This window comes from Gordonia effusa NBRC 100432, from assembly GCF_000241305.1.
Classification (GTDB): Bacteria; Actinomycetota; Actinomycetes; order Mycobacteriales; family Mycobacteriaceae; genus Gordonia; species Gordonia effusa.
In genome coordinates, this window is sequence record NZ_BAEH01000035.1 from 1 (window position 1) to 56,357 (window position 56,357).

General features: G+C 61.6%; 59 protein-coding genes, 1 tRNA gene and 1 pseudogene (1 of these 61 running past the window's edge). 19 read left to right on the forward strand and 42 right to left on the reverse strand.

Features of this window, described 5'->3' with window-relative positions:
• The 3 genes from GOEFS_RS05070 to GOEFS_RS23155 form a co-directional block, all read left to right on the forward strand.
• The coding region (locus tag GOEFS_RS05070) for an MspA family porin (protein ID WP_007316808.1) at positions 1–572 on the forward strand (572 nt) is incomplete at its 5' end.
• A gap of 20 nt (positions 573–592) precedes the next feature.
• Positions 593–1,735 carry a hypothetical protein gene (locus tag GOEFS_RS23150; protein WP_007316809.1) on the forward strand — a complete coding sequence of 381 codons (1,143 nt, stop codon included), beginning with the start codon at positions 593–595 and terminating at the stop codon, positions 1,733–1,735.
• A gap of 1 nt (position 1,736) precedes the next feature.
• A complete protein-coding gene (locus GOEFS_RS23155) occupies positions 1,737–2,303 on the forward strand; it encodes a hypothetical protein (RefSeq protein ID WP_007316810.1) in 567 nt (188 codons plus the stop codon).
• Between the two features lie 55 nt (positions 2,304–2,358).
• Here the strand turns inward: GOEFS_RS23155 and GOEFS_RS05075 are convergent, their stop codons facing one another.
• Together GOEFS_RS05075 and GOEFS_RS05080 are read right to left on the reverse strand one after the other, a co-directional pair.
• Positions 2,359–2,811, reverse strand: a complete 453-nt coding sequence (locus tag GOEFS_RS05075) for a hypothetical protein (RefSeq protein WP_245549772.1) — start codon at positions 2,809–2,811, stop codon at positions 2,359–2,361.
• Positions 2,812–3,565: 754 nt separating this feature from the next.
• Positions 3,566–3,637: transfer RNA gene (locus tag GOEFS_RS05080), tRNA-Thr, on the reverse strand.
• 4 nt (positions 3,638–3,641) lie between these two features.
• On the opposite strand from GOEFS_RS05080, the gene GOEFS_RS05085 reads away from it, so the two are divergent.
• Genes GOEFS_RS05085 through otsB form a run of 4 tightly spaced genes read left to right on the forward strand, consistent with a single transcriptional unit; the run spans position 3,642 to position 7,604 of the window.
• Positions 3,642–5,069, forward strand: coding sequence for a threonine/serine exporter family protein (locus GOEFS_RS05085; protein WP_007316812.1), 1,428 nt, complete (start codon positions 3,642–3,644; stop codon positions 5,067–5,069).
• A gap of 37 nt (positions 5,070–5,106) precedes the next feature.
• Complete coding sequence (locus GOEFS_RS23385; protein WP_007316813.1) at positions 5,107–5,274, forward strand: hypothetical protein; 168 nt, start codon at positions 5,107–5,109, stop codon at positions 5,272–5,274.
• 29 nt (positions 5,275–5,303) lie between these two features.
• Positions 5,304–6,827 (forward strand): alpha,alpha-trehalose-phosphate synthase (UDP-forming), encoded by a 1,524-nt coding sequence (locus GOEFS_RS05090; protein ID WP_007316814.1) that lies wholly within the window; start codon positions 5,304–5,306, stop codon positions 6,825–6,827.
• Positions 6,828–6,833: 6 nt separating this feature from the next.
• On the forward strand, positions 6,834–7,604 hold the full coding sequence (gene otsB / locus GOEFS_RS05095; RefSeq protein WP_007316815.1) for a trehalose-phosphatase: 771 nt from the start codon (positions 6,834–6,836) through the stop codon (positions 7,602–7,604).
• A 321-nt stretch (positions 7,605–7,925) separates the two neighbouring features.
• Here otsB and GOEFS_RS05100 read toward each other — a convergent pair whose 3' ends face one another.
• Positions 7,926–9,077, reverse strand: a complete 1,152-nt coding sequence (locus tag GOEFS_RS05100) for an ROK family transcriptional regulator (RefSeq protein WP_007316816.1) — start codon at positions 9,075–9,077, stop codon at positions 7,926–7,928.
• Positions 9,078–9,110: 33 nt separating this feature from the next.
• Here GOEFS_RS05100 and GOEFS_RS05105 point away from each other — a divergent pair, with 33 nt between their 5' ends.
• Complete coding sequence (locus GOEFS_RS05105) at positions 9,111–9,899, forward strand: SDR family oxidoreductase (RefSeq protein WP_007316817.1); 789 nt, start codon at positions 9,111–9,113, stop codon at positions 9,897–9,899.
• A 149-nt stretch (positions 9,900–10,048) separates the two neighbouring features.
• On the opposite strand, the gene GOEFS_RS05110 is transcribed toward GOEFS_RS05105, so the two are convergent.
• Together GOEFS_RS05110 and deoC are read right to left on the reverse strand one after the other, a co-directional pair.
• Complete coding sequence (locus GOEFS_RS05110; protein WP_007316818.1) at positions 10,049–11,284, reverse strand: L,D-transpeptidase; 1,236 nt, start codon at positions 11,282–11,284, stop codon at positions 10,049–10,051.
• 84 nt (positions 11,285–11,368) lie between these two features.
• On the reverse strand, positions 11,369–12,058 hold the full coding sequence (gene deoC / locus GOEFS_RS05115) for a deoxyribose-phosphate aldolase (RefSeq protein WP_050949789.1): 690 nt from the start codon (positions 12,056–12,058) through the stop codon (positions 11,369–11,371).
• Between the two features lie 26 nt (positions 12,059–12,084).
• Here deoC and purU point away from each other — a divergent pair, with 26 nt between their 5' ends.
• Positions 12,085–12,984 carry a formyltetrahydrofolate deformylase gene (gene purU / locus GOEFS_RS05120; protein WP_040524529.1) on the forward strand — a complete coding sequence of 300 codons (900 nt, stop codon included), beginning with the start codon at positions 12,085–12,087 and terminating at the stop codon, positions 12,982–12,984.
• Here purU and GOEFS_RS05125 read toward each other — a convergent pair.
• The 6 genes from GOEFS_RS05125 to GOEFS_RS05150 all read right to left on the reverse strand — a co-directional run bounded on the left by GOEFS_RS05125 (position 12,981) and on the right by GOEFS_RS05150 (position 17,508).
• Positions 12,981–13,724 (reverse strand): hypothetical protein, encoded by a 744-nt coding sequence (locus GOEFS_RS05125; protein WP_007316821.1) that lies wholly within the window; start codon positions 13,722–13,724, stop codon positions 12,981–12,983. The genes purU and GOEFS_RS05125 overlap by 4 nt on opposite strands.
• 46 nt (positions 13,725–13,770) lie before the next feature.
• Positions 13,771–14,796: an LmeA family phospholipid-binding protein gene (locus GOEFS_RS05130; RefSeq protein ID WP_007316822.1), complete on the reverse strand. Its 1,026-nt coding sequence runs from the start codon at positions 14,794–14,796 to the stop codon at positions 13,771–13,773.
• Between the two features lie 45 nt (positions 14,797–14,841).
• Positions 14,842–15,639 carry a carbon-nitrogen hydrolase family protein gene (locus GOEFS_RS05135; RefSeq protein ID WP_007316823.1) on the reverse strand — a complete coding sequence of 266 codons (798 nt, stop codon included), beginning with the start codon at positions 15,637–15,639 and terminating at the stop codon, positions 14,842–14,844.
• Positions 15,640–15,665: 26 nt separating this feature from the next.
• The gene (locus tag GOEFS_RS05140; RefSeq protein ID WP_007316824.1) at positions 15,666–16,367 is read right to left on the reverse strand and encodes a class I SAM-dependent methyltransferase; all 702 of its coding nucleotides are present in this window, start codon (positions 16,365–16,367) and stop codon (positions 15,666–15,668) included.
• 70 nt (positions 16,368–16,437) lie between these two features.
• Entirely contained in the window at positions 16,438–16,947 is a 510-nt protein-coding gene (locus tag GOEFS_RS05145; protein WP_007316825.1) for a DUF2505 domain-containing protein, read from the reverse strand.
• Positions 16,948–17,016: 69 nt separating this feature from the next.
• Entirely contained in the window at positions 17,017–17,508 is a 492-nt protein-coding gene (locus tag GOEFS_RS05150; RefSeq protein ID WP_007316826.1) for a DUF2505 domain-containing protein, read from the reverse strand.
• 105 nt (positions 17,509–17,613) lie between these two features.
• Between GOEFS_RS05150 and GOEFS_RS05155 the strand changes: the two genes are divergently transcribed.
• Positions 17,614–18,672, forward strand: coding sequence for a UDP-N-acetylmuramate dehydrogenase (locus GOEFS_RS05155; protein ID WP_007316827.1), 1,059 nt, complete (start codon positions 17,614–17,616; stop codon positions 18,670–18,672).
• On the opposite strand, the gene GOEFS_RS05160 is transcribed toward GOEFS_RS05155, so the two are convergent.
• The 6 genes from GOEFS_RS05160 to GOEFS_RS05185 form a co-directional block, all read right to left on the reverse strand.
• The gene (locus tag GOEFS_RS05160) at positions 18,673–19,764 is read right to left on the reverse strand and encodes an alpha/beta fold hydrolase (RefSeq protein WP_007316828.1); all 1,092 of its coding nucleotides are present in this window, start codon (positions 19,762–19,764) and stop codon (positions 18,673–18,675) included.
• The gene (locus GOEFS_RS05165; RefSeq protein WP_007316829.1) at positions 19,765–20,541 is read right to left on the reverse strand and encodes a MerR family transcriptional regulator; all 777 of its coding nucleotides are present in this window, start codon (positions 20,539–20,541) and stop codon (positions 19,765–19,767) included.
• Positions 20,534–20,857: a DUF2516 family protein gene (locus GOEFS_RS05170; protein WP_007316830.1), complete on the reverse strand. Its 324-nt coding sequence runs from the start codon at positions 20,855–20,857 to the stop codon at positions 20,534–20,536. The genes GOEFS_RS05165 and GOEFS_RS05170 overlap by 8 nt, the downstream gene beginning before the upstream one ends.
• Positions 20,858–20,967: 110 nt before the next feature.
• Positions 20,968–21,723, reverse strand: coding sequence for a hypothetical protein (locus GOEFS_RS05175; protein WP_007316831.1), 756 nt, complete (start codon positions 21,721–21,723; stop codon positions 20,968–20,970).
• Positions 21,724–21,729: 6 nt separating this feature from the next.
• Positions 21,730–22,254, reverse strand: coding sequence for a helix-turn-helix domain-containing protein (locus tag GOEFS_RS05180; RefSeq protein ID WP_083837243.1), 525 nt, complete (start codon positions 22,252–22,254; stop codon positions 21,730–21,732).
• Between the two features lie 156 nt (positions 22,255–22,410).
• Complete coding sequence (locus GOEFS_RS05185; protein WP_007316833.1) at positions 22,411–23,685, reverse strand: DUF445 domain-containing protein; 1,275 nt, start codon at positions 23,683–23,685, stop codon at positions 22,411–22,413.
• 121 nt (positions 23,686–23,806) lie between these two features.
• Here GOEFS_RS05185 and GOEFS_RS05190 point away from each other — a divergent pair, with 121 nt between their 5' ends.
• Together GOEFS_RS05190 and GOEFS_RS05195 are read left to right on the forward strand one after the other, a co-directional pair.
• Positions 23,807–24,592 carry a TetR/AcrR family transcriptional regulator gene (locus GOEFS_RS05190; RefSeq protein ID WP_007316834.1) on the forward strand — a complete coding sequence of 262 codons (786 nt, stop codon included), beginning with the start codon at positions 23,807–23,809 and terminating at the stop codon, positions 24,590–24,592.
• A 3-nt stretch (positions 24,593–24,595) separates the two neighbouring features.
• On the forward strand, positions 24,596–25,450 hold the full coding sequence (locus GOEFS_RS05195) for a polyphosphate kinase 2 family protein (RefSeq protein ID WP_007316835.1): 855 nt from the start codon (positions 24,596–24,598) through the stop codon (positions 25,448–25,450).
• Positions 25,451–25,457: 7 nt separating this feature from the next.
• Here GOEFS_RS05195 and GOEFS_RS05200 read toward each other — a convergent pair whose 3' ends face one another.
• From GOEFS_RS05200 to GOEFS_RS05210, 3 genes are read right to left on the reverse strand one after another with little or no spacing between them, the layout of a single operon-like run.
• Positions 25,458–25,928, reverse strand: a complete 471-nt coding sequence (locus GOEFS_RS05200) for an SRPBCC family protein (RefSeq protein ID WP_007316836.1) — start codon at positions 25,926–25,928, stop codon at positions 25,458–25,460.
• 33 nt (positions 25,929–25,961) lie between these two features.
• Complete coding sequence (locus GOEFS_RS05205; RefSeq protein ID WP_245549773.1) at positions 25,962–28,919, reverse strand: MMPL family transporter; 2,958 nt, start codon at positions 28,917–28,919, stop codon at positions 25,962–25,964.
• A 39-nt stretch (positions 28,920–28,958) separates the two neighbouring features.
• Positions 28,959–29,453, reverse strand: coding sequence for a hypothetical protein (locus tag GOEFS_RS05210; protein WP_007316838.1), 495 nt, complete (start codon positions 29,451–29,453; stop codon positions 28,959–28,961).
• A gap of 62 nt (positions 29,454–29,515) precedes the next feature.
• Between GOEFS_RS05210 and GOEFS_RS05215 the strand changes: the two genes are divergently transcribed.
• Positions 29,516–30,295 (forward strand): TetR/AcrR family transcriptional regulator, encoded by a 780-nt coding sequence (locus GOEFS_RS05215; RefSeq protein ID WP_007316839.1) that lies wholly within the window; start codon positions 29,516–29,518, stop codon positions 30,293–30,295.
• Here GOEFS_RS05215 and GOEFS_RS05220 read toward each other — a convergent pair.
• The 10 genes and pseudogenes from GOEFS_RS05220 to GOEFS_RS05265 all read right to left on the reverse strand — a co-directional run bounded on the left by GOEFS_RS05220 (position 30,292) and on the right by GOEFS_RS05265 (position 42,364).
• Positions 30,292–31,680, reverse strand: coding sequence for an ABC1 kinase family protein (locus GOEFS_RS05220; protein WP_007316840.1), 1,389 nt, complete (start codon positions 31,678–31,680; stop codon positions 30,292–30,294). The two genes, GOEFS_RS05215 and GOEFS_RS05220, sit on opposite strands and share 4 nt — an antisense overlap.
• A gap of 63 nt (positions 31,681–31,743) precedes the next feature.
• Positions 31,744–32,622, reverse strand: a complete 879-nt coding sequence (locus tag GOEFS_RS05225) for an oxidoreductase (protein ID WP_007316841.1) — start codon at positions 32,620–32,622, stop codon at positions 31,744–31,746.
• Entirely contained in the window at positions 32,619–34,439 is a 1,821-nt protein-coding gene (locus tag GOEFS_RS05230; RefSeq protein WP_007316842.1) for an SDR family oxidoreductase, read from the reverse strand. Before GOEFS_RS05230 ends, GOEFS_RS05225 begins: the two co-directional genes overlap by 4 nt.
• Positions 34,436–35,497, reverse strand: coding sequence for a ferredoxin--NADP reductase (locus tag GOEFS_RS05235; protein WP_007316843.1), 1,062 nt, complete (start codon positions 35,495–35,497; stop codon positions 34,436–34,438). The genes GOEFS_RS05230 and GOEFS_RS05235 overlap by 4 nt, the downstream gene beginning before the upstream one ends.
• Positions 35,494–36,340, reverse strand: a pseudogene (locus GOEFS_RS05240) (SDR family NAD(P)-dependent oxidoreductase). Before GOEFS_RS05240 ends, GOEFS_RS05235 begins: the two are co-directional and overlap by 4 nt.
• A 32-nt stretch (positions 36,341–36,372) precedes the next feature.
• Entirely contained in the window at positions 36,373–37,947 is a 1,575-nt protein-coding gene (locus tag GOEFS_RS05245; protein ID WP_007316846.1) for a flavin-containing monooxygenase, read from the reverse strand.
• A 103-nt stretch (positions 37,948–38,050) separates the two neighbouring features.
• Positions 38,051–38,944 carry an alpha/beta fold hydrolase gene (locus tag GOEFS_RS05250; protein WP_050949790.1) on the reverse strand — a complete coding sequence of 298 codons (894 nt, stop codon included), beginning with the start codon at positions 38,942–38,944 and terminating at the stop codon, positions 38,051–38,053.
• Positions 38,941–39,945 carry an AurF N-oxygenase family protein gene (locus GOEFS_RS05255; RefSeq protein ID WP_007316849.1) on the reverse strand — a complete coding sequence of 335 codons (1,005 nt, stop codon included), beginning with the start codon at positions 39,943–39,945 and terminating at the stop codon, positions 38,941–38,943. The genes GOEFS_RS05250 and GOEFS_RS05255 overlap by 4 nt, the downstream gene beginning before the upstream one ends.
• 86 nt (positions 39,946–40,031) lie before the next feature.
• Positions 40,032–41,039, reverse strand: coding sequence for a diiron oxygenase (locus tag GOEFS_RS05260; RefSeq protein ID WP_007316850.1), 1,008 nt, complete (start codon positions 41,037–41,039; stop codon positions 40,032–40,034).
• The gene (locus GOEFS_RS05265; protein ID WP_007316851.1) at positions 41,039–42,364 is read right to left on the reverse strand and encodes a saccharopine dehydrogenase family protein; all 1,326 of its coding nucleotides are present in this window, start codon (positions 42,362–42,364) and stop codon (positions 41,039–41,041) included. The genes GOEFS_RS05260 and GOEFS_RS05265 overlap by 1 nt, the downstream gene beginning before the upstream one ends.
• 125 nt (positions 42,365–42,489) lie before the next feature.
• On the opposite strand from GOEFS_RS05265, the gene GOEFS_RS05270 reads away from it, so the two are divergent.
• Positions 42,490–42,849 carry a DUF4873 domain-containing protein gene (locus GOEFS_RS05270; protein WP_007316852.1) on the forward strand — a complete coding sequence of 120 codons (360 nt, stop codon included), beginning with the start codon at positions 42,490–42,492 and terminating at the stop codon, positions 42,847–42,849.
• 82 nt (positions 42,850–42,931) lie between these two features.
• Here GOEFS_RS05270 and GOEFS_RS05275 read toward each other — a convergent pair whose 3' ends face one another.
• From GOEFS_RS05275 to GOEFS_RS05290, 4 genes are all read right to left on the reverse strand, one after another.
• Complete coding sequence (locus GOEFS_RS05275) at positions 42,932–43,246, reverse strand: hypothetical protein (protein ID WP_138917889.1); 315 nt, start codon at positions 43,244–43,246, stop codon at positions 42,932–42,934.
• Positions 43,247–43,467: 221 nt separating this feature from the next.
• Complete coding sequence (locus GOEFS_RS05280) at positions 43,468–44,019, reverse strand: hypothetical protein (RefSeq protein WP_007316854.1); 552 nt, start codon at positions 44,017–44,019, stop codon at positions 43,468–43,470.
• A complete protein-coding gene (locus GOEFS_RS05285) occupies positions 44,016–44,762 on the reverse strand; it encodes a hypothetical protein (protein WP_007316855.1) in 747 nt (248 codons plus the stop codon). Before GOEFS_RS05285 ends, GOEFS_RS05280 begins: the two co-directional genes overlap by 4 nt.
• A 19-nt stretch (positions 44,763–44,781) precedes the next feature.
• Positions 44,782–45,582 carry a hypothetical protein gene (locus GOEFS_RS05290; RefSeq protein ID WP_007316856.1) on the reverse strand — a complete coding sequence of 267 codons (801 nt, stop codon included), beginning with the start codon at positions 45,580–45,582 and terminating at the stop codon, positions 44,782–44,784.
• A 96-nt stretch (positions 45,583–45,678) separates the two neighbouring features.
• Between GOEFS_RS05290 and GOEFS_RS05295 the strand changes: the two genes are divergently transcribed.
• Positions 45,679–46,083: a hypothetical protein gene (locus GOEFS_RS05295; protein ID WP_007316857.1), complete on the forward strand. Its 405-nt coding sequence runs from the start codon at positions 45,679–45,681 to the stop codon at positions 46,081–46,083.
• A gap of 1,124 nt (positions 46,084–47,207) precedes the next feature.
• Here the strand turns inward: GOEFS_RS05295 and GOEFS_RS22345 are convergent.
• From GOEFS_RS22345 to GOEFS_RS05320, 5 genes are all read right to left on the reverse strand, one after another.
• Entirely contained in the window at positions 47,208–47,522 is a 315-nt protein-coding gene (locus tag GOEFS_RS22345) for a hypothetical protein (protein ID WP_007316859.1), read from the reverse strand.
• Positions 47,523–47,581: 59 nt separating this feature from the next.
• Entirely contained in the window at positions 47,582–48,106 is a 525-nt protein-coding gene (locus GOEFS_RS05305) for an MspA family porin (RefSeq protein WP_083837244.1), read from the reverse strand.
• A gap of 262 nt (positions 48,107–48,368) precedes the next feature.
• Positions 48,369–49,238, reverse strand: a complete 870-nt coding sequence (locus tag GOEFS_RS05310) for a 3-hydroxybutyryl-CoA dehydrogenase (RefSeq protein ID WP_007316861.1) — start codon at positions 49,236–49,238, stop codon at positions 48,369–48,371.
• A 306-nt stretch (positions 49,239–49,544) separates the two neighbouring features.
• Positions 49,545–50,837: an isocitrate lyase gene (aceA, locus tag GOEFS_RS05315; RefSeq protein ID WP_007316862.1), complete on the reverse strand. Its 1,293-nt coding sequence runs from the start codon at positions 50,835–50,837 to the stop codon at positions 49,545–49,547.
• 363 nt (positions 50,838–51,200) lie between these two features.
• Positions 51,201–51,995 (reverse strand): hypothetical protein, encoded by a 795-nt coding sequence (locus tag GOEFS_RS05320; RefSeq protein ID WP_007316863.1) that lies wholly within the window; start codon positions 51,993–51,995, stop codon positions 51,201–51,203.
• A 47-nt stretch (positions 51,996–52,042) separates the two neighbouring features.
• On the opposite strand from GOEFS_RS05320, the gene ramB reads away from it, so the two are divergent.
• On the forward strand, positions 52,043–53,452 hold the full coding sequence (gene ramB, locus GOEFS_RS05325) for an acetate metabolism transcriptional regulator RamB (RefSeq protein WP_007316864.1): 1,410 nt from the start codon (positions 52,043–52,045) through the stop codon (positions 53,450–53,452).
• A 12-nt stretch (positions 53,453–53,464) separates the two neighbouring features.
• Here ramB and GOEFS_RS05330 read toward each other — a convergent pair whose 3' ends face one another.
• Positions 53,465–54,082: a TetR/AcrR family transcriptional regulator gene (locus GOEFS_RS05330; protein WP_007316865.1), complete on the reverse strand. Its 618-nt coding sequence runs from the start codon at positions 54,080–54,082 to the stop codon at positions 53,465–53,467.
• 89 nt (positions 54,083–54,171) lie between these two features.
• On the opposite strand from GOEFS_RS05330, the gene GOEFS_RS05335 reads away from it, so the two are divergent.
• The gene (locus tag GOEFS_RS05335; protein WP_007316866.1) at positions 54,172–54,714 is read left to right on the forward strand and encodes a carboxymuconolactone decarboxylase family protein; all 543 of its coding nucleotides are present in this window, start codon (positions 54,172–54,174) and stop codon (positions 54,712–54,714) included.
• On the forward strand, positions 54,711–55,349 hold the full coding sequence (locus GOEFS_RS05340; RefSeq protein ID WP_007316867.1) for a class I SAM-dependent methyltransferase: 639 nt from the start codon (positions 54,711–54,713) through the stop codon (positions 55,347–55,349). The genes GOEFS_RS05335 and GOEFS_RS05340 overlap by 4 nt, the downstream gene beginning before the upstream one ends.
• Positions 55,350–55,356: 7 nt before the next feature.
• On the opposite strand, the gene GOEFS_RS05345 is transcribed toward GOEFS_RS05340, so the two are convergent.
• On the reverse strand, positions 55,357–55,842 hold the full coding sequence (locus GOEFS_RS05345; RefSeq protein WP_040524547.1) for an SRPBCC family protein: 486 nt from the start codon (positions 55,840–55,842) through the stop codon (positions 55,357–55,359).
• 38 nt (positions 55,843–55,880) lie between these two features.
• The gene (locus tag GOEFS_RS05350) at positions 55,881–56,225 is read right to left on the reverse strand and encodes an ArsR/SmtB family transcription factor (protein WP_040524535.1); all 345 of its coding nucleotides are present in this window, start codon (positions 56,223–56,225) and stop codon (positions 55,881–55,883) included.
• An 88-nt stretch (positions 56,226–56,313) separates the two neighbouring features.
• Between GOEFS_RS05350 and GOEFS_RS05355 the strand changes: the two genes are divergently transcribed.
• A protein-coding gene (locus GOEFS_RS05355; protein WP_007316870.1) for a class I SAM-dependent methyltransferase crosses the window boundary here: on the forward strand, positions 56,314–56,357 show its 5' portion. 769 nt of this gene lie beyond the right edge of the window; the window shows 44 of its 813 coding nt (coding positions 1–44); it begins with the start codon at positions 56,314–56,316; its stop codon lies beyond the right edge, outside the window.

Consider the following 56,357-nt stretch of genomic DNA (forward strand, 5'->3'; position numbering starts at 1 on the left):
CGTCAGCCACGCCCACACCGTTAGCGTCCAAACATGATCATCTGGTCACTGATGACGGCTGGAAAGTTGATCTACGCGCGTCGGAGTTGGTGGTCAACCCGATGTCGAACGTGGCCAACAGTTTCGCCTCCCGCGAAGGATGGGTCTCCTCCCGAGTGAAAGGCACCATCACCGGCGCCGGACACGAAGACGTCCAATCAGCAATCCTCGAACAAGTCTTAGTGATCGGCTGCCAGGTCGACGTGTCCGATGGTGCGACCTTGGGGTTGGCTACCTCGATTGGGCCGAATGCCAGCGTCACCATCAGCGGCATGCCGAGCGCACAGATCGGCGGAAGCGCCTCAGTCTCGCCGAGCGTCACCTCCAAACTCGCTCCCGGCAAGATCAGCGAATTCAGCCTCGGCAAGAAGACCCTCCAAACCGATCACGCCTCCATCCGAGCCAAAAGAATCAGAGTCTCTGTTGATGGATGTGTAGGACCGACCACGGTCAGGGTGATTGCTCGATTCTCGGTGTCTACCAAAACCTCTGACGACACCACCACCGTCTACTCAGCCCGCATGTGGCTCTAAACCAAAGGGGGACAACAGAAATGACACATACACCCACCACCAGACGGTTAGCGGGCCTGATCGCCCGTGTCGTCGCTGTTCTCGCACTCGGGGTAGCACTCGTCGCCGCCGTGGTCGCCATCCCTACCGCGTCGGCGGAAACGCCTGCCGAGCGCTGCGCGCGGGAAACCAACGCCTACAACTCCGCGTGGAAACAATCCTGGGTCGCAGCCCACCCCGGTAAAACCATCTCCGATGCACCCGCACCACCAGTGCCCTACACCTGCCACGACCCACAAACCACCACACCAACAACACCCAGCACCGCACCACCCGCAACACTGCCCGGCACTACATCAGCAACACCAGGCCCCGGCCCCAACATGGGAGTCCACGCACCCACCGACATACCCACCTACAACAACACACCCATCGTCAAAGCACCAGGACGGCAGTCGACGCCACGCACACCGGCCTCGACCAGCGCAACACCAAACTCGACAACACCGCGACAATCGCAGTCATCCCAACCCACCGCACCTCAGCTACCCACTGGTAACACATTCAGCGACAAGTCCGAGTTCTGCACTCGACCCGGCGTAAACTGCGCTGAAGGCGACGCCCCCAAGCAAGGAGATATTATCGGTGGCGACGATGGCCAGCGTCGATATTTCCGGTGGAGCAAGTGCCCCGAAGGCCAACACCTGATGACTGGAGCCACTACCTATTTCTGCTACACCGACTACGACTATCGGGTAACTAATATCCGAAAAACTCCTCGCGGCGCGCCTTCAGACATCGTTCCGATCGGAACTTACGACTGCCAGACCGGGGAAGTAAAACTGTCGCAGAACACCACAGTTAAAGCGGAGAACAGTGCCACACAGAGTTCGGAGATAGGAGCAGAAGCAGGATTAAGTGTGGATGCGATATCTGGAAGTATTTCCAAACAAACTGGAACATCGGAAACCACCACCATCGGCTCTGAATCTGCACTTGGTTCGGAAATGTCGTATGACACAAACAGTTGCCCCAAGGGTAAAGTGGTCCACGCGTACCCGCGCTATAATACTTACACCTATGACCTAGAGAAGATTGACACGAGGACAGGCCAAGTAGTCGGAACTATTCGTAATCTTAAATATTATGCACCCATTCAAGGTGTAAGTTGGGAGGTGGCGTAACATGAGCGACTCTTCGAAAAGCCCGTCTAGTGATGCTACGGCAGAGCGCGTTGGAGTGCGCTGGAAACGATGGGCTGGGATATCCGCTGTTTGTTTGTTCATTGTCGCTGGCGTAATTTTTGGGTACATTCCAACCATCCTGCCCTCGGAGGGTGAGAACTTGCCTGCTGTCGCAGTCGAGACGTCTCCGCCACAACGCAGTTTTGTCGACGTTGAGATGAGCAAACTAGTTGGATTGACCGTCCCTCAGGCTCTTGAAACACTTGGTTATCCCAAACATAACTACTACGGAGAGCCGAAGTACATCTCTCTGCCACGGACAGATGGAAACAAGGTTGCATCGTTGCCAAAAGCCGACTTGACGGTTACTGCAGTATGCGCAAGAGGAAGCGATAACACGCTATTCTTCGGCGTAACACCCACTGCGTCCATGACCCCTGAGCAAAAGCGGATAAAAGCATATCAAAATAGCCACAATGACGCTGGCGGCGTTGATCGTTATTATCTAGCTAAAGAGGCGGGATGCACGCGCGGCCTGTTTAGCATCGGCGTTTGGACCGATCAGTAAGGTAGATACGCCACAAGCGCCCCTCAGTCGAACAGACTGGGGGCGCTTTCATTTTCTAGCTGTATTTTGTTTTGGGTGTGATACGTACCAATACGGGTGTGCCGTTCACGGTGATACTGCCGTCGAGCAGTTCGCCGCGTAGGAAGGTTGAACCGTTCCATATGCCATAGTGCGTAACAGTGGTCGACGCCGGAATCAGCAGGTCGCCTGTCGTGCCCGTCGAGACCGCCTTGCCGGTGTCGGCTCCGGCGCCGTCGACCGCTGCTCCCCACGCTGTCGCAAAACTCGCGGGCGTCGATGCGAACAGGTTCGCGCCTGTGGCGCCTGGATCACCCGAATGTGCGGTTATTTTCGCCCCTTTTAGCCGCAATCGAATCGCACACATCACGCATATGCGCATTCTTTGCCATATCCTCCCTTTAAGTTTGTCGAGCCATAAATGATGCCTATCCCCGACCGCCTGCCATGCCAGCGGTTTGCCCGTTGAAAATGCCACCCGCTCCGCCACCGCCACCTCCGCCGGGTGGGTTGCCAGCCATGCGGCCGGCAACCGTAAGGATTCCGCGCGTGTGACTGCCGGGAACCTCCCGCTGCGTCGACCGTTCCCGTGCCGCCCGCACTGCCAACACCCGATAGACCGGGAGCTGTGGTTGTACCGCCACGTGAGGACTCAACGATGCGTTTCGAGTTCGACCTCACGCGCGCACGTGTCGAACTGGTCCACAACGCCGTTTACGTGGGCGATAGAAACCGTCCTGGGAACGCTCAAAACGCACGAGACGGGTCGGTTGCCGATACCGGAGTTCATAGTCCCGATGCTCGCACCAAAATTGGTCGGCGTGGCCGCTGACGCGGTGTCTGGCCCGCGCGAGACGGCGGGTGGATGGCCCCCAGCGTCTACAGATTCGCGGCTCAGTGGCGCCGTAAATCGGTGCATTGTCGCATCGGGACAAGCACGAGCCCCCGAACTTGACGAAACGGGCGACTTCCGCACCCCGGCCTTTCCCGTGTGCTTCTCACGACCTACGACACACCGCCGCGTCACTCGCAATCAGCGCGGGAGCCAATGTCGAGGCCGTGCATCGAATGCCTGGGCATACAAGCAGCCATGACGCGTGACACATGCACTGACTATGTCGATGATGACCTCGTCGCGGTAGCCTCTGCGCTGAGCGATGCCGCACAGACTTACGCGGCACGAATCTCGACAGCCATATAACCAGAACACCCCCCACCCGCGTGAGCAGATGAGGGGCGTAGCGAGCCCCCTGTCAGGATTGAACTGACGACCGCTCGCTTACAAGGCGAGTGCTCTACCACTGAGCTAAGGAGGCGTGCGTGCGCAAGTATATCGGTCAGACTCTGCGGCGCCTCATCGGCACCAGCCAGGCGACGATCGACACCATCGAGCCCGGCAGCATCATGGTGTCGCCGCGCAAACCGATCGACTTCGACGACGATGCCGCGATCACCGAAATCCTCGACCTCGCCACGAAAATCGGTGCGGTACTTCTCGATTCGGGCACCGCTGCCATCGACACCCAGGAGCAGATCCGCTTCGTCGCCGGTGTCTACGGCCTGGAAAACGTCGAGGTGGACGTTACCTACAACACCATCGTCGTGCTCGCCCGTCGTGGCAATAATCTGCCGCCGGTGAGCACGATGCGGCAGGTGTACTACCGGTCGATGGACTTCACGCGACTCGCGCAGGTCGACCGCCTAGTTCGACGCATCCGCGACATGGCCCTGAGCCCCCGGACCGCCCACAGCATCGTCAACGAGATCGTCTCGGCGCCGCATCCCTATCCGCACTGGGTAGCGACATTCGCCTGGGGATTCATGGCGTCGGGGATTTCGGTACTGCTCGGCGGACGATTCGTGGTTGGAGCCATCGCGCTGCTCACCACAATGGTCATCGTCGTGGTCAACCGATTCCTCAATCGGGTCGGCATACCCATGTTCTTCCAGCAGGTCGCGGGCGGCTTCATCACAGTGGTGCCGGCCGCTCTGATGTATGCGGCGGCGCCATCGCTCGGCATCGAATTGGCGCCGTCGCAGATCATCGCGTCCGGCATGGTCGTGCTGCTATCCGGGTTATCCCTCGTCGGCTCGGTCGAAGACGCGATCACCGGCGCTCCGATCACCGGCGTCGCACGATTCTTCGAATTGCTACTCATGACCGGCGGCATCATCGCGGGCGTCAGTATGGCTATCCGGCTACTCGAAGGCACCGGTATCTACCTGCCGACCATTACCGCCAATACCAACTTCGGGTTTGTCGACGCCCCAGCGCAGATCATCGCCGGTGGCCTGGCCGCGGCGGCATACGCACTCGCCTCCTACGCCGAGATGCGTGCATTGCCAGTGGCTTTCATGGCCGGGGCGATCGGTATCGCCGTCGTGGTACTGACCAACCAACTGTCGGCGGGTGCCATCGTGGCGAGCAGTATCGCCGCGACGGTGACCGGCCTCTTCGGTGGTCTGCTCGCTCGCAAAGCGTTGACCCCGCCATTGGTCGTCGCCGTCGCGGGCATCACTCCCCTGCTGCCCGGTCTGGCTGTCTATCGCGGCCTGTACGGGATCCTCAACGACCAGTCGCTCATCGGGTTCACCTCGCTCGCCAGCGCGTTCGCGATCGGATGTGCCCTGGCGGCGGGTGTGACGCTCGGTGAATTCGTCGCCCGTGCCCTACGTCGGCCGCAGATTCCGCATCGCCCGATGTGGAACTTGCGACCGACCTGGATGCAACGGACCAGGCGCGAGTAGAATTGGTCAGCGACCCGCGCTTCTACCAAAGGACACCATGCCTCCGAAGACGACCGACATCGCCGACACCGACATCGAGCCCGAGGCTGTAGCCGACGAGACCGCCAGCTCGGCCCGGCGAGTCGTCGCAGCCTACGCTACCGACGCCGACGAGTGCCGCATGCTGTTCTCGATGCTCGGAATCGCCCCCGGCGAGGCCAACTGACTCCCGCCCGACGGCGCTCACATAATCAAATGACTGCTTCTAGCGGCACGGACCGCGACTCATCCCAAGATGCCCGCACCGCCGATTTTGTCGTGGTCGCCAACCGGCTGCCAGTTGACAAGGAAGTCCGCCCCGATGGCAGCGTGCACTGGAAACGCAGCCCGGGCGGGCTGGTTACCGCCCTCGAACCCATCCTGCAGTCGCATACTGGCGCCTGGGTTGGCTGGTCGGGCGTTCCCAACTCCGACGACAACCCCGATATCGAAGGCATCGACATTCACGCGGTGCCGCTGAGCACCGAAGAGATCAACGAGTACTACGAGGGTTTCTCCAACGCGACGCTGTGGCCCCTGTACCACGACGTCATCGTCAAACCGGAGTATCACCGCGAGTGGTGGAACGCCTACGTGGAGATCAACCGACGTTTCGCCCAGGCGGCGTCGAAGGCAGCGGCGCACGGTGCGATCGTCTGGGTTCAGGACTATCAGCTGCAATTGGTCCCCAAGATGCTGCGGATGCTGCGACCTGACCTGCGTATCGGCTTCTTCTTACATATTCCGTTTCCGCCGGTCGAGCTATTCATGCAGATGCCGTGGCGCACCGAAATCGTCGAGGGCCTACTCGGTGCCGACCTCATCGGGTTCCATCTGCCCGGCGGCGCACAGAACTTCCTCTACCTGGCCCGTCGGCTCGCCGGCCATGCCGTTTCCAAAGGCACGATTGGGGTACGGTCAAAGTTCGGTCTGGTCCAAGTGGGTTTCCGAACCGTGCGAGTGGGCGCCTTCCCAATCTCCATCGACTCCGAATCGCTCAACTCGCTGGCGAAGTCGAAGGCGATTCGCGCGCGTGCCGCCGAGATTCGCGCGGAACTGGGCAACCCCAAGACGATGCTGCTGGGCGTCGACCGGCTCGATTACACCAAGGGCATCGACGTCCGGCTCAAAGCACTGTCGGAGCTACTGGATGAAAAGCGTGTCGACGCAAGCGAAACCGCCATGGTCCAGTTGGCGACGCCGAGCCGCGAACGCGTCGACTCCTATATCGCCATGCGCGCCGGCATCGAGCAGCTGGTCGGAAATATCAACGGACGCTTCGGCCAAGTCGGCCACCCGATAATCCAGTACTTACATCGGCCGGTGCCGCGCGAGGATCTGATCGCGTTCTTCGTCGCCGCCGACGTGATGCTGGTGACGCCACTGCGCGACGGTATGAATCTGGTCGCCAAGGAGTATGTCGCGTGTCGCAGCGATCTCGGCGGCGCACTGGTACTGAGTGAATTCACCGGTGCCGCAGCCGAATTGCGGTCGGCGTATCAGGCCAATCCATACGATCTGGACGGCGTCAAAGACGCCATTATGGCTGCCGTCGACCAAGATCCGGCCGAAGGCCGACGTCGGATGCGCGCGCTGCGCCGACAGGTTCTGGCGCATGACGTGGAACGGTGGGCTCACAGCTTCCTGTCCACGCTGGCTGAGAGTCAGCCGACCATCCCTAGCGTCGATCGCACCCTCGCACCAGCCGCCCTTGACGAAAACGAACCCACGGAAGGCTGAAACGCTTTGAGCAGCAACGGTATCCCCGACGATCTCGCTGCTGCGCTCGACGGGCTAGCGGCGTTGCCGCGCGTCGTCGTGGCCTCCGACTACGACGGTTGTATGGCGCCGATCGTGTCCAACCCGCAAGACGCCGTCCCCAATCCGGCGTCGGCCGCCGCGATCGAAAGACTTGCCGCCGCACCAAATACGCTGGCCGCGGTGGTGTCCGGCCGCGCGCTGGCCGACTTACGCGTACTGTCGGGTCTCAGCGCGGCTGTCACCCTGGTCGGCAGCCACGGTAGTGAGTTCGCCGATGGGTTCACCGTGCCCATCACGTCCGATGACAGCGCGCGATTGGGTCGCATCGTCGATGAATTCCATTCGCTGGCAAAGCGATTCGACGGCGTGACGGTCGAGGTAAAACCCGCGAGTACAACCCTCCATGTGCGCAACGCCGCTCCCGACGACGCCAAAGTAGCGCTCGCCGCCGCCCGCTCCGGTCCGGCGTCGTGGCCCGGTGTCTATGCCACCGAGGGCAAAGCCGTCATCGAATTGGCCGTCATCGAAACCAGCAAAGGCATCGCGCTGGACACGTTACGGGGGCAATTCGACGCTGAAGCCGTCGTCTACCTCGGCGACGACGTAACCGACGAGAAGGCCTTCGCGCATCTGCGTCACGGTCGGGATGTGAGTATCAAAGTCGGTGAGGGCGAGACCGGCGCGGAATATCGCATCGCCGGAACCGACCATGTGGCAACGGTTTTGGAGACCTTGGCGCGATTGCGGCGCAATTAGAATTATCGTCCCCCTCACGGACCTCCGAGGGCATATTGCCCTTCGACCTCGCTCAGGGGGACGATATTTGTCCGCACGCCTTCGATGCCTTCGATGGTCGGGTCGGTAAGGAATCTCGCGGGGTCTCGATACACCTCGTCGCTAGCGCTCCTCGGCACTCGACCAGCGAGGTGGGCCACTCGACTACCGACCACCAATGTCACTCGACCAGCGCAATGAGTTACTCGACTACCGACCACCAAAATCACTCGACCAGGAGGTTGGCCGCTCGACTACCGACCACCAATGTCGACCAGCGCAGTGGGGGCTAACGACGCCCCATTAATCCGCCGACAGCGCCACTGACGTTATGGGATCGGCGTATAAGACGCTGAGGGCCACTACGATGGCCGCACCCTCCTGCACCCGCAATCCGAATCTCGACGGACACAGTTCCAATGGCCACGGCGTATGGCTCGCCGCGTCGAATGCCGCTTGAATCGGCGCGAGCCCACGCGGATGTCCGGCGAATGCGTCACCAGCTACGACAATCGAATCCGGATTCAGAACATCACGCATCATCGCCAAAGACTGGCCGAGTACCCGCGCGCGTTCGTCGAGCAATTCATGATCTTCGGGCGTCTGGCCTCGACGCAGCGCAGCGGCCTGCAATACCTCCGACCCGATGACATCCTGCAACGTCGTCGACAATGGCGACCGCTGCTCAGCCTGCGCACTCAACAGCGGCGCGTCGACCGGCAGGTACGCGATTGTCCCCGCTCCTCGAGCGGGTACCCGCACCTTTCCATCGAATGTTATTGCCATACCTACAGTTTCACGCGCGTAGCAGAAGAGCCCGGTACCGCCGCCATCCCGCGGATAGCCGAGGAGCAGTTCGGCGGCGGCCATCGCCTGCACATGCTCGCATACCGACACCGGCACACCGAGCGCGTCAGTAAGCCTGCGCCCCACCGGAACTCGGTGCCAGCCCAACACCGGATGGTCCACAACGCCGGTGTGTTCATCCACGTCGCCGCCGAGTGCCAGGCCACCCCACATCAGCCGTCGTCCACTGAAGCGGTCTGCCAATTCCTTTAGCTGGGCCGACAATTGACGGATCGCGTCGTCTCCATCACCGTCCGGCGTGGCCACCGCGTGACTGTAGAGAGTTCGCCCGCCGATGTCGGCGATCGCAAGCAGCGTGCGCTTGGCACCGATATGCATGCCCGCGACGCATAATTTGTCGCGGTCGGTGGTCAGTGGATTCTTGGGACGTCCGATGCTGCCCGGGTCGACTAGGTCGGGCCGCTCCACCGTTAGGCCCACCCGTGTCAGTGCGTGCAGTTGCCGGTTCACCGTCGCGGCCGACAGGCCGGTGGCAAGCACCAACTGATCACGAGTAATTGGTCCGCCGGTACGGACAGCTTGAAGAACAGCGGCAGCGGGCACCGAACCCACGTGCAACTCGGCAGCAACGACACCGGAACGGGACATGGCCCCGAATCTAGCAGTGACTAGGCTAGTTTCATGACCGCTGGCTATTCTGACGATCCATCTGCAATCAGTGCTGACGTTAACCCTTCCGATCGTAAGGTCGCCGTGGTAACGGGAGCCAGTTCGGGTATTGGCGAGGCCACCGCGCGACTGCTCGCCGCGCAGGGATACCACGTGGTCGTCGGCGCACGACGCCTCGACCGCATCCAAAAGTTGGCTGATGAAATCGGCGGCAGCGGCTATTCGCTCGACGTCACCGACGAGCGGTCGGTGACCGACTTCATCGCCAAACTCGACCGCGTCGACGTTCTCGTCAACAATGCCGGCGGTGCGAAAGGCGTGCGCTCGGTCGCCGACGCCGACCTCGACGAGTGGCGCTGGATGTGGGAAACGAATGTCCTTGGCACATTGCGCCTTACCAAAGGTCTACTGCCCGCGCTGATCGCATCTGGTGACGGCCTGATCGTGACTATCACCTCGGTTGCCGCGCTTGAAGCGTATGACAACGGCGCCGGCTACACCTCGGCGAAACATGCTCAGGCTTTGTTGCACCGAACGCTGCGACTCGAACTACTTGGGCAGCCGGTTCGGCTGACGGAAATCGCGCCGGGCATGGTCGAGACCGAGTTCTCCCTTGTACGCCTCGGCGATCAAGCCAAAGCCGACGCGATCTATCAAGGCCTGACGCCGCTGACCGCCGACGACATCGCCGAGGTCGTCGGCTTTGTGGCGTCCCGCCCGGCACATGTGAATCTGGATCAGATCGTCATCAAGCCGCGCGATCAGGCGAATGCGCGACGAAATATCAAGAACAACAAGTAGTTTGGCGCGGAGGGATGGTTGCGGGGTCTCGATACACCTCGTCGCTAACGCTCCTCGGCACTCGACCAGCGAGAGCGGCACCTCGTCGCTAACGCTCCTCGGCACTCGACCAGCGGTGGAGGGCGCACCCTTCATATGGTCGGCGTCCGCTACCGCGGCACCGGCGCGCCCTTCGGCGTCGCGGGCGCGCTCTTCGACGGTGCCTCACCCTTGACCGCCGACCAACTCTTCCAGGTCTCCCAGCCCACTGCCCAGTCGTAGATGTCGCCGTCGGCCTCCGACAACTGGATACGAGTGCCGGTGACCTCAACTGGATCGCCGTAGATCGCGGTGGCGAAATACTGCTCAGCATTGGCCAGGGATAGGTTGATACATCCGTTGGTGACGTTCGAAGCACCTTGCACGCCAACGGTTTCCGGGTTGGCGTGGATGAACTCGCCGTTATTGGAGATCCGCACCGCCCACCGTTCGCGGATATTGAAGTATCCCGCAGCTGGGTTGCTCATGTAGAAATCGGCGTGCTTCTCGCTCACCACGTGGATACCCGACCGGGTCACGTTGCGGTCGACGTCGCCCTGCCCGTAACTACACGGCAGCGTCATCAATGTGGCACCGCCCCGAACCACCACGATCTGATGGGACGACGCGTCGGCCTTCACGATTTGCGACCGTCCGATGACGAAGTCGCTCGTCACATCGCTGTCCCCGTAGGCACCGCCGCCGAATTTGAGCCCATAGAACTTGGCCGTCACATGCACTTTGGTGCCCGGTTCGAAGTAGTCACGGCTGCGCCAGTGGATCCGCGACCCATTGTCTTCACCCAGCCACGCCCAGCTGCCCTCGGTATGCGGGGTTGTCGTGACAGTCAGCGCGTTCTCGACAGCCTCTTTGTCGTGAACCGTCCCGTCGAATTTCAGGATGATGGGGGCCGCGATTCCGACTTCCTGCCCGTCGGCGATATTCACCACGACGCCGATCTTCTCCTTCGGCGCCAATGTCGTGAATGAACCGTCCAGCTTGCGCGGCACGCGGTCATAGCCAACCGCGCTCCCCGACCACGTGTATTTGGTGCCGTATCCCAGCGGCACATCGACCGTGAAAGTCGTCCGATCATCCGACAGCGAGCCCGGAACCGCCCGCCCCGCGGCGTTGAGCAGCTTCACATCCGGGTTGAGCACACCGCCGCCAGCCGTCACCGAAAACTTCTCGGTCGGGTTGGGTGGCGCACTGTCCAGTGCGGGCGAGAAAGTCAGTGTGACAGTCGGTTGACGAGGTCCGTCCGACTTTTTTGGCTTGGAATCGGTCGCACACGCAGCCGCTGCACCGGCCACCGCGAGCCCGGCTGCGGCGAGTACAGCACGCCGTGTCGGCCCTTTGGCATTCATTCGACAGAGTTTACCGGCGTAGCGCGCGATACATGCGGTGGTAATTATGCGTGTGGCGTAGCCGACAGTCGACGACGCCGGGCATCACTCGTCGGCGAATCCGTCGAGCACCGCCCGCGTCCCTGACAATCCGAGTCGCGTCGCACCAGCTTCGATGAGGTCGGCGGCGAATTCCGCGGTCCGGATGCCGCCACTCGCCTTCACCCCGGTCCGGTCGCTGACCGCGGCGCGCATCAGCCGCACCGCCTCGACACTCGCGCCGCCGGCCGGGTGAAAACCGGTGGAAGTCTTCACAAATCCGGCACCCGCTTGCTCTGCCCGACGGCATACCTCGGTGACGGTATCGGGACCGGCCAGCGACAACAGTGCCGCCGATTCGATGATGACCTTCAATACCGCCGCGTCGCCGAGCGCCTCGCGGACCGTCAGGATGTCGGCGAAGACCTCGTCGAAACGTTGGTCGACAGCAGCACCGACGTCGATGACCATATCGACCTCGCGGGCGCCCGAATCAGCCGCGAGACGCGCCTCAGCCGCTTTGACCAGTGAATGGTGTTTCCCCGACGGAAACCCGGCGACGACACATAACACCTGATCACCGGTATCGATAGGCAGCGCAGACGGTGACAGGCACACGGCGTAGGTGCCGAGTTCGGCCGCTTGCGCAACCGTGGCTTCGACGTCGGCACGCGTTGCTTCCGGCTTGAGCAAGGTGTGGTCGACCAGCGCGGCGACGTCGGATCGAGTCAAGGAACGGGGGGTTGGCGAAGTCACGGAGTCGAGCTTGACACACTGACTAGATGACCGCCGCCGACGCCCCGCAAAACTCGCACGCCGATGCGGGAGATCGATACGTATTGACCCTGGGCTGCCCCGACCAGACCGGCATCGTCGCGCGGATCTCGGCATTCCTCCTCGACGCCGGCGGCTGGATCACCGAGGCCGCCTATCACTCCGATCAGGAAACCGGCTGGTTCTTCACCCGCCAGGCGGTACGGGCTGATTCGATTACGCTGTCCTTCAACGAGTTACGCGCGCGGTTCGCCGAAACGGTTGCCGCCGAATTCGGCCCGCGAACCGACTGGAAACTGACCTCCACCCGCGAACCGAAGAAGGCGGTGCTGCTCGTCAGCAAGGACAGTCATTGCCTGATCGACCTCCTCGGGCGCGCCAACCGCGATGAGTTACCGGCGCAGATCAGCGCGGTCATCGGAAATCATGCCGACCTCGGCGAGCTATGCACCAGTTTCGGTGTGCCGTTTCATCACATACCGTTCGGCGACGACAAGGCGGCTGCTTTCGCCCAAGTCTCCGACATCGTCGACGCCATCGACCCCGACGCCGTGGTGCTGGCACGGTTCATGCAGATCCTGCCCGCCGACCTCTGCGAACGCTGGTCGGGGCGCGCCATCAATATCCACCACAGCTTCCTCCCGAGTTTCGTCGGAGCCAGGCCCTATCACCAGGCTTTTGCCCGGGGCGTCAAACTGATCGGCGCAACCTGTCACTATGTGACCGCAGAACTCGACGCCGGGCCGATCATCGAACAGGATGTCACCCGCATCGACCACACCGATTCGACGGCCGACATGGTCCGGCAGGGCCGCGACATCGAGACCCTGGTGCTCGCCCGCGGCGTCCGCTGGCATCTGGAAGATCGGATCTTGGTACACGGCCGCAAGACCGTGGTGTTCAACTAAGACCTAACCAGCTCGCGAATGGCCGGCAGCCGCAGCGTCGGACGCGTCAGATTGGCCGCGATGACAACCTGCTCACCGCTCGCCGAGAAGTCGACGCCGTCGTCGCCGACACTGATCTGCTCAATAGCGGCGTATCGCTCGACAGCGGTTCGCAGGGTCTTGCCGATGTCGTCGACGATCGCCTGCGCGAATTGTGTCGGCAGCCCAAAAACCAGCGTTTGTACCCGGGTCACCGCGAAATGGAGACCGCTGTCGTTGAGTTCGGGTCGGACGGTCACCGTCATGGGTACCGACAACACCGGAGTGCGGGCGACGATATCGACCCGGACGCTGCCATCGCGGGCGCTCCCGCGAATGCCGGTCAGCCGATGTGGCGACGAACCGAAAAGCTCACGCTCACTGACGAATTCGACGATCCGACGGTACGGCAGGTAGCCCCGACAACTGACCGCTTCCATCCTCGACGCCGAATCATCACCGGTGATGCCGACAATCCGCACCGACACCGCCACATCGCCGGGCACAGTTTGGGTGACAATCTCGACGGCGCTGATCGACCGCGAAAGTGATTGCCAGACAATCGATTTTGATCCGAACGACATCGTGGTCGGCAGACCCGTGACCTCATGGCATCGCCGCTGCACGGCCTCGGCCACCTTTGCCCGCGCGACACCTTCTACGGTGAGCAGCACGCCGCCGATGAAAGCGACCGCGAGTAGCAGCGCGACGAGCAGGGTCATCGCAGCAGTTTAGACGCAGGCAACCGATACCCGACGAGCTGAGCGATCAGAACAGGCCGGAGCAGCTTCCGCTCGGGCTCGACACGTTCTGCTTGAGGCTGACATTGTCGCCGGCGACCGCGAATTCCACTCCAGTGTCGGTGACCTTGAGCGTGGTGAACTTCACCGTGTCGAACATCGAATCGAACATCGACTTCGATACCTGATCGACGATGCCTTGGGCAAAGTCGGATGGAATGCCGATGATGGACGCCGCGTTCGCTTCGACCACCTTGAATGAGATCTTGCCGTCGACGACTTCGGGTTTCATCGTGACCGACACCGGAATGGGAATGAAGGCCAGCACGTATGTCGAATCGATCTTTATCGTGCCGGCGGCGGAATTGCCCTCAATCTTGCTGATCTGGGCATTGCTCGTCGAAATTCCGGTGTCACCCGGTGTCGTTGTCGACGACGTGCCGAAGCCACCCGTCTTCGACAACTCCATCACCCGCGCGAACGAGAGCGATCCGTTGCCCGCAATCGATCCGACCTTGGACGTGTCACCTTCCTGCGACAGATTGTCCAGGCGCATATGGAGCTTGGTACTCGCGTGGGCATCATCCTTGGTGTCGACCTGGACAAATGGGATATCACCTGAAATCCATTGCAGCACCATCGGTTTCCCACTCAGCGAGACGTCGGTCTCCGAGCCGGTGAATTCGCTAACCCCTTGCGAGATACAGTCTTTGACTTTATGCCGCGTATAGAGTTCGAAGCTGGCGAATCCAATCACAAGCAGTAGCACCACACCGACACTGACCAGACCGATGATCTTGCCCAGATGCCGCTTAGCAGGTGCTTCGGTGGCCACCGGCGAACCCTCGAACTGACCCGATGGCGGCGGCGTTCCGAACGCTTCACTCGGAGTGTCGAAGCTAGCCGTCGAGCCGACCGGTACGAAGTCATCGTCGGCGGCCTTGGGCATCTGCGAGTACGCACGCGCGGACGGATCGGTGACCGGGGGTGGCAGTTGCGTGGTCTCCGGTGACTTATCGGCGTCGGCGGACTCGTCGCGTGGTTCGTCGGTCATGTTCCGGCGGTTCTCCTCATATGGCGCTGGGTGCGCCGGGGTCGGTCAGCTGATCGGTCTGCGGTTCGCGAGGACCCCGAGCTGCTCACGTGCCTTGGCCACGGTCGACAGGTCCACATCGACTACTACTGTGGCGCCCGTCTCACCGAGGGTCGATACAACGGTACCGAATGGATCTGTGAGCTGACTAAACCCGATCCCCGTTGGAGCCTTGGCCCCGCGTATCTCCTCGTCATCGGGCAGGGCCTGGCCGACCGCGGCCACATACGACGCGCAGTCCAGTGCGCGGGCGGTGGCAAGAGTCTGCCACTGATGCAGTTTGCCCGGTCCCGAACCCCACGACGTCGGGACGACGATCAACTCGGACCCACGTGCGGCAAGGGCCACGAATTGATCCGGAAAGCGCAGGTCGTAGCAGGTAGCCATACCTACGGTGTGTCCTTCGACCTCGACGGTGACCAGTTGATCACCCGGCGCGACCGTGGAGGATTCGGCAAAACCGAACGCGTCGTAGAGGTGAATCTTGTGGTACCCGGTGCGAGTGCCGTCGGGGCCGGTGATCAGCAGGGTATTGAACACCCGGCCATCGTCTGCCGGCGTGAACATCCCGGCGATGATGGTCAGGCGGTGACGAGATGCGAGGTCGGCTACCGCGCTGGCCCACGGGCCGTCGAGCGGCTCGGCGATCGGGTGGAGCGGAACCCCGAACCGGCACATCGTCGCTTCTGGAAAAACAACGAGGTTGGCCCCCTGAGCTGCGGCTTCCTCAACTTCGCCAGTCAGCGTCGTCAGGTTTGCGGCCGGATCGGCGCCGCTGGAGATCTGAGCCAAAGCGAGACGCATGTCATTCACCCTAACTCGACGTCCGGTCATCTCCCCGGGGCGACGACATCCCAGGGCACGGTCAGAATGTTGTCCCGGGTGGTGCGCCGGCCCGTCTCGACCGGCACGCCAGCGGCCCGTAGCAGTCGAGTCGCCTCACGCCAACGAATCCGCTGTCCGAATGACGCGTGCGAGGCAGCCATCTCCCAGCACCGGTCGGCCTCGGTGAGCAATTGGTGAATACGTTCGCCGGGGACATTGCGGTGAATGAGTGCCTTCGGCAGTCGCGGCGCGAGTTCGGACGGATAACCGGTGTGTTCGGGCGCCCAGCTCAGGGTGAGGGTCCGCGGACCGTCGGCGTCGAGCAGAATCCAGCAGCATCGTCGCCCGATCTCGTCGCAGGTCCCCTCGACAATGACACCGCCCGGGGCGAGTGCGTCGCGCATCTGCTGCCACGCACCGGCGACCTCGGCCTCGTCGTACTGCCGCAACACATTGAAGGCACGTACCAATTGCGGTCGCAGACCGGCCAATTCGAATCCGCCGACCGCGAATTCGACATCCCCGACGTCGGGGACCACGCGGTCGGGGTCAATCTCCAGCCCAGTCAGCCGCAGCGTCGGGTGATTGACGCGTAACCGCGCGGCCATTTCGACGGCCGTGTCGGGACGACCGCCATAACCCAGATCGACGGCCATCGGTATCGAGACCGAGTTCAACGCGGCGGCCACCGCCGGACTCGACGCCATCCACCGATCTACTCGCCGGAGCCGGTTGATATTGGTGGTGCCGCGGGTGATGCGCCCCGAAGGGCGAATCTCAGAGATTCTTCTTGATCCAGTCCGCGGCGTATTCGGCCTCGGCGCGGAACAGGTCGACGAGGTTGACCAACATCATCTGTTCGAGTTTGCCGTTGATGAACGGAATGAACACCTTGACCTCGGAGGTCTTACGGATGGTGCATCCGGTCTCGGTGGGAAACAATTCCTGCCACCCGTTGAGACTGCCCGGCCCGGCCGGAATCGAGGCGTCGTAGGTGCCGGTGGTCTTTTCCGGGTTGAAGGCCCCGAAACTCTCCTCGCGAGTGATGACCATATCTTTCATCAACACGGTCTGTGCCAACGGCGGCAGCTGATCGCGGCCGATGGTCTGCTTGAGCACCACCCGCATACCGGCGTCGCCGGACTCGAATTCCGCGACCTCGCAATGCGGCGAAATCATCTGGAATCCGGCCATCATGTCTTCCCAGTACTGCCGACTGCTCTGCGCAGCGTAGAGCTTTTCCACCGGATGCTTATAGCGTGCTGAATAGCTGAGCCGTCGTGCCATAAGCGTCAGGCTACCGTTCGTGATTCACCTAAAACCAATTGACACGGGTCTTTTCGCCCATATCAACCCTCAGCGGTGAGCTTGCTCCCATTCGACGGTGTGTTCCTGTTCGGCGTCGAGCAGCACGATGAGCTGCTCGAGGATGGCTTTTTCCACCTTCCCACCGACGAACGGAATGTTGACGTTTACCGTCCCGGTGTATCGCGTCGTCGCCTGCGGCTCACCCGACGTCGTCTGCTTGCCGTCGACCTTGGCCGGCGCTCCGTCGACCGTTGCTGTCAATTCACCGACGATGGTGTCACCCTGGCGTCGCAGGACGGACTGACGCGGAATATGCAGGTCGCCGGGACGGATCTTGGTCACCATCGACGGCAGCTTGTCCGCGGGGACGGTCTGCGTCATCGTGACCGTCACCGTATCGCCGTCATGGACAAAAGAGTCGAGCGCGCCATGACCGATCGCTTCAAGCAGGTCGTGCCAGTACTGTTCGGTGGACACCACGGTCCACAACCGTTCGGTGGAAAAGGGATAGCTGACCGAGTGCTCCAAGGTGCTCGCCATAGACGTAATCCCATCACATCTGCCGGCACCGCGCGGGTTCAACTCTCGGTGTTCGCGCAGAGCGCACCGACGATCGGCGGGCCACACCCCGCGCGCTAGCCTCTGGTGGTGAGTTCTCTTCGTCTGGCCGACCTGACCACGCTGCGCCTCGGCGGCCCGGTCGGATCATTACTGCGCGCGACGACCACCCCCGACATCGTGTCGGCACTTGCCGACGCCGATGCCGCCGGAACCGACGTCCTCGTCGTCGGCGGTGGGTCCAACCTCATCGTCGCCGACGACGGCTTTGCCGGCACCGTCGTCGTCATTGCCACCACCGGTCTGGAGTTCGGCTCCGATGCCGGGCGCCCTTTCGTCCGAGCCGATGCCGGAAAGCCATGGGACTCAGTGGTTTCCGAGACAATCGAGGCCGGTTTCGGTGGGCTGGAATGCCTTTCGGGGATTCCCGGATCGGCCGGCGCGACGCCAGTTCAGAATGTCGGGGCATATGGTGTGGAGATCGCCGACTTGCTGCGCGAGGTCACACTGTACGACCGGACGTCGGGGACCACGTCCACCGTGGGGCCCGATGCCTTGCGGCTGGGCTACCGGACCAGCAACCTCAAACATCGCGCGGATCGGATCGTGACGTCGGTGTCGTTGTGGCTCAACGACAATGACCGCTCACAGCCGCTACGCTACCGCGAACTCGCGAACGCTATGGGAGTGGGCGAAGGCGACTGGACCTCGGCCCGCGCGGTACGCGATCAGGTGTTGAGTCTGCGCCGGGGCAAGGGCATGGTCTTAGACCCCGACGACCACGACACCTGGAGTGCCGGTTCGTTTTTCACCAATCCCATTGTGCCGGCCGACGAGGCCACCGCGGTCTTCGCTCGTATCCACCGGCGAATCGGTGACGATATCACCATTCCGCGCTATCCGGCCGACGACGGCGTCAAACTGTCGGCGGGCTGGCTTATCGAACGCTCTGGCTTCTCCCGCGGCTACCCCGGCCCGGAGTCACCAGTCCGGTTGTCGACGAAACACACTCTGGCACTGACGAATCGGGGCACCGCGACCACCGAGGAATTGCTCGACCTCGCGCGCGACGTACGCGACGGAGTACATCGCGCATTCGGCGTTCGGCTCACACCCGAGCCGGTACTGGTCGGGTGTGAACTCTAGCTACGACGCCAGTTCTGCGGAGTTATCGGCCAGCACGGCATCGAGCAGCTTGTTGAATTTTTCGCCCGCTTCGATACTCGACATGTGACCGACGCTATCCCACACCACGTAGTCGTGCAGGAATCCGTTGCGCCGCAACCGGTTCGCGATCAGATCTGACTGCAACGGCGGGAGCAACTTGTCTTCTGTCCCGATCACAACGGTGGTCGGTACGGTGAGCGCGTCCACCGCCGAAGCGGCGTCGAGTTTTGCCAGCGCGGATCCGCAGGACGCACGGCCGACTCGATCGCAGCTACTGACCATCTCTTCGACGAATTCGACGTGGGCGGCTCGCGCCTTGTCCCGCATCGAGATGTACTGGCCGATCTTCGCGCTGGCAGCCGTCCGCGGTGTCGGCGCCGGGGTCGAGGCGACGAGATATGCCGCGAGTACGCGGAAGGGCTCACCGAATCTCGGCATGGTCGACGGCGCGATCTGCATATTGCTGAGAATCTTCTCCGATGCCGTCGACACCAGGAAGATATGCGAAACCTGTTCTGCGACTTGGTCGGGGAATTGCTGGGCCCAGGCCTGAATGGTCATGCCACCCATGCTGTGTCCCATCACCACCGCCTTGCGACCAACCGGCAACACGGCGCCGAGGACCGCGTTGAGGTCGCGGCCAATCAGTTCAGCGCTGGTGCGCTCATGTCCCAACGTGCTGTCGCCATGACCGCGCTGATCGTAGGCGACGATGGTGCGCCCCGGATCGGTCGCGAGCAGGTGATTGATCTGAGGTAGCCAGTAGTCGGTATTACAGGTCCAGCCATGCACCATCACGACGATATCGCCGGTGCTCTCCGCGGGATCGGGACCATAGGTCAACACGTTGAGGGCCGCGCCGTCGGCGATGGTCACCGTCGAACGCCGCGGCGCGACGGTTGGCTTGGCCAGCAACGGATCCGGGCCGTCGTCAATGGCGGTGTAGGTCAGGGCCGCCCGCACCATGCTGCCCAGCACGGTGACCACACCGGCCGCGGCCACTCCGACTCCCAGTGCGGCGGCACCACCGGCAATTAAGCCAACGTTTTTGATCTTCACTGACTTTGCCACTTATTCACCACTTTCTTTGGCCGTCGAGTCGGGCGACTCATCGGCGGACGACTCGTCGGGCGACGCTTCGAAATACTTGGAGGCAGTCCCGATTGCCTGGGAGATCTCCTTGTCCAGCGCCTTGCTGAAGGTGGTCTCCACGATCTCGTGCGCCATCGGCCGCACGGTCTGAATCAGTTCGGCGACCTTGGCGATCTCAACGTCGCTCATATTGGGCAGCCGCTCATCGAAGTAGCGGTCGGTGATGATCGAAACGAAACTGTGCGCGACGTCGGCGAGGTCGGCCTGCACCCGTACCCACCGGTCGAGCAGCGCGTCAATGTCGATACCACCGCGTACCAGCGCCTCGGCCCCTTCGAGGAGTTCCGGGTTGCGGATCGCGTACTGCGCACCATCTTTGGCGAGCAGCCCGAGGGTCTGCGAAAGGGCGATCGTCCGGTCGCTCGCGTTGAGTGTCTTACGCAGTTCGGTAATGGTGATCGTCGCAGCGCGGCGCAGACTGCGGAACCGTCCGCCACGCGGCGAACTGCGCAGCACATGCTCGACGGTCATTCCGTAATGCGCGGCATGCAGAAGTTCACTGATCGTCGCGAATGTGTAGCCACGTTCGAGCATGCGCGAAATCAGGTTGAGCCGGACTAGGTGCTCGTCGGAGTACCAGCCGGTGCGGCCCTTGATAATTGGCGCTGGCAACAAGCCGCGGTCCTGATAGACGCGGATATTGCGGACACTGACCCCGGAGACTTGGGCGAGGTCGTTGATTCGGTACTCAGCCATTCTTGCGGAACCAGGACCGTCCCTGGACGCTGTCCACTCGTGGGCGGACGTCAACGAGATAGACGAGCATGACCACTATCCCGGCGACCGCCAGCACGCCGGGCGGGCTTGCGATTGAGAAAAGACCGGTGAAGATCGACGCCGCGGTGAGTAGCGAGACCCAAATGACCTTGGTTTGCCGGTCGACCGCGGGGAACGCGTCCGGTCGCTGGATCGCGGCATGGATCAGCGCGACCACGGATGCCAGAAAGGTCACGATTTGAATCAAGAACAGCACGCCGAACTGCCCGTAACCCATCACCGAAAAAAAGTCCACGACACCTACTCTATCGACTCGTTTGCGCGCCCCGAACGCAGTATTGCCGGGCCGCGCGTGTGCGACCCGGCAATACCGGATGTTTAGCACCCACCCCGGGGCGCCACAGGCTACTTCTTGGGGCCGGCGGCCTTCTTGGCGGGAGCCTTCTTAGCCGGAGCTGCCTTCTTAGCCGGCGCGACCTTCTTGGCGGCGGCCTTCGCGGGCGCGGCCTTCTTGGCAGGAGCCGCCTTCTTGGCGGCCGGCTTGGCCGGCGCGGCCTTCTTGGCGGGGGCGGCCTTCTTGGCGGCCGGCTTGGCCGGTGCCTTGGTGGCCTTCGCATCGGCCGCGGTGTCGGCGACATCGGACGCGACGGCGTCGACCTTGTTGCCAGCCAAGTTGGCGATCTTGGCGGCACGCTCACCGACGGCGCGAGTCTGGTCGGAGATCGACCCGAGCGCATCCTCGGTCAGACCGAGGGCGTCCTGGTAGACCTTCTCCAGCTTGGGCAGGTTCTCTTCGACGAGCGGCTGGGACTTGATCTTCTTCACCACGTCCTCGCCACGCTCGGACAGCGAAGTGAGCAGACCGGCGGCTACCGCGAGGTAGGCCTCAGCGACCTTGCGAAGCTCTTCCGGGCTGAACTTGGCTTTGAGCTCCTCGAGCTCGGCAGGCAGCTCGACGGGCAACGACGAAAGCTTCGCTTTGGCCTCTTCGAAGCGCGCCAGTGCCAGCTCCCAGGTCTCGTCGACCTTGGACTGAGCCAGCTCACGGGTTTCGTCGACCTTGGCCTGCGCCTGGTCACGCGCGCTCTCGCCGCGCTCGCGCAGCTGACCGAGAAGGTCGGTCACCTGGGTCACGGCGCTGCTGAATGGGTTGTCGGTCATGGAAGTTCACTCCTTCGTCGAGTCATTGCTGACTGCGGCTTGCGATGTCTCTGCGGCGGTGAGAGCCGGCCCACTAACGGCGCCGGCCCCTTTGTTTTCGTGCCGGAAGGACTCGTAGACCTCAAGGAGGACCTGTCGTTGACGCTCACTGATCGAAGAGTCGGCGATCAGTGCGTCGCGAACGGGACTCGCGGGACGTTCCTCGAGTATTCCGGCACGGACATACAGCACCTCAGCTGAGACGCGCAGCCCCTTGGCGATCTGCGCCAGCACATCGGCGGAAGGTTTACGCAACCCTCGTTCGATCTGGCTGAGGTACGGATTGCTCACGCCCGCCCGTTCCGCCAACTGGCGAAGCGACACTTGCGCGGCAACACGCTGCGACCGGATGAAGCCACCGATATCCGAAGCGGCGCTTACCACGGCATCCGACGCCGCGGCCGCCACCGCATCCACCGGACCGCTGCTTCTCGCACTCGCCTCGACATCGGTCGACGTGGCCGAAGGCTTGGCTGCGGGAAAATCCGACATCTTCTTCGACTCCATCCTAATTCGGTCATCGCCAGTATCAGCCAGGGTGCTAGCAAATGCAAGCGCTGAGCTAACGTTCCACTCATTCGACGCCGAATGTTGACCATCGGGTCGCCGTCGGTATACGTCCCCGATGCCCGCGACTACTCCGGTTGGTCAGCCAAAGAACAACACCGAAATCGAGTAGATCACCAAACCGGCCAGCGAGCCGACGACAGTGCCGTTGATCCGGATGAACTGAAGGTCGCGGCCGACCTGCAATTCGATCTTGCGACTGGTCTCCTCGGCGTCCCAGCCACGCACCGTCTCGGTGATCACCGAGATGATCTCCTGCGAATAATTCACCGCGACGTGGCGCGCGATGCGCGCGACCCAGCCGTTCATCTTCTGCTGCAGGTCGTGATCGTCGCGAATCCGGGTCGCGACCGCAATCACCGAGTCTGACAAGGTATTTCGCAGGGTGCTATTCGGATCGTCGAGCATCTGCTCGATCACCGCCTTGCCGGTCTTCCACGCCGTCGACGCCGCTCCGGATACCTCGTCGCGACCGACGAGTTCGGTCTTGATCGCCTCGAATCGAGCGATGATTTCCGGGTCGTGCTGCAGTTCGTACGCGAACTGCTCGGCATAGGTATGCATCGCGACGCGCACGTCGTGGTCGGGGTTGGTCTTCACCTTCGCGGTGAACTCCACGAGTTCGCGATGGATCCGATCGCCGACGAGAGCGTTGACGAACTTCGGCGCCCACGCCGGACCGTCTCGGTCGACGACACGATCGATCAAATCCTGGCTGCTGATTGCCCAATCGTGTGCTCTGTCACAGACGAGCTGAATCACCGGTTCCAGCCGGTCTTCGACGATCAACTGCTGCAGGATCCGCCCGACCGGCGGTGCCCATTCCGGCTCGGCCGCCCACCGAATAGCCGACATAATGAGTTGTTCCACGTCCTCGTCGCGCAACATCTCCGATGCCAACGACAGTGCTCGCGACGCTTCGTCGGCAACCCGGGGCGCGTTGACTGGATCGGCCAGCCATCCCGACACTCGGCCGGGCAGATTCAACGCTGTCGCTCGAGATGCGATCAGGTCGGGTGTCATGAAGTTCTCTTCGATAAACCCGCCCAGCTGGTCGCCGATCTGATCCTTCTTCTTACGGATCAGCGCGGTGTGCGGAATTGGCAGGCCCAGGGGCTGTCGAAACAATGCCGTCACCGCGAACCAGTCAGCCAACGCGCCGACCATACCGGCCTCCGACGCCGCGCGCACATAACCGACCCAGGCGGCAACGTCGGCTCCGTCACGGCTCTCCAGCCAGCGCGTGAAGAGATAGACGATCGCCGCGAAGGCCAGAAAGCCGGTGGCGACGAATTTCATCTTGCGCAGGTCGCGTCGGCGCTGTGCGTCGCCATCGGGTGTGCCGAAACCTGACATCCCCGGCGACGACGCCGGGGCTACGGGTAGCGATACGTCGCCGTCGGAAACGGCAGCGCTTGGCGGCAAAGCTCCAGACTGCATGAATCCAGTCTTACCCAAAGCCAACTAGGCTAACCAGGTGCCTCCTAACCGATCCACCCCCGCCGGGGCCGCCCGCGCGGCAGTCGCCGCAGCCGCGAATGTCACCCGCGGCATCGAACAAGCCCTGATCAGCGCCACCGAGGCGTCGAAACCGAGAACCTCCGGACCCGAGAGCGACGGGCGCAAACAGCGGTGGGAGCGACATAAGACACAACGTCGCGAACAGCTGGTCGAAGGCACGATCGACGCGATCTCCAAACTCGGTTCGCATGCCGGGATGGATGAGATCGCCGGGCATATCGGCGTTTCCAAGACCGTCCTCTACCGGTATTTCACCGACAAGGGCGACCTGGCCCGGTCGGTGTCGACGTCGTACTTTCAGAACAAACTGCTCCCCCGGCTCCTCGAAGCGATCGTCGACGACCGGGTGGAGTTCGATCAGACGCGCGGCATCATTTCCGCGTTCGTCACGACCGTCGCGGACGCACCCCAGGTCTATCGCTTCGTCAGTAGCCGCGCCACGTCCGCCTTCGACGAACCCGAAGCGGTGGTCGTCAAACTCATTACGGCTGTGTTGATGGCTCGGCTCACCGCGCGTGAATCCGACGTCCGGGGAGCGGCCATCTGGTCGCACGCGGTGGTCGGCGCGACGCGCAACGTCGTGAACTGGTGGATAGCGGGCGACACCGACTCTTCCGCGGAAGACGTGATCGACTACCTCACCATGCTGCTCTGGAGCGCGGCGGTCGGCGTCACCCAGTTCGACGGATCGCGGGAACGCTTCTTTGCCAACCCACCGCCGCTACCACCGGTAGGCTCCTGAGCCATGGGAAAGTCAGCGTGGACACAGCCGGCCCGAGAATCATTGCGCGCCAACAGGTTGGGACCGATAGCAGCATTCGATCCGGAGTCCACGCCGGGATTCGACGGCGATAAGGCCGACGGCGAAGCGTTACTCGCTGAGCGTGGTGAGCATCTGGCCGATCTGCAGGAACTGCTCTACGCCAACGGGCGGTCGGGAGACCGGCGCTCGGTGCTGCTCATCCTGCAGGGTATGGACACCGCGGGCAAGGGCGGCATCGTTCGCCACGTCGGCGGGTTGGTCGATCCGCAGGGTCTGGCCATCACCGGATTCGGAAAACCCACGCCGGACGAGCTCGCACATGACTTCCTCTGGCGCATCCACAAGGCGCTGCCCGCGGGCGGACGGATCGGCATCTTCGACCGCTCCCACTACGAAGATGTACTGCCGGTGCGCGTACACAACCTCGTGCCGCAGGCGGAATGGGAGACTCGGTACGACCTCATCAATACTTTCGAGCGCGAGCTGACCGAGCAGGGCACCACCGTCATCAAATGCGCGCTGGTGGTATCCAAGGACGAGCAGAAGGCGCGTCTGACCGAACGGCTCGAACGCCCGGACAAGTACTGGAAATTCAATCCCGGTGATATCGACGAACGCGCATACTGGGACGCCTATCTCGAGGCGTACCAGGCGATCTTCGACCGCACCGATACCGATAACGCCCCGTGGTACGTCATCCCGGCGAATCGAAAATGGTTCTCCCGGTTGGCCGTTTGCGAACTCTTGATCCATGCCCTGGGGAGTCTGGACCTCGATTGGCCCGCGGCCGACTTCGACGTCGAGGAACAGAAAGCACGGCTAGCGGCGTCGGAGTAATCCGCCCTTACCGTCCGGCCCGGCGGGTGGCTTCCGCGAGAAGAGCTCGTTGCACAGCGGCGGTGAACGTTTGTTGGAGATCTTCGAACTTTCGCTCGATCAACCACGGCAGTTTGATTTTCAGTTCAGCCGATAACCGGGTCGAAAGTAACGTGCCCCCGTCGCGCTCGCCGACGTCGAACACACTGACTGAACTGCGCAAGACGTTGCTTCGCACAATCGATGTCGTGCAGCCGGTCTCGGTCCACTCGTAGTGAGCCAGCGCGTCGTCCTTGATACCCAGCGCCGACGTCCTAGTCCGGACCAGCGCCGGTGCCCCATCCGCGGTTCGCTCCAGGATCGACGTTTCGGTGCGAATCGTCGGCCACGTCGGCAAATGAGGCCGTAACCATCGATCCAGACCCTCGATATCGCGCAAGATCTCCATCGTCGCCGCCACCGACGCCGGCAGCATCAATTCATGGTGCGAGGTGATCATCGAGGCCTCCTGTATTCGGGTGCGGGATTCGCGCTATTTCGACGACGGCCACCAGCTGTAACGGCCGACGAGCGCGACCATCGCGGGCACGGTAATCGTCCGGACGATGAATGTGTCGATGAGGATGCCGATACCAATGATGAAACCCATCTGCACCATGGTCGACACCGAACCGGCCATCATGCCGAACATCGCGGCGGCGAAGATCATCCCCGCCGAGGTGATGACCGAACCGGTGGCCCGGACGGTCGGCACGACACCGTCGCGCGGTTGGCCAGACGAGTTCTCCCGGAGCCGTGCGACAAACAACATGTTGTAATCCGCTCCGACGGCCACCACCAGGGTGAATGCCATCGCGGGCACGGCCCAGTAGATGTCCTGCCCGCCGATCACGCTGAAGACGAGTACGCCGGCTCCGACCGCGGCAGCATAGGTCGCGATGACCGAAGCCAGGAGATAAAGCGGTGCGACGATCGCACGCAGCAGCACACACATCACCAAAAAAATAACCAGCAAGGTCACCAGAATGATTTCGGTGAAATCGCGTCGAAACATCGATTGCAGATCACTGTTGATAGATGGATATCCGCCAATGGCGACATGGGCTCCGGCAAGACTGGTATTGGGTAACGCCTGATCACCGACCGTCTTCATTTCCCTGGTCAACGACATCGCATCGGCGGAGAAGGGGTTCGCCGTCGACTGAATGAGATATCGGGCAGTCTTTCCGTCGGCCGAGATAAACGCTTTGCTCAACATGCCGAAATCGGGGTTGTCGAGAAGCTGAGACGGCAGATAGAAGCCTGACGCGGAATCACCGGCGGCACTCTTGCCGATAGTCTGCAGATAGGCGGCCAGGGTCGTCATCGCAGCCGTCGCCGACTGCACCTGATCGGCGATCTTGCGTACCCGTTGGGCCATCGCGGCAGTATCGGACAAGTCGAGTCCGGCGTCGGAAAGCGCCGTCGAGAGCTGGGCGACCTTATCGAGCTGACGCTCCGCCTCCGGGATATTCGCGAGCATCGCACGCGCCTTCGTGTACTGGCCGGCCAGGGCCGCGATCGTCGTCTTCATCGAATCTCGACCAGGTGCCGTCGCGAGTGACCGGGTCAGCTCCGATATCTTCGCCAAGGCCCCGCTCCGCTTCAGGTCGCTGACGACGCGAAGTTGAGTTCGGAGCCTTCGGCAGTCCGGGTTTTGGCGGCACAAGGTGGAGTTGAGCGCGGGCAGCACCACGTTTGACGCGGTATCGAGCGCATTCGCGAAGCCAACCAATACAGGTGATAGCTGCGCCAGCTGATCCACCGAGTCGGCCGAGGACTTCAGTGTGTTCACCAGACCCGCGTAGCTATCTAGTTCAGCCGATGCCGACTTCGCCATAGCCAGCATCGAACGGGCACTTGCCAACAGGTCCTCGGTATTTACCCCCTGAGTGGCTGAGCCCATCGATTCGATGAGGTCGGCGACGGCACGCACGCGCTCCATCCGCTGTCGGACCGCGGGCGTAGTCTCGCCCGCCTTCCCCAGTTGGGCGCCCATCTGCGCGATCTGCCAGGCCAACGTCGCCTGCGTGATCTTCTTGCCGTCGGGTCGGGTAATCCCGACCACTCGCTTGATAGTTCGCATCTGCGCGATCCGCCCGGCCATCTGATCGAGGTCCGCCAGTCCCTCCGGCGTGCGCAGGTCCCGATCCGATTCGACGACGACGTACTGCGGAATCATGGTGTCGGACGGGAAGTGTGCGTTCATCAACGCATAGCCCTGCGCGCTCTCAGTGTCCTGCGGCTGCGCCTTGCGATCGTCGTATCCGACGGTGAGGAACGCGGCACAACCGGCAAGCAATCCGAGCACGACCAGGCTGGCCACCAAAGTCTGGGCCGGCCGAGCGACAACCAACTCGCCGACCCGCTGCCAGTACGGGCCAGACTTATCCGCCTTGGCGAGTCCGTGGCCGAAGCGACCGGCGATCGTGAGGACCGCCGGCAGCATTGTGACCGCGGCAAGAAAGCCGATGCCGATCGAGATTGCCACCGCCGGACCAGCCGCTGCGAGAAAGTCCAATTTGGCGGTGAGCTGCGCGAGATTCGCTATCGCGACGGTCGCCGCGGTGGCCAGAATGACTCTCGACATCGACCCGCAGGCATGCGCCAGCGCGTCGGGCTGCGCCATACCCGACCGTAAATTCTCGTGGTAGCGGCTGATCAAGAACACGGTGTAGTTGACACACGCTCCCGACAGAATGGCGATCATCAACGTCGCCGACATCGTCGAAATCGGCAGACCGATCTCGCTGAGCCCAGCGACGACTCCGCGCGCCACCACAATGCTCATGCCCATGACGAGCAGGGGCAGCATTGCCGTGAAGAATGATCGGAAAACGACCAGCAGAATGAAACCGATCAGGATCATGGTGATAGCACCGATGATCTTGACGTCGGCGACACTAGATGTCGCCAAGTCTCCGATCGTCGCTGTTGGTCCGGTGACATAGGCGCTGGTCTGCGAGCCGTCGAAGGTCTGCCGGACGATGTCGGTGGCGACCTGAAGGGACGCCATCGTCTTGGGTGAACCGACCTCGCCCGTTAGCCCGGCGAGCAAGATCCACGCCTTGCCGTCGGGACTCATGACCTGACCACGCACCGCCGCGTTGGAGGCGACCACCGGGTCACCGAGGATGTCCTGCACGAACGCCACGGCGTCCGGACGTCCCTTGAAGCGTTCGACGGTTGCGTTGTAGCGGGCCCGCGCATCTGGAGTCATTCCGTTGGGATTGGACTGAACAACGATCACCGAGTTCAGATTGCCCTTCTCCCCGAATTTCTCCGCCATCGTCAGCATCGACTGAATCGCCGGCGAGTTCGTCGGCATCGGGCTCGCCGCCTTCCGCGAGGCAACATTCTCTATCTGCGGCCAAGCGACGTTCACCACTGCGCCGAGGGCGACCCAGGCAAGGACGACCAAGACGGCGTGCCGGCCGATGAATCTGGCCATGCGCTCGAACTTCGGACTGTATTGATGTGACATGACCGCTTACCCCCCGAGCAGGTCTGACAGGTCGAACGAGGGCAGCGCGGGCATGCCCGTCAGTTCAACCACCGTGTAGATCAGATACGGACCGAAACCGTCGTCGGCCGACGCTATGGTCACCGTGTGCCGCGGGCCGATATAGGTTGGCTGGCCGATGAACTCCTGGTTCACAAACCCCGCGTCGACCAGTTTGCGTTGCGCGCGAGCCAGTGCGCCGGACCCGACCTCGCTGACCGCCAGGAGATAGGCCGAGTCCGAGGCTCCCGCGAGAGACGAACTAATGCGCCGATAGCGGCCCGCGAGGACAGGAACATCGGCCGGGAAACCAGCCGGCAACACCACACTTCCCCGTTCCGGTGAGGTCAGCGGGCTCACCGGTGGATAACTACTCTTGCTCACCGCACCCCCGGTCAGTGCATCGCCACACCCCGCGGTACCAGCGCCGATAACAACTGCGATGATCGCCGCCACAACCGAGCGGCAATGTAGTACGCTCATCTCCCCTACCTTAAGTATCGGTTACTGAAAGTAGCACACAACACGACGACAAAAGGCAAGTTATGGCAGAACCACCCTCGGGACTTTTGGCGGAAAAGCTACCGCCGGTATCCGATATCATTGACGCCGTGTCAGACGCATCGACGGCCATCCCCAAACGCGCAGACGCGCGAACCACCCGATGGACCGAACATCGAATTAAGGTGCGCGCCGAGTTCGTCGAAGCATCGATTCGAGCAATCGACACGATCGGGCCCAACGCCACACTCGATGACATCTGCACCGAACTGGGCGTGCGCAAGCCGAAGCTCTACCGCTTCTTCGACGACAAGAGTGATCTCTACAGTGCGATCCTGGAAAACGTCTCGACAACACTGTGGGGCCGTCTGGCCTCGTCGATCAATTTCTACGAAGACTCGGTCGAGGACATCATCACGCATCTCAGCTCGGAGTACGCCGACGTCGTCAGCGAGCACCCGAATCTGGTCACATTCCTGGTCACCGGCCAGTACTCGGGTTCAGCCACCCACCCCCTCGACGCCGCGCGGACATCCATCGATCGGGCGACCGCCATTTCCGAGGACGTGCTCGCCAACTTCATCAGCTCGTCCGATCGTCTCGAACTGACTATCTACTCGATATTTGGTATCGCCGCCTCTGGCGCGGACTGGTGGATACGTTCGGAACGGCCAGGTAGGACCGCACTTCCCAAGGAGCTCTTCGTCGCACAGTTGGTGCGTTCCATCCTCGCGGTGGTTATCGCGAATGTCGACGCCGATGGGGACTTCGACGTCTCGCAACCGCTCCATCTGGCGCGCACCTCCGACGACTTCGACTTTTAGTCGACGCGATCTGTCCGCGACGCCCGCCACGTCGCCTCGAGCCGGCCCAGGTCGGTATCGGGTTGATAGTCATTGAGCCACTCGCGAGCGATGCGAAGCCAGTTGGCGGTAGCACCGAGTTGCCCGAGCATGCTCGCGGTTGCCATGTCGACTCGACGCGACATCAAATGCTCAGGCGGCAGGTGCTGACCGCGCACCTCGTTGAATGTGCTCGCCATCGGGTCGATGACCCGCATCACCGATCCCCCCAGATCGGGAGTCATCGTCACTTCCTCGTCGACCATCTGCCATTTGAACGCATCCAGCGTGTAGCCAAGACAATCGTCACCGGTGAAATCCGAGTCCGCCGCGATAATTCCCCTCGCAACGGCCAGCTCACGGATTTCGTCGCCCCGACTGTCCACACCCGCGCACCATAGCCTGCGCTCGAATTCTACTGAATCGGCGTCCATTTCCTTATACGCTCCGAAGTCAATAAATCCGACCCGACCGTCGGCACCGAGGAGAATATTTCCGGGGTGCGGGTCACCGCAGAATTCACCTTCGCGATAGATCGTACCGACGTAGAAGCGATACAGAATCTCGCCGACCCGGTCCCGTTGTTTTTTATCGAGTGCGCGCATTTCGCTGAATGAGACACCGTCAAACCACTCGGTGACCAGCAAGGATCGAGTGGATAGCTCCGCGACGACGTCGGGAACCGTGATGAACGGATGGCCAGCGAACTTTTGCGCGACGCGATGTTGGGCGCGCGCTTCGGCCTCGTAATCGAGTTCATTATAGAGAACAGATCTGAACTCGCCGATGAATTGCGGCGTCGCGATAGTCGGAATAGCTGATCGCCAAAATTTCAAGAACGCGGTAATGTTTTTCATGTCGGCTATCACCGCCGCATCGATTCCAGGATATTTTATCTTGAGCGCGACCTCACGGCCATCATGCAGTTTCGCTCGATAAACTTGGCCGATAGACGCGGCGCCGGCAACTTTATTGTCGAATTCGGAGAATATACTTTCGATAGGCGCGCCGAGTTCACGTTCGATCGCCGAACGCATCGTCGCGAGATCCACTTCTGGCGCATTATTTCGCAGAACTGCCAGCTTCTCCTGAAAAGCTTCTCGACTCTCCTCCGGAATGAAGGGAAACGAGACCATAGACAACATCTGCCCGGCCTTCATCGCAGCGCCCTTCATACCGCCGAGAACATTCACGAGTTGTTCGGCGGCTTGCTGCAGGACCGCGTCGCGGCGCTCCATTCGGACGTGCGCCGGCTGCCCCACCGTCGATACCCGCACCCCGACGTCGCGCACCACCTGGCTCGCGACAACCTGAGTCAACTGACGACCACGTGTCAGCCGGGAGGCCGTAATGTCCTTCCTCGCCATCTGCGTTCACTTATCCTTCACCGCTAGGAGTGGGTCCCCAGGGTAACCCCCTGCCGTCGCGGATCAGATGGAGTAGGTGATTCCGGTCATTTCCTCTGATCGATCCCAGAGGCGTTCCCACATCTGGGTATCCTTCGAGAGTTTCGATGAACGTGACGCTCGCACCGGGCCACGAGACTGGCTAAAACCGCCGGTCGGTCCCCAGAATACGTCGGGGTCAACATAGGTGACCGTCGCTGCGAATAGCGTTGATTCCGCTGCGTTCTCGGGCGGGTGTCCGATGAGTGAGGCGCCCACCTTCGCGAACCGATCGGCAATCGTCTCGGTGCGGGTAAAAAGATCGGTACCTGACACTCCGGGATGAACGCCGAACGACCGCAGTTCGCGGTCGGAAGCGGCTAGCCGACGGTTGAGTTCCCGCGCGAACATCAAGTTCGCGAGCTTGGACTGCGCGTAGGCAGCGTTGCGCCGGTAGCGCCGTCGCTCGTAGTTGAGATCGTCGATCCGCAGGGTCGAAGTATGAGCGTGGGCAATACTCGACAATGTCACGACCCGGTCGCCGATCTTGTCCAGCAAGAGCCCGGTCAGCGCGAAATGACCGAGGTGATTCACCCCGAACTGGGTTTCAAAGCCGTCAGCTGTCCGACTGAACGGGAGATTCATCAGTCCGGCATTGTTCACCAGAACATCGAAGTCACCCATACCGTCGGCGAAGTCCCGGATCGACTTCAGATCGGATAGGTCCAGACCGCGTACTTGCACGTCACCGATCAGCCCATCGGCGATCTTCTTCGCGGATTCGACATTGCGACAGGCCATGATGACTTTCGCGTTCCGTTGCGCGAGCACGCGGCTAACGACCGTCCCGAGGCCGCCGTTGGCGCCGGTGACGACGAAAGTCTTCCCGGACAGATCCGGCACGTCGAGCGAACTCCATCTCATCTGTTCTCCTTCGTCTTGCGGGTGCCGCCCGGTATCAGCGACGCCAAATCGGTGATCGAGCCTTTCGAGCCGAAATAACGAACTAATCCGGGTACCGCCCGATTCACCCGATACTGTATATGCGCCTCCGGCGTCACCGGCACTACCGCTTTTCCCCTGACGACCGCGCGTACGATCTGTTTCGCAACCTTTTCGGGCCCGTATCGGCGCATGGCGTACGCGCGATCCCCGACATCTTGCAAGCGACGCTCTTCATCCGCGTCGACCCCGGAAATCTTCGTCGTCGCGACGATATTCGTGTGTACTATTCCCGGACAAATAGTACTGACGCCGATGCCATGTTCAGCGAGTTCGGCACGCAGACAGTCAGAGAACATAAATACCGCGGATTTGCTCGTGGAGTACGCGGCCATACCGCGACCCGGCGAATATGCCGCCATACTCGACAGATTCACGATATATCCGCCGGTGCCGCGCTCGACCATCGCGGCGGCGAACGCACGCGCGCAATTGACCACTCCGAATAGATTGATCGACAACACTCGGTTGAACTCGTCCTCGGTGGTGTCCAGGAAGCGCCCGGCCGCGCCAACACCGGCGTTGTTCACCACTACATCGGGTACACCGTGGTCGGCGACGACCGCCTCGACATGCGCGCGTACCTGAGCCGGATCGCCGACGTCGAGGTGATACGCATGCGCCCGCCCTCCTGTCGAGACGATCAGCCGGACGGTCTCATGTGCCGAATCGGCATCGATATCCGAAACGACGACTTCGGCACCGAGCGCGGCGAACAACTGCGCACTCGCACGACCTATTCCGCTACCGGCCCCGGAAATCACGACGAGCTGGTCGCCGAATTCGGCCCGCTCGATACCCATTTCCGCACGGGCCAAGTCGCGGGCGGGTTCCTTACCGTTCACGTGATCGATGAGCTCGGTGGTCGCCCGGGCAAGAACCGCGGGATGTGAATGAGGCAGCCAATGACCGGCTTTGAGCACCCGACGCCACGTCCGATCGTTCCATTCGGATTCATTGTCATAGGACGACTGGCGCACGGCAGGATCACGGGTTCCCACGATGACTTGCACGGGAACATCGGTGAATCGTTCCCGGGGATGCAGCATCATCGGGAGGAAGTTCGCCCGATAAACGCGCAGCGTGCGCCTGATATCGGAGGTGAATGTTGGGCCGAGACTGACTTTCTCGCGATCGATTCCCTCGGCCAGCCCCACCCCGGCACGCCAGCGCTCCGGGGTCATCGTGGCCCGGAACAGAAGGTCGGGAAGTACCGGCATTGACGAACCGAACATGTAGAGCAACGAGCCGAATTGCCCGAGAGCCAACGCCATGTCCCGTGGGTTACCGCTGGCCAGCCGCTGGCGTGCCAACTTACTCAGATGGTCCCCGGACGGGCCGCTGACCGAGGTAAACGAAGCGACCCGCGACGCGATGTCCGGATCGCAGATCCACTCCCACACCGCGACACTCCCCCAGTCGTGTCCCAGAATATGCACCGGCCGCTCGGGACTCACGACGTCGGCGACAGCGAGGTAATCGCGTGCCATTTCGCTGATCCGGAACTGTCGGAAACTACTCGGGTCGGTTGACTGTCCGGCACCCCGGTTGTCGACGGTCACCACGTGGAAGCGGTCAACGAGGTGCCCGACGACCTGGTCCCACAGGTGATGGGAGTCGGGCCAGCCATGGACGAGGAGAACCACTTCGGCATTCGGATCACCGTGGCGGTAGTACGCGATCTCGACGTCGTCCCGGCGGACGAATTCGGCGACGTCGCCGCGTTGCTCGACGGTCACTGGTCGAACCCAATCTCGACACGGTCACTGACCGGTACGGCTTGACATGCGAGGGTCAGACCGGCCGCGAGATCCGCATCGACGAGCGTGTCGTTCTTGCGCATCCTTACCTCCCCGGACCGTAGCGTGCACGCGCACGCACTGCAGGCGCCTTCCCGGCACGAGTAGGGCGCGTCGAACCCCTTACTCAGCAATACGTCGAGCAGCGCGACCTCGCGCGGCCACACGAGTGTGTGGGTCTCGCCCCCAAGTTCCACTATCACCTCAGCCGCATCCGTACCGTCCTCGAACGGGGGGATCACGATGTCGGCAAACGGATCGCCGGTCAATGACTGGAAGATTTCGGTATGAATCTTCTCGGGGGAAATCTTCACCTGCTGCATCGCGTCGCGAGCGGTTTCCATGAATTGATCCGGCCCGCACAGATAGACGTCGAAGGTGCGAAACGGACGGAAAGCGTGCGCTAAGCCGTCGACGGTCGGTACGCCTTCTCGGTCATCGAGGCTGTGAAATACGGTAAATCGATCAGGGAATTCCATCAGGATTTCCTCGATCTCCGACCCGAATATCACGTCGTCGTGGGACCTATTCGCGTAAAAGAAGTAGATCGTCGCCGTTCCGCCGATCAGGACGGACTTCGCGATAGAAAGAAGCGGCGTCGCGCCACTACCCGCGCCAACCAGGAGCATGTCCTGATGCAGCGAGCGCGGTACAAACTTGCCCGACGGCGACAACACCGTCAGCCTGTCGCCAGCGCGTAAGTTGTCGCATATCCAGTTCGACGCGTATCCGCCGGGTACGCGCTTAACGGTGACGACCAGATTGTCATCCAGGTGGGGTGAACTCGACAACGAGTAGCACCGGGCAACTGAACCATCAGCGCCGTCGGGGACCCGCACGGTCAGGAACTGCCCTGGCAAATAGCGAAACTTTCGGACCAGACTGTCGGGCACCGCGAGAATCACTGAAACCGCGTCGGCGGTCTCCGCGATGACCTCGAGGACTTCGAGGGTTTGGACATGGGTATTGGTCGCGACCTGCGCAACGTCGGCACTCATAGCTCGATCCCCAGCTTCTCCCCCACCTTGAATCCGAGCCGCGCGAATGGAGCACCGATGTCCTGATAGCGCGGCCCGACGATGCGCGGTATCCCGTCGAATACTCGAGCGTCGGGGCCGATCAACACCCGAGGCCGATTCGCTCGGACTCCGCGCAGAATGGCGCGCGCGGCCGAGTCCGGCCGGGTGAGGGCGATCATTTGGAAACCGCGATGCACGAACTCCGCTTTGTCCTCGGCGCCGACGCCACGTGCGTTGGCGACGATATTGGTCTTGATCCCACCCGGATGCACGCAAGTAACACCGACCGGGTACTTCCCGATCTTCATTTCCTGCCGAAGTGACTCGGTGAAACCGCGGACCGCGAACTTGGCGGCGTTGTACGCGCTCTGCGTGGGAATACCCATCAATCCGAATACGGACGAAACGTTGGCTATGTGTGCGTCACCAGACGAAATGAGATGGGGCAGAAAGGCTTTGGTGCCGTAAGCGACGCCCCAGAAGTCGATGTTCATCACCCACTCGAAGTCGTCCCAGGTCATATCTTTCACCTCGGCCCCAGCGCGACTCCGGCGTTGTTGAACAGCAAGTTGGCCCGCCGAACTCACTGATGACATCATCGGCATGCTGATAGACAGCATCCTTGTCGGCGACGTCGAGCGGGTAGGCCACCGCCTTCACCCCGACCTTTTCGCACATCGCAGCGGTTTCGGCGACACCTACGCTATCGATATCCGAGAGCGCGAGTGCGGCTCCCTCGTCGGCCAACCGAAGCGCCAGTCCCCGGCCGATACCTGAGCCGGCGCCGGTGATCACGGCGACCTTGTCGCGAAAGTCCTTCATGGTGGTTATCTCCCTCGAAAGTGGGTTGTGAGTCAGACCGCGGCGGGTTCCGCATTACGGGGCGCCGGCCGCGCAGCTGGGATCTTGGTGAGGAATTCATATTCCTCGGCGACGACGCGACGGGTCTCCAACCAGTACTTCCAGGTGTAGCCGGGCCATAACGTTCGGTTGTTGCCATGTGCGTCGAGATACCAGCTTTGGCAACCCCCGGTGTTCCACACCGATTTCGACAGCTTCTGCTGGAGTTGCTCGTTATAGGCGTTCTGAACCTCCGAAAGCGGCACCATCGCATCCACGCCGCGTCGGTCGACCATTCGAATCGCTTCGCTCACATAGTGGATCTGCGACTCGATCATGAAGACGATCGATGTGTGGCCAAGACCGGTATTGGGTCCGAGTAAGAAGAACGCATTGGGCATTCCATCAACCGAAATCCCCCGCAGCGCCTGCGGGCCATCCTCGCGGAAACGAGCGACGAGGTCAGCGCCATGCCGCCCGGTGATTTCGAGTGATTCGAACGAGTCGGTGACGTGGAAGCCCGTTCCGTAGATGATGACGTCCACTTCGCGTTTCGTGCCGTCAGCCGCGACGATCCCGGTCTCGGTCACTCGCTCGATGCCGTCGGTAATCACCGCTGACTTCGACTGATTGAGCGCGCGGTAGAACGTATTGGATCCCAGCAGCCGCTTGCAGCCCGGCCGATAGTCCGGTGTGAGTTTTCGGCGGGTATCCGGGTCGTCGATCTGCTTGCGGATATGCCGTTTGCCGATGACCTCGACCGCCTTGAGAAGTGCCGGCCGGTTATTCAGCGCATAAGCACCGGCCTCGGCACCCCAGTACAGTCCCGACCGAAAGGCTCGGCGCAGCCCCGGCACGTGGCGCAATGCCGCACGTACCGGTTCGGGAATTTCGATATTCTCCCGCGGCAGGATCCAGGCCGCGGTGCGCTGATAAAGCTGCAGCTCTGCGACGTCATCGACGATTTGCGGAACGAACTGGACCGCACTTGCTCCCGTTCCAATAACCGCGACCTTCTTGCCGTTGAGGTCTACCGAATTATCCCACTGCGCGGAGTGGAAAGCGTGGCCGGCGAAATTATCGATTCCCGGCAGGGCGGGAATGCTGGGAATATGTAGCGCCCCGATAGCCGAGACGATGAACTGGGTGACGTATTCCTGACCATCGGACGTCCAAATATGCCAACGCATTTCCTCATCGTCCCAGCGTCCACGCTCGGCGACTTTACCAAATGACACGTATTTGTAGATGTCATACTTGGTCGCCACCTCGCGCAGGTAGTCGAAGATTTCCGGCTGGTACGACCATACGCGCTGCCAGTTCGATCTCGGCTCGAATGAATAGGAGTAGAGGTGAGTCGGTACGTCGCAGGCCGCGCCGGGATAGATATTGTCCCGCCAGGTTCCGCCTACGTCATCACCCTTTTCCAGGATTATGAAGTCGCTGCGTCCCTGTTTAGTCAACTCGATCCCCATGCCAAGCCCGGAAAAGCCAGATCCGATGATCAGTACACCAGTGCGAATGATTTCCTTGGGCGGCTTGGTCCTACCCTTACGACCAGCTGGCTTAGCCGTTGACTTGGTTGCCATAGTCTCAATTTCTCCTGACTAATTGCGAGCGAGGCATGCTCACATCGCGACACGAGAGTCGTGTCGCGGTTGATGTTTTTCAAAAATGAATGCCCGAAGTGGTCTAGGCGGGGACGGCTTGCAACTCTCTCGCACGGGCACTGTTCGCGCGAACCAGCACGCCAACCTCCCGAATCACCACCGCCGGTCGCTCGTGCGGGATTATGTGACCGGCACTGGGCTCTTCGAGGAGCAGCGCGCCGGCAATTCCTTCGGCGATCCGCCGGCTGTGTCGCGTTCGGGTGAGTCGGTCTTTCGACCCGCTCAGCACTACCGTGGGAATCGAGTCAAAGGCCGACAAGAGATGGCTGCGCTCGTGCAGCAATAGCGCTATTCCGAGGTCTGCCATCACTGTCGCGTCCACCGACCGCATCTGCTCGATCGTCTCTTCCAGATGCGATCTCGAGGCGGCCCCGCCGTAGAGCCTGCGGCGCATCAGGAGCCGAGTTAACCCGGTGTTTTTCATCAGATGTGGGCGATTGAGCCGCAGCACCCAGGGCGCGGCGGAGATGAATCCGGGCAGGTGTTTGACCGGTGACCACAGCGCGCCCGACGAGGTACTTGCGAAGACCACACCCGACACCCGTTCTGCGAGCAGATCGGGCCAGTGTTCCGCGAGGGCCATGAGTACCATCCCGCCGAGCGAATGCCCGACCAGGACGAGGTCGCCGTCGGGTGCACAGACTTCGATTACCTTCTTGAGGTCGGCTGCCAACCGTGGGAGAGTCGCGCTCCCCACGGGGCCACCGCTGGAGGCGCCGTGCCCGCGGGCATCAAGAGCCACCGTCCGCACGTGCGCGCCCAGCTCACTGTGCAGACCCGCTACAACGTCATCCCACAACCCGCCGGCCAGCGTCCAACCATGCGTGAACACGACCGTCGTCGGCGCATCAGGTGAGCCGATGACTTCAACGTTCAACTCCGCATGGTCGTCGGTATGAACCGTCTGCCTACTCACGCAGGCACCGAGCGCTTACGACCTGCTTTTATTTCAGCAACGATATCGTCGGGTAGTGAACGCGACATGAGCAAGACTCGGGTACTCGCGCGGCCTTTGATGAAACCTGCTTCATAGCAGAAACGCAGCAATGGTTCTCCCGCGAAGACCGCACGTTCTCGATACTCGGGATTGCGCTGACTTTCGAGCAGACCACGGAAATATCCAACACCGATGGAACGGTAAACCTTAGGGTTCACCAGCGCGGGTAGCACTCCGAACACCATCACCGAGAACAATCCACGATGAACCGCGTTATAGACCTTGCCATGTGCTTGCATCGACCGCACCAGCTCTTCGCGGGCATAGGTAATGTGCCGAGCCTCTTCTAATACGTGGATCTTCATCAGTTGCCGCAAATGTGGCTGAATCGACTCGTCGATACTCGCCTCACGCTGCAGTCGATCGAGTATTTCTTCGATTAGCAGCGTGCCCGCGTATGAGGCGGGACCTAAGGGCACCAGCCCAACCAATCGCATCATCTTCATCATGCGCTTCGGGTAGGTGTAAGGCGGCAGGCCGGACTTATTAACCATGCGGCTGAACATCGTCGAATGCCTAGTCTCTTCGCCGACTTCGGCGAGAGCATATCTGCAATGGTCGTTCACCAATTCGGGGTTCTCCATTACCGCCCGCATCAGCATCATCGATAAACCGACCTCCGCGTACAGACCGAAACTGAGGACGGCAACCGTCTCGTGGCGGCCCAGATCGTTCTGCTCTTCTTCGGTCAATTCCGACCAGATTTTCGTGCCGTACAACGTCTGGCGATGAGGCGGGGCCCAGAGCTTGTCGTCGGCGAGCGGCTGATCCCAGTCAATGTCCAGCTCTGGGTTGTAAGCACGTTCAGCGGTAGACCGCAGCAAACGTTCGGCCGTCTTCTGGCGGTCGCCGACTCTGCGTCCGTTGGCTGCCGACGCGCCAGCTGTGTTCACGATCTCGGGTGTCATCTCAGTTGTCATGATTTCTCCGTACTCGCGGTACCACATACTTTGAATAACATTGTGTCCTGCTTCACTCTCGACTGTCAATAGCCTCAGGTGTGCGCCTATTTCCGCTCTGCCGAGCGGGCCGTACGCGGCATCGAAGCGGGGATCGGCAGCACGCGACCCCGGCGGAGAATGGCGCGTTCGGTTGCCGAACCGAATAGACCGTGCTCCATGCCGAAGCGCACAAAGGAATCAGTCATCGCACGAGCGCGCAAGGCGAACTGGTCGGTTCGTTTCGCCATCCGCAACCCGTCACGCGCCGCGATACCGATAGCCGGATACACAGCACCATTGAGCACAATCGGATACAGACCTGCGACGAAGACCGCTAGAACATGCCCGCCGACAAACAGAGACACCGCCTTCGAATTCTCGATCGCGGCGATCAACTCCGAACGGGAGAACTCGATATGTCGTTCGTCGGACATCTCGTGAATACGCATCGTCTGCCGGACATGTGGTTGGAGCGATGGATCCGATGCCATCGCGACCGCGAAACTATGAACGGCCTCTTGAATCATCAGAATCGTACCGGCGGTGAGGAAGCCCGTGGGTAGGAATAAAATAGTCTTCGACAGCACTTTGGCCCCGGCATTGCTGCGATTGTTGAAGAGGCCCGTTTTATTCACCAGCCGCGAGAACATCGCACTATTGCGCGTCTCTTCCTGGATCGCCTTGAGTGTGTACCGCGTGTAGTCATCCATCAAATCTGGGTTCTCCGCGATATTGCGGAACATCAGCAGTGTCAGCGCGCTCTCGGCAAGAATGCCCAGATTGAGGATGCTGGCCAACTCGTGTCGCCCCAGCTCACGTCGCTGAACGCCGTTGAGTAGCTTCCACGCCGGACTGCCGTAGAGCGACGACAACCTGGCCGGCAGCCAATCCAGATCGTCGTCGGCGGGCAGCGTCCAGTCGACGTCGAGATCACCGTCGTAGGCCTCCTCGGCCGATGACATGAGTAGCCGCTGAGCGGTTCGCCGACGTTCGGAGATATGACTACGGTGCCGAACCGGCCGACCGTCGACGGTGCGCGGGACTTCCTTACTGAAGTCTTCGTTGTTATCCACTAGCCTGCTCCTTCTCTCTGATCTGCGTTGTCCGCTCGCACCGGCGGGCTCTCGGAAAGACATTCGACCTCCACCCGCGCACCGACTGCCCGTAGTCGGGGAATAAGTGCATCGCCCATCGCCACCGCGGGGGTTAGCACGCCCCCGAACGGCGAGAGCCGGTCGGTGTCGAGCGCGAGCGCCAGCCCCGCCTGCGAGAAGATGACCGCCGTCGCGGCGTATCCGGGATCACCCGCCATGGCAAACGTCGCTCGATAGCGAACGCCCCGGGTGGTGCGGGTATAAGTCTCGAAGGTGAAGTGTCCCTTCGCCCGACTCTTGACACTCGGACCGCTGCCCGACTTCGGCAAGAGCGCGTCGGTGAACCACTCGGGTACGAATTTCACCAGCGTGGCGAGCGGCATCATCGACAGGCCGCCGGCCATTATCAGTGCTGGAATAAGGGAAAATGGCCCGACCGGCACCGTCATGACCTCGCAGTACTTAAATCGGCGGCCATACGACCAGTCGGTCAAGGTATTGCTGCGTCGCACCACCCGACTGTTGTGGGGACCCATAAAGAATCCGCCGGCCCATCCGCGCAGCCCCTCGTCGACGTGGCGCAATGCGACCAGACGACCATCGTTCTGGCGCCCGAGTGCGGGCTCCTCAGTACGGCGGTCACTGTGCGTATACGGATCCAGCGCATTTCGCAGGGCAACTCGATCAGCCGCCATCGCACGTCCATGCGCCAAGCCCGACGCCGCGGTGCCGCCGCTGAACCCACCCCGGACGCGCCGCACCACCATCGTCGTTTCGGTGAGTTCACCAGCGTCGTCGCGCCGCGCTTGGGCGTGCAGCAGATGGACGAGCAAATCCGAGGGGACCGAATCGAATCCGCTGCTGTGCACGATGCGCGCGCCAGTGCGTCTGGCAGTTTCGGCGAAGTTGAGGATGCTTTCCCGGACGAATAGCGGCTCGCCGGTGAGATCGGCATAGTCGGTGCCCGCCTGCGCACATGCCCGAACGACCTCCATGCCGTAGTGCGTGTACGGGCCAACGGTTGTCACAACCACCTTGGCCGATGCTGCCATCGCGTCGACCGTCGACGGTCGTTCGACGTCGACGATCATCGTGTCGACGTTGGCGCCACGTTCAGCGCAGCGCTGCGCGACGACGTCGAGTTTGACTTGGTTGCGACCGGCCAGCGCGATCCTGAATCCGGCCGGCGCGGCCTCTGCCAGCGCGGACGCGGTGAGCTGGCCGACGAATCCGGTCGCGCCCAAGAGGATCAGATCGTAGTGCCTGCTTCTAGCTGTCGGGGACTTCCGTGATTTCGTCGCCACCTGACATCCTCCCAATCAGTGCACAATCTGTGGTCTACGCCACCAACGTGTGCGGTACTTAAGGTACCGTATACCTAGATTCCCGGAAAAGGAACAGCCCTGTTCCCGCGAGAAAGAAGGTCAGAATGTCCACACCGGCGGACGACGCACACTTTCACGACGACCCGCACGAAGAATCCGACTACATCGGGCCGGCGACGATCATCGTGCGCGGCACCGAGATCGAGGTAGATGTCGAGCTGCGGGGATACCGGGAGCCGATTGACGGCATCTTCCGCTGGATTGGTCGCGCCCAACCGAACGCCGAACTGGCCGAAATCGTCGGCGACCTACAGCGGATGCCAGCGGTGATCCGCACGCCGCACAGTTCGCGGGAGGGGCATGTAGGCGACGTCGACTTCTGGGGCCGCTACCGAGTCATCGGCAAGAGCACGCCGCCGTTCAAGGTCGCAACCGAACTCGCCGACGTCGAGGCGGCCGAGTAGCGAAATAATGCCGGGAACATCTGTCAGAAGCAGCGAACGCTGCGGCAGCGTGGCGGATCCACCGGCTGAACTCTTCGTCGAGTCACTTTCGCCATATGCGGCGGTATTCGGCGTATATGGGGCGGTATTCGGATAGTTGTTTGACGTAATGATCGTAGTACTCGTCGGTTTCCGACTGCAGTCTTCGCGGCGTACTGTTGGCGATCCGGTTTATTGCATCAAGTAGGTCCGGCTCGTCTCTAGCGCCCGGCAGACCTTTGTATAACGCCGCCTCTTCCTTAAAGCGTGAATAGTCCGGAGGCAAGTATCCAAGCTCAATAGCATCGTCTATGGCCCTATTGAAAGAGTACTCGGACGCCCACCAAAGGAGATTATCATTCGTTTCTGATTCTCCCATAGAACCCAAATATATTGCGTGGACCATCAGAATCAACCCCTCCTATTCGCACCTTATGGTGTCGGACAGCGTATCGATGAGTTCCCGCATTTTCATGATCCGATCTGAGGGTAACCAGAATAAAGGTTGGCCTACGATCAACGTGAAGACATTCCCGAGATTCAGGTTAGGCGCTCGCCTCGGCAGCCCAGTCTCAGCGGCTCACCTCATGTATCGAGCTTTTATAGTTGTGGCCACTGGAGGTTGAGGGCGTCGAGCCAGGGATCGAATGGGGTGCCGATGACGCCGAGGTTGTCGGTGACTGCTGTCGGGTTCTTTTCGATACTCAGTAGTGGTTTGTCGCTCACACCATACAAATTCGCGAGTTCAGTGACCGCTTGGCCGCCCGTTCGGATGCGGCCAGCTACCCCTGCATCGGTGCCATCGTCATCGATATCGGGATCGTTGAGGTGGCTTAGATACACCAAGTCGGGTTGGGTTCCGGTGAGCCTCCAGGCACTGAAGGTGACACCGTATTCGTCACCGTCAACGCATAACACGGCGCGACCGGCTGGTAGTCCGGTGAAAAATTGTTCCTCATTGGAGTCAGTAACCGCGCCGGGCACGTCGATACTGACCTGCACTCCCAGTGGGCCGGGATCGCTACGCCAGTCCAAATTGTTGGCCTGGCTGGGGTCCTTGTCGTTGAGTGCTCTTTCGACTTGATCAACTAAACGTTCACCATCAACTTCGGAAGAAAGATCAGCAATGATGACTAATCCGTAAGTGCTCACAGAGAGGCGCCTTTCGGAAATTCTGGGTTGCCAGTGTTGCGGATACTCATGATTGCTAACGATTCAGCACGGGTCCGCAAAATAAGTTCTTCCACCCCGCTGCGATCATCAGCAACCAGCAAGTCACGTAACTCGGTGAAGAAATCAACAACCCGGGGTCCCTCACCTACTCGGGTACTGATCGGCGGATAGTCCCGTATGTGCTTGTCCGCTAATACCCACTCCACATCAGCAACCAACTCCTCACGAGATCGAGACTGACAAATCACCCGCAACGCCACTAACCGCTGTTTTCCGGGGCCGAACATCCTCTCGTACATGGACCGATCGTCTGCTGCCAACCAGAACGCATGTGATTCTTCAGCCGCAGCGAGCCATTCGGCGGGGGTCGGGTTGGTGGCGAAGAGCTGGTCGTTGGCGGCCTGAGCGAAGATAGCGAGGGCTTCAGGGTTGAGCCACTCAGAGGCCCGGCGCCGCGGACCGTCAAACTGTAGATCCCGGGCATCCGCGCCGCGGTCACCAGTGTGTTTTGCTTGCATTGCGCGTCCGAGGAAGGCGTTGTAGGCGATCAACTCCCCAATCGAGGAGGGGCTGAGGTAGATGTAACTCATCCACCAGCCGTCACAGCCGCCGGGGGTCAAGATCAGGTTGCGGCCCGAGCCGACTGCCTCCCACGGCTGTCCGAGGATGTCGATGGCCTCGTTGACCATTGTTTTCCATTCCCGCACTGATACTGACACCATGGCGCGCTACCTTACCTTTCTATTGGTGTGCACCGCTGGTAGCGGGCGCTGTCGTTGTCTTGGGCGGTTGGCTCAACCGAGGATCAGGGGTGAGCGCGGTAATGACGGCACTGATCACACCGGTTGCGTTGATCACCGCTGTACGCCACGTTTTGCTGATTTCAGCGTTCCCCGTCTTTAAGTCGATAACCCTCACGACCTCTTCCATCGCCTTGGTTACCCCGCCGACGGTCTGTTCCACCATTCTGGTGATGATCAGATCTGGGCGGACCGTACCTTTCGTCCCCCGCGGCGCCCATTCAAATCGCCCGGTGTCCGGGTTTGGTTGGAGGTGCATGGCTTTGAGGATGCTGGCTTCGGCGTGGGCAGCCCAGTCGTCACCAAGCAGGTCTTTGAGAATGCTGTCAACTTCAGATTTGACGAGTTCTTCAAAAATTTTGTGGACAGCGGTGCCGTAGGCTTGTGCGGACTTCTCGTAGATTTCCTGGACCTCGTTAGCAACCGCCGCAGATACGTCGGCGATCTGTTGGCCCAGTTCGTCAATTACCTTCTCGATGTACTCGTCGGTGGGCTTGCCGTCAGGGTCGAGATCAGTGTCGGGGTCGGGCGGGTCCGGCGGGGTGAGCAGTTGCGCAATGATCTTGAGGATCGTCTCGATGACCTCATGACCGGGGTGCGGCTCACCTAGCCGCGGCCGTGTCGGCGACGTGCCTTCACCAGGCCCGTCAGGAGTTTGCGGTTCGCCAAACGGCGGATCATTCTCGGGGTCGATGCTAGGTGGTCGGTGATCTGAGGGCGGACGCTGCCCGGGAATCTCCACTGGTGGTTCCTGGGGATCGGGGTCGGTTCCCGGACGGTCACCAGGCTGATCCCCTTCACCGGGCTCGTTGCCACCCTCACCCGGCTGGTCACCAGGTTGCTGCCCGCCGGGCTCACCACCAGGCTGATCCCCTTCACCGGGCTGGTCGCCACCCTCACCGGGTTGGTCGCCAGGTTGCTGCCCGCCGGGCTCACCACCGGGCTGATCTCCCTCACCGGGCTCGTTGCCACCCTCACCCGGTTGATCGCCAGGCTGCTGCCCACCGGGCTCACCACCAGGCTGGTCCCCGCTGCCTGGTTCGTCGCCGGTGCCGGGGCGCGGTTGGGGACTGGGATTGCGTCGCCGAGATTCGTCATCAAACGCTCGACGTACCCGATCAATGATCCCTTGCAGGCGTTTCTTTTCTTCTGGACTGAGCGGACTCTTTTTTATGTCCCTCTCGAACTGATCGAGTTTGTCGCGCATCCTCTGATTGCTTTCGTCAAACTCGTCCGGACTTAACTGCTGCAGCCTGCGCTGCAACTCTCCCGCCAGATCACGCTCAAGACGTTCGAGCTCTTCAATTATTCGATCAATGTTTTGCGACGGCGACCCAGGCGGCACCGGACGCACTGGCGGCTTCGGTCGAACGGGTGGCTTACGCTGAAACAGACGAGGCAAAATCCGCACTATGCCAAGCCACGCTGGCTGCAGCTGACCATCAGCCGAACCATCCTTGCCGCCACCACTATCACCACTGCCGTTGTTCTGTCCCTCCCCAGAATCTTGACTCTCCCCGCTAGGGGCTATCGGGCTACCACTCCCACCGTCACTTTGCCCGCCACCGTCACTTTGGCCGCCGCCATCACTTTGACCACCACCGTCGCTCTGGCCGCCGCCTATCTGCTGAGGGGATTCATCCATCCCTGACTGATCAGGGCCAGCCGGTGTGTCGGGTGTCCGATTGGTTATCTCGTCGGGTGCCGACGGTCCAGAAGGTACGACCGTGGCCACCGTGCGGCGATTGACACTGATCGCACCCGCGGTGACCGCACCGGCACCCGCGAGCAGCCATACCCACACCGGAATCTGATCCCCGTCACGGTCGCCGGCCGGAGGCGGTTGCGGAGCCGGCCCCACACTCGGACGCAGCCCTGGCGCAGCCGGCGCGCTCGGCGCTGCAGGTGTTCGTGGGGCGGCAGGTACACGCGGAACGCTCGTTCCGGCCTGTTGCGTCGGCACCGCCGGCACGGGAGCAGGTGGCGTGCGGCCAGTAGCGGGCGCTCGTGGCGCAGGAGCCGCCGGGCCACGTTGCCCTGGTGCAGGCACAATGGGGGTGCCATTGCCCTCACCAGGACCTGGACCGGGGTTAGCGCCGATACCAACGCCGCCGCCGCTGCCGTTGTTAGTGCCGGTCGTCGGTGGTGGCGTGTTCTGAGTAGGCGGCGGGGTGTAGGTCGGAACACTGATACACGGCCAATTCGACCCATACTGGGCCCGCATCGCATCGCACAACGCATCAGCATGGACTGGTGACTGTTCAGCGGCTATGGTTGCCGCGCCAATACCACCTCCGATGCCCAGCAGCGACAACGCCGCTATACCCGCCGCGGTACGCCGCGACCACCACCGCCGGTCCGACCGTTTCATCGGTTGCCCATGATCGCGGCAATGATGGCGTCAGCGCCGGCCCAAAACCAACGTCCGGCGATCGACATCACTAGGAAGAACACCAGAAAGACCGGGATCGGTCCCCATCGGTCAGACCAGCCGGACATACTCGTCAAATTTGCCGCGGCAACAATCAACAAAAGTGTCCCGGCGATGAAGAGCACCACTTTGAGGACCGGGATACCGCCCGCGCTGGCGTCACCGGCGGGTTCGCTCGCAGCGCCGCCGTCGCTGCGCTGTACACCTTCAACGCGCGGGATAGGTGTGGTGTCAGCAGAACTATGAGTCATCTCGGTATCTCCCCGGATCTCGAACAAGTAGTGGTCACCGTGTTAACGGCGCTCAGCGTTTACAGGTAGTGAGGTTTGCCATAAACGTGAATAGTGTTGTCGTTCAACGGCGTTGAAATCGCCACCGACACATAAGCACGGACCGCGACCGGCCCCAAACACCCCGACACCTTCACATGCACCCCATCAAGCTCCACCCCAGCATGCGCAGCAGCAAGCTTCTTCGACCCAAACGACACATCCGAAATCGTGCCCGGCCGCAACGTCGTAGACACATTCGGCAACACCTGCGCGCCAATCACCAACGCCGGCGGATACGTAATCGACATCTGCGCCGTCGGACCACCGGTCACCCCAAGAGTGACCCCCGACGTCACATCGGTATTACACGCGACAGCAAACCCCACCGACAACGCACCGGAGTTCACCGCAACCTTCCCTGCCCCGCGAATGTCCGCCGTCCCCTTCAACGACAAATACCCTTCACGCGTCCACGGACTCTGATCCAACGGAGGCACCGACCGCACCTTCTCGTTCAACTTCGACGCCGAAACCACCCAGCCGTCGTCAGTCCGCTTCGACACCGACCGATCAGCAAACGATGACGCAGACGCTGTCCCAGCTCCGAATACACCTAGAACCGTCGCGATCAACACAACGACGGACCCCACCCGCTCTCGATCTACCACTTTCCCCCTCGGATCTCGATGCACGTTCGGTGCGACGTAGTTATACCCGAATACAAGATCACATATGTCTGGTTTGCGCAACAATACAGGCAACAAACGGAGTGTCAAGGTTAGCCAAGGCGCTTGTGGCGCACCCTGAACCTGCAGCGGCGCGACCCTACTTCTTCGCGTATTCGTAGAAGCCCTGCCCGGACTTCTTACCGACGCGCCCGGCCTCGACCATTCGCAGCAGCAGTGGTGGCGGCGCGAATAGGGGTTCGCGGTACTCGTCGTACATCTTGTCGGCGATGGCTTTGACGGTATCCAGCCCCACCATGTCGCTGAGTTTCAACGGGCCCATCGGATGTGCGCAGCCGAGCACCATCGCACGGTCGATATCGTCGACGGTGGCATAGCCCCCTTCGACCATCCGGATCGCCGACAACAGGTACGGCACCAGCAGCGCGTTGACCACGAACCCGGAGCGATCAACACAGCGCACGACCTGTTTGCCGAGGACGTCATGCGCGAAAGCTTCTGCACGACAATAAGTTTCGTCGCTGGTATCCAGCGTGGTGACCAGCTCCACCAACGGCAGCACGGGAACCGGGTTAAAGAAATGCATCCCGACGACCCGGCGAGGATTGGCGGTAGCCATCGCGATCTTCATGATCGGGATCGACGAGGTATTCGACGCCAGCACGGCGTCGGGATCGGTAACAATGGCGTCGAGTTTGCCGAAGAGTTCGGTTTTGATGGCCTCATCTTCGATGATCGCTTCGATCACCAACTGACGATCGGCGAAGTCGGCGAGTTCGCAGGTGAATCGCAAGCAGTCGACCGCTTGATCGCGTTCGCGACCGGTGAGTTTCCCGCTGGATACGCCGCGGTCGAGCGACTTAAGGATTCGGGCGCGTCCGGCCTCGAGTAATCCGGCGCTCGATTCGAAGATGAGAACGTCGGCCGACGCACGCGCGCAGACCTCGGCGATACCCGCGCCCATCTGCCCGGCCCCAACGATGCCCACCCGAGAAACGCTCGAAACCATACGAAAATCCTTACGCACCAACAAAATTGGCTACACAGTAGCCAATGGAACCGCCACCAGGACGGGCAACAAAAGGTTAGTCATCCCGCTGGGCGACGCTGACTCGAAGATGTGAAATATCGTCCCCCTCAGTGAGACCGAAGGGCATATTGCCCTCGGACGTCCCTCACGGGGCCGAAATTTCAAACAGAGCGGAGGGTAAACCTGCAGGGGAACGCCCAAAAAACCAATCACCTACAAGTCAGGCGGCCCGCAACGGAAAGTCACGAGCCGCCTGCTTGTTCGCTAAAGACGCCGAGAGGGGGACTAGTGGAACTGGCCCTCTTCGGTCGAGCCCTTCAGCGCCGCGGTCGACGTGTTGGGGTCAACCGTGGTTGCGATCCGGTCGAAGTAGCCGGCGCCAACCTCACGCTGGTGCTTGGTGGCGGTGTAACCGCGCTCCTCAGCAGCGAACTCGCGCTCCTGCAGGTCGACGTAGGCCGACATCTGGTTGCGGGCGTAGCCGTAAGCCAGGTCGAACATCGAGTAGTTGAGGGCGTGGAAGCCGGCCAGGGTGATGAACTGGAACTTGAAGCCCATCGCGCCGAGCTCGTTCTGGAACTTGGCGATGGTGTCGTCGTCCAGGTGCTGCTTCCAGTTGAAGGAAGGCGAGCAGTTGTAGGCCAGCAGCTGGTCGGGGAATTCCGACTTGACGGCCTCGGCGAACTTCTTGGCGACCTCGAGATCGGGCTTGCCGGTCTCCATCCAGATCAGGTCGGCGTAAGGAGCGTAGGCCTTCGCACGGGCGATGCAGGGCTCGATGCCCTTCTGCACGTTGTAGAAGCCTTCGCTGGTGCGCTCGCCGGTGACGAATGGCTTGTCGCGATCGTCAACGTCGGAGGTGATCAGGGTGGCGGCTTCGGCGTCGGTACGCGCGATGACGACGGTGGGGGTACCGGCGACGTCGGCGGCCAGGCGAGCCGAGGTCAGGGTGCGGATGTGCTGCTGGGTGGGGATGAGCACCTTGCCACCGAGGTGGCCGCACTTCTTCTCCGAAGCGAGCTGATCTTCCCAGTGGGTACCGGCGGCACCAGCGGCGATCATCGCCTTCTGCAGTTCGTAGACGTTGAGCGCGCCACCGAAGCCGGCTTCACCGTCGGCGACGATCGGGACGAGCCAGTTGTCGACAGACTTGTCACCCTCGGTAGCGGCGATCTCGTCGGCGCGCAGCAGTGCGTTGTTGATGCGGCGAACGACGGCCGGAACCGAGTTGGCCGGGTACAGCGACTGGTCGGGGTAGGTGTGGCCGGACAGGTTGGCGTCACCGGCGACCTGCCAACCCGACAGGTAGATGGCCTTGAGGCCGGCGCGAACCTGCTGCACAGCCATGTTGCCGGTCAGCGCACCGAGCGCGTTGATGTAGGAGTCGTCACCCTTGGTGACACCCTCCCAGAGGATTTCCGCGCCGCGGCGAGCGAGGGTGTTCTCCTCGACGACCGATCCCTGGAGATCGGCGACCTGCTGCGCGGTGTAATCGCGGGTGATGCCCTTCCAGCGCGGGTTGGTGTCCCAATCCTGCTGGATTTCGGCGGCGGTACGTGGCTTACCGACGTTGCTCATTAGCTACTTCGCTTTCTTCTACTGCGACCGGTTTCGAATCGCTGTCGTCAAGGCTGTCGTCAAGGCGAGAGAATCTTGCAAAACCTTCGGCGCCTCTAGGCGGTGCCTTCATCGAGGATGCCACAGACTAAACCCCCAGGTCCAACCCCTTTCAACTGCAAAAATGGGTTAGCTTTTCCCGTAACCTTGCAAATTTTGCGAAACTGGTCGTGTGAATCTTTTGGCGACGCCGGCAAAAAGTACGCGCGTACTGGGATTTTGGCCGCCGGCATCAAAGAGCCAGCAGCGAGCCGCTCGACGCCGGGGGTCGGTCGTCGCGCCCGCCAGACCCTCGATCAGTGAAGAATTTCACACACCCGCGCATTACCCAGCGGTAACCCCGGCGGCTGAAATCGCCCTGCCGAACAGCCCGACGAACTCATCGTCGGACATCGGTGAACGTGGTGTGCCGGCAGGTTTCGCGAAGTCGCTCGCTTCGCCGACCGACGTCAGCTGCACCGTGACCGGCACGGCGTCGGGCGCATCGAAGGTGAATCGTCCGGTGGCGTACCCAGCTAGGCTGACCGATGTCGACACCGAGCCGTCGCCGATTCGCGTGCTCACCGTGCTGCGGAGCACGAACAGGTCGATGATCCGGAGCGAACCGACCCGCCCGACATATCCGGCGGTCGACGACTCCATCGCGGGTGCGTCGAGTCGAACATGGTCGGTGGTGATGACCGCGCCCTTCATCGACCCCGCGGTCACCGACGTCGTGGTCCGAGCGCAGTCGCGGGTGCTGGTCCGAATGTCGGCGCCGACATCGCGGGTCACGGTCGACACCACTTCGGTGAGCCCCGCTGTCAGCGACCTCGCGCCGAGGACAGCCGCATTCACCGGGGTCAGCGCCTTGTTGAATTGCTCATCCGCGGTCGGCCGGCACTGTTGCGGGCTGATCTCGGTACCGGCCGACAGCGTGAGTTGCTGCGAGTTGGCCGCGGTGAGGTCGTTGACGGTTAGCGACTCCGACGTAAATCCCGCCGGGAGGGCAGCCGGGGACAGCAGCATATCCGCGGGCACCGGCCGCTCGACGTCGACTCCCCCGCCGCATCCGCTCACCAGTGCGGCGCCAATCAGCAGTCCCCCAAGCGCCGTCGGCAGGCGATACGGTTGGCTCACGGCCCAACCGTACCGTGGGTGCGTTCGAAAGAATCGGTGGTAGCACGGTGAGTAAGACCTATGTCGGCTCGCGACTTCGACAATTGCGCTCCGAACGCGGTATGTCCCAAGTTTCGCTAGCGCAGACCCTCGGCATTTCGCCGTCGTATCTGAACCAGATCGAACATGATGCCCGACCGCTGACGTCGATGGTGCTGTCGAGGATCACCGAGATATTCGGCATCGAGGCCAGCTTCTTCGATTCACAGGACAACGTCCGGCTCGTCGCCGAACTCCGCGAAGCGATGCTCGACGAGGATGTCGAAGCCGCGGCCGCGGCAACCGATCCGCAAGCGGTAGCAGACATGGTCGCCAACAATCCCGCGATGGCACAGGCAATGGTCAATCTCCACCGGCGCTACCGGGTGGTCACCGATCAATTGGCAGCGGCGACTGACGAACGTGGTGACCGCAGTATGCGCGGCAGTATCAGTGCCCCGCATGAAGAGGTGCGCGACTATTTCTATCAGCGCCGCAATTACATTCACGACCTCGACGTCGCCGCCGAGGAACTATCCACCCGGATGCGTATGCACTCCGGGGATGTTCGCCAGGCAATCGTCGATCGCCTGCAACGGGTACATGGGGTGTCACTCAACCGCCGAGTCGACCTCGGCGACTATGTGCTGCACCAATTCGACCCTGGCGCACGGCGACTCGATATCTCGGCCGCCCTGTCGGCCGGGCAACGCACCTTCAAGATCGCAGCCGAGTTGGCCTACCTCGAATACGGCGACCTGATGAACAATCTCGTCGACGAAGGCAATTTCACCACCGACGACGCCAGGTCGCTCGCCCTCCTTGGGCTGGCCAACTACTTCGCCGCCGCGACCATCCTGCCGTATACCCAATTCCACGGCGCCGCAGAGGATTTCCGCTACGACATCGAACGTCTCTCCGCGTTCTACGCCGTGTCCTACGAAACAATCTGCCACCGACTCTCCACCCTGCAGCGACCCAATCTGCGCGGTATCCCGTGGTCATTCGTCCGCGTCGACCGAGCCGGGAATATGTCAAAACGACAGTCCGCCACCGGATTTCACTTCTCGTCCAGTGGCGGTACCTGTCCACTGTGGAATGTCTACGAGACCTTCGGCTCACCGGGAAAGATCCTCACCCAGATCGCACAGATGCCCGACGGCCGCAACTACTTCTGGGTTGCGCGCACTGTCGAGCGTCGAGCAACTCGATTCGGCCAGGCCGGCAAGACTTTTGCCATCGGGCTCGGCTGCGAGTTGCGCCATGCCGCGCGCGTGATCTATTCCGATGGTTTGGAAATCGGCCCGCAAGCCCGGGTAACGCAGATCGGTGCGGGCTGTCGGGTATGCGAACGCACCAACTGTCCGCAACGCGCGTTTCCCGCTCTCGGTGCCCGACTCGACATCAACGAGCATCGGAGCAGTGTGTCGCCGTACTGAACGTGCCGATGATCAGTCGACGACGTAGCTTGCCAACATCGCCACCGCTCCCTCGATCACCACGCCGAAGTCGCGGTCGGGGTTGGCGAGGTACGCCAGGGTGAGGCCGTCGGTCACTACGATGACCAACGGTGCGAGTTCTTCCGGCGGCAGCGACCACCTGATGCCGCCGACGTTCGCGGCGATGATCAATAGTCGAGCCGCCAATTCGTAGTAGCCGTGGTAGAGCCGGCGCGCCAGATGGTCGATACCGCCGGTCCGCTGCGCATACAGCGCTAAGGAGACAAGGGCGCGCTCGGCCCCCGGGTCCGCGGCCAACTTGTCCAAATATGTTTGCAGCCCGATCCGAATAACGTCGCCGATCGTCGTCGAGCCCGGTGCGGCCGATTCCAATTCACTAACCAAAGCCTCGAACGAAGAGATTTCAGCTGTGATGCCCGCTTCGACGACTTCCGCGAGTAGCCCGTCACGAGATCCGAAACTGTAGAACAGTCCGGATTGGCCAACGCCCGCCGCCTCGGCGATACGTCGCGTCGTCGCCGCCTCGACTCCGTCGGCGGCGATGATGCGCAGCGTCGCGTCAATGACCGATCGGCGCCGAATGTCGGTGGCCTGGCCTTTAGATGTCACAACCTCAGTTTATCGACCGCCAACTTCACCCACGTTAATCGCTTGAACTGACCATTCAGTATTTCACCGGTATCAGCTACCGTGACTCCATGAGCACCCCACGGATCACCCCGGGCGGCCTGCGTGAACTCGGTCCATTCAACTGGACCTTCGCACGCGGAGCATCGCTTGTTACGGGAGTCGACGACGCACATATCTTTTCCACACTCGGTCAGGCCAAGGGATTGTTCCGCGGCTGGTTGTACTACTCGGCGCGGATGATGCCGTTCGGCAAACTATCGCGCAAAGACACCGAGATGATCATCATCCGGGTCGCACACCTGCGCGAATGTGAGTATGAGATGGACCATCACAAACGCCTCGGCGCGCGCGCCGGCATCAAAGGCGCGCTCTACGACAATGTGATAGCCGGACCCGAAGCCGGCTGGGGCGACCGTGAACGCACGCTACTGCTGGCCACCGACGAACTGGTCAAGACTCGCGATATCTCCGACGGCGCATGGGAGGGGCTGCGTCGTCATCTCACCGAACCGCAACAAATCGCCTTCGTTCTGCTTGTCGGACAATATGATTCGCTCGCTACGACGCTGGGCACGTTGCGAATCGAACGCGACACTAAGCGCCGACCATGACATCTTTCGCCCAGCGCGTGATGCAGAACAAGGCGTTTTCCGTTATCTACCAAGATCTTTGGCGACCGACTTTCACCCGGATGTTCAGTTTCGGCGGTCGCGCGACGGCAGATTTCGACCGCGCGTTGGCTACTTATCTGAGCCGGCCCGGCGAACGGACGATTCTTGACGTCGCCTGCGGCCCGGGTAATTACACGGCCCGGTTGGCGGCCGGCCTCACCGGCGACGGTCGCTGCGTCGGCATCGACTTCGCTCCGTCGATGCTGAAGGCCGCCGTGCGCACCAACTCCGCCGCCCGAGCATCCTATGTTCGCGCCGATGGTCATGCTATCCCGTTCGCGGACAACACATTTGACACGGTCGCCTGCCTGGCAGCCCTCTATCTGATCCCCGACCCGCTGCCGGTGATCGACGAGTTGGCCCGGGTGTGCAAACCGGGCGGCGAGGTCGTCATCTTCACCTCGGTGCAGACCGAGTTGACGCGGCTACCCGGCGTGGCGACAGTAGTCGGGGTCGGCGGCCTCCGCATATTCGAGACGTGGGAGATCACCGGACGCCTGCACGACGCCGGATTCACCGACGTCGAGCAGACGATAATCGGGGTAGGACAGTATGTAATCGGGCGTAAGCCTTAGCCTCCGACTACGCGGCGAGCAAGTCGTCGATCTGGTTGATGGCACCGCTCGCGCCTTCGATGACACCCATGTCGAGGACCTTTTGTAGCCCCTCGGCGGTTTGATAGGTGCTCGTGTAGACCGCGCGCGTCTTTCCGTTGACGGTGCTGAACTGATAGTCGTTGCGCGCCACCGGCATATCCGGCACCGGGTTGAAGTCCTCGTCGGCAAACCCGTCGTCGAAGGAGAAGCTGTTCGGCTCGTCCACCGCGACGATCTGCCACCAGCCGGGGTACTTATCCCCCTCTGGACTGGTCATATAGTAGGTAACTCGTCCACCCGGCGCCAACTCGTGGTCGACGACGGTGGCCGGGTAGGTCGGCGGGCCCCAGATCTTCTCCAGTTGCCGCGGGTCGGCGTAGATTCCCCAGACCCGCTCGACCGGTGCGTCGAATTCCGCGGTAATGGTCAGGGTCAGGTCGTCGGTATCGCTTTTCACGTCGATAACAGGCATCTTCATCAATCCTTCTGTGGTGGTTGAATTTTCGGACTTCATTCGGTCGGTCGTGGAATATCGGCGGCGAGCAAGTCGTCGATCCGAGCGATCCGGCCTCGCCAGACGGCTTCGATCTCGTCAAGCATCGATGCCACCGATCGGACCGCTTCCACATCGCCGCTGGCCAACTGTTCGCGGCCACTGCGCCGCTTGGTGAGCAGCCCAGCCTTTTCCAGGACGGCGACGTGCTTTTGCACGGCGGCGAAACTCATGTCATAAGACTCCGCCAGCGCGCTGACCGAATACTCACCCGCCAACACACGCCGCAGAATGTCGCGTCTGGTGCGGTCGGCGAGAGAGTGGAACATCGCATCAGCTTTGTCCTCGTCAGCCTCGGTCACATTCCAATCATACAACCGATCGGTTGTACGTTGTCAAGCGTGCTAATTTAAAGTACGAAATTGCTCTAAATTGGAGAGGCGATCATCGATGGACTCAACCGAACTGCCGTTCGCGCAGCGAACACCGGCCGA

Excerpts from the sequence above, each read along its gene's own strand:
- GOEFS_RS05310 (WP_007316861.1), bottom strand. The coding sequence starts at position 49,238 with ATGGTTTCGAGCGTTTCTCGGGTGGGCATCGTTGGGGCCGGGCAGATG.
- GOEFS_RS05105 (WP_007316817.1), top strand. The coding sequence starts at position 9,111 with ATGACCGCTGGCTATTCTGACGATCCATCTGCAATCAGTGCTGACGTT.
- GOEFS_RS05130 (WP_007316822.1), bottom strand. The coding sequence starts at position 14,796 with ATGACCGACGAACCACGCGACGAGTCCGCCGACGCCGATAAGTCACCG.
- GOEFS_RS05185 (WP_007316833.1), bottom strand. The coding sequence starts at position 23,685 with ATGTCAGGTTTCGGCACACCCGATGGCGACGCACAGCGCCGACGCGAC.
- GOEFS_RS05205 (WP_245549773.1), bottom strand. The coding sequence starts at position 28,919 with ATGGCCAGATTCATCGGCCGGCACGCCGTCTTGGTCGTCCTTGCCTGG.
- GOEFS_RS05275 (WP_138917889.1), bottom strand. The coding sequence starts at position 43,246 with ATGGGAGAATCAGAAACGAATGATAATCTCCTTTGGTGGGCGTCCGAG.
- GOEFS_RS05140 (WP_007316824.1), bottom strand. The coding sequence starts at position 16,367 with ATGGCGTCGAGTCCGGCGGTGGCCGCCGCGTTGAACTCGGTCTCGATA.
- GOEFS_RS05210 (WP_007316838.1), bottom strand. The coding sequence starts at position 29,453 with ATGAGCGTACTACATTGCCGCTCGGTTGTGGCGGCGATCATCGCAGTT.
- GOEFS_RS05245 (WP_007316846.1), bottom strand. The coding sequence starts at position 37,947 with ATGGCAACCAAGTCAACGGCTAAGCCAGCTGGTCGTAAGGGTAGGACC.
- GOEFS_RS05235 (WP_007316843.1), bottom strand. The coding sequence starts at position 35,497 with ATGAGTGCCGACGTTGCGCAGGTCGCGACCAATACCCATGTCCAAACC.
- GOEFS_RS05340 (WP_007316867.1), top strand. The coding sequence starts at position 54,711 with ATGACATCTTTCGCCCAGCGCGTGATGCAGAACAAGGCGTTTTCCGTT.
- GOEFS_RS05220 (WP_007316840.1), bottom strand. The coding sequence starts at position 31,680 with ATGGCGAGGAAGGACATTACGGCCTCCCGGCTGACACGTGGTCGTCAG.
- GOEFS_RS05175 (WP_007316831.1), bottom strand. The coding sequence starts at position 21,723 with ATGACCGACAACCCATTCAGCAGCGCCGTGACCCAGGTGACCGACCTT.
- GOEFS_RS05145 (WP_007316825.1), bottom strand. The coding sequence starts at position 16,947 with ATGGCACGACGGCTCAGCTATTCAGCACGCTATAAGCATCCGGTGGAA.
- GOEFS_RS22345 (WP_007316859.1), bottom strand. The coding sequence starts at position 47,522 with ATGACTCATAGTTCTGCTGACACCACACCTATCCCGCGCGTTGAAGGT.
- GOEFS_RS05200 (WP_007316836.1), bottom strand. The coding sequence starts at position 25,928 with ATGATCACCTCGCACCATGAATTGATGCTGCCGGCGTCGGTGGCGGCG.
- GOEFS_RS05225 (WP_007316841.1), bottom strand. The coding sequence starts at position 32,622 with ATGAGATGGAGTTCGCTCGACGTGCCGGATCTGTCCGGGAAGACTTTC.
- GOEFS_RS05125 (WP_007316821.1), bottom strand. The coding sequence starts at position 13,724 with ATGACCCTGCTCGTCGCGCTGCTACTCGCGGTCGCTTTCATCGGCGGC.
- GOEFS_RS23150 (WP_007316809.1), top strand. The coding sequence starts at position 593 with ATGACACATACACCCACCACCAGACGGTTAGCGGGCCTGATCGCCCGT.
- GOEFS_RS05180 (WP_083837243.1), bottom strand. The coding sequence starts at position 22,254 with ATGTCGGATTTTCCCGCAGCCAAGCCTTCGGCCACGTCGACCGATGTC.
- GOEFS_RS05090 (WP_007316814.1), top strand. The coding sequence starts at position 5,304 with ATGACTGCTTCTAGCGGCACGGACCGCGACTCATCCCAAGATGCCCGC.
- GOEFS_RS05165 (WP_007316829.1), bottom strand. The coding sequence starts at position 20,541 with ATGGCTGAGTACCGAATCAACGACCTCGCCCAAGTCTCCGGGGTCAGT.
- GOEFS_RS05335 (WP_007316866.1), top strand. The coding sequence starts at position 54,172 with ATGAGCACCCCACGGATCACCCCGGGCGGCCTGCGTGAACTCGGTCCA.
- GOEFS_RS05345 (WP_040524547.1), bottom strand. The coding sequence starts at position 55,842 with ATGCCTGTTATCGACGTGAAAAGCGATACCGACGACCTGACCCTGACC.
- GOEFS_RS23155 (WP_007316810.1), top strand. The coding sequence starts at position 1,737 with ATGAGCGACTCTTCGAAAAGCCCGTCTAGTGATGCTACGGCAGAGCGC.
- GOEFS_RS05270 (WP_007316852.1), top strand. The coding sequence starts at position 42,490 with ATGTCCACACCGGCGGACGACGCACACTTTCACGACGACCCGCACGAA.
- GOEFS_RS05215 (WP_007316839.1), top strand. The coding sequence starts at position 29,516 with ATGGCAGAACCACCCTCGGGACTTTTGGCGGAAAAGCTACCGCCGGTA.
- GOEFS_RS05255 (WP_007316849.1), bottom strand. The coding sequence starts at position 39,945 with ATGACAACTGAGATGACACCCGAGATCGTGAACACAGCTGGCGCGTCG.
- aceA (WP_007316862.1), bottom strand. The coding sequence starts at position 50,837 with ATGAGCAACGTCGGTAAGCCACGTACCGCCGCCGAAATCCAGCAGGAT.
- GOEFS_RS05135 (WP_007316823.1), bottom strand. The coding sequence starts at position 15,639 with ATGCGTCTCGCTTTGGCTCAGATCTCCAGCGGCGCCGATCCGGCCGCA.
- GOEFS_RS05110 (WP_007316818.1), bottom strand. The coding sequence starts at position 11,284 with ATGAATGCCAAAGGGCCGACACGGCGTGCTGTACTCGCCGCAGCCGGG.
- GOEFS_RS23385 (WP_007316813.1), top strand. The coding sequence starts at position 5,107 with ATGCCTCCGAAGACGACCGACATCGCCGACACCGACATCGAGCCCGAG.
- GOEFS_RS05150 (WP_007316826.1), bottom strand. The coding sequence starts at position 17,508 with ATGGCGAGCACCTTGGAGCACTCGGTCAGCTATCCCTTTTCCACCGAA.
- GOEFS_RS05100 (WP_007316816.1), bottom strand. The coding sequence starts at position 9,077 with ATGTCCCGTTCCGGTGTCGTTGCTGCCGAGTTGCACGTGGGTTCGGTG.
- purU (WP_040524529.1), top strand. The coding sequence starts at position 12,085 with ATGACCGCCGCCGACGCCCCGCAAAACTCGCACGCCGATGCGGGAGAT.
- GOEFS_RS05285 (WP_007316855.1), bottom strand. The coding sequence starts at position 44,762 with ATGGTGTCAGTATCAGTGCGGGAATGGAAAACAATGGTCAACGAGGCC.
- GOEFS_RS05195 (WP_007316835.1), top strand. The coding sequence starts at position 24,596 with ATGGGAAAGTCAGCGTGGACACAGCCGGCCCGAGAATCATTGCGCGCC.